This is a genomic window from Polaromonas sp. P1_H6, assembly GCF_056405195.1.
Genome location: NZ_JBFUCN010000004.1, coordinates 165,206 through 221,709, shown reverse-complemented (window position 1 = coordinate 221,709; position 56,504 = coordinate 165,206). Strand labels below are relative to the sequence as shown.

Sequence of the window (56,504 nt, the reverse complement as noted above, 5' to 3'; positions counted from 1 at the left end):
TGTTGGTGGAGCCAACACCGGCCGCGGAGGTCACGCCGCCGAGGAAGCCGTTGCCGCCTGGTGCGACCTGGCCCTGGCCCTTGTTGTTGAAGTGGGTCAGCACGGCGTTCAGGTTGGTGCGCTTGGACAGCGCGTAGGTGTAGGTGAAACCGTAGGAGTCGGTATCGGCGTTCACCGTGCGCTTGTCATCCAGGCGGTTGAAGGCCACGACCCAGGTGTGTGGGCCGGTGGTGAGGCGGTAGCCGATGTGCATCAACCTGGCGTCTTGCCTGAAGGCGGCGTTGTAGGCATTCTGGAACGCCGTACCGACCACCGCGCTGCCGGTGGAGGCGGTGACAGAAGCGCCAATCGTGGAGATGCCGGTCGGATTGTCGTCCTTGATGGTGGCGTACTGGCCGTACAGGGTGCCGGGGCCGATGTCGACGGTGGCGCCGATCAGGTCGTTGGTCAGGGATTTCTGGCCCAGCTCATTGTTCTTGCCGTTGTGGCCATAGCCCACCGAGAAACCGTTGCCCTTGTAGGTGACCATGCCACCCCAGAACCGGCCTGCGGAGTTGCTGCCCGCGACTTCACCGGCGCCGTACATCAGCAATGCGGTGACGCCGCTGGTCTGGATCGCGTACTGCAGCGTGTTGCTCAGGCGGATGTCGAATGCGGCGGGCAGGCTGGCGACCTGGCCGGCGGCCAGGCTGGACTGGGTCTGCGAAGCGTCAAACTGCGCGGCCACCAGGTAGCCCGGCGTGTATTGGCGGCCGGCCGTGAAGGCGCCGAAGGGGGTCACCAGGCCGACGTAAGCCTGGCGGTCAAACAGGTTGCCGGCCAGGTTCACGCCGAATGCGCCGGTAGCGAGCGTGGTGTTCACGCCGGCGATCAGTGCGTCGCGGGTTGCGACGGGAAGGGGGAGGCCCGCCACGCCCGCAGCCACCGAGGTGGCGACGCGGTCAGGCATCTGGGTGCCGGAGTTCGGGCGGTTGGTCACGGAGCCGGTGTCCAGCTCCAGGCGGTTTTCGAGGGTGAAGATGGCCTTGTAGCCGCCGCCGATGTCTTCCGTGCCGCGAAGGCCGAAACGCGAGCCTTCCATGATGCCGCTGGCAATCGTGCTCACGGAGCCCTGGCGCAGGCCGCTCACGTGGTTGAAGCCTGCATCAAGAATGCCGTAGACGGTCACGGTGCTTTGCGCCATGGCGGCCGAGGTGGACAAAAGTCCCATGATCGCAGTTGCAACGAGGGTCAGTTTTTTCATGGAGTCTCCAGGAGTTGTAATTAAAAAAGCGCTGAATGGCGGGAAATTTTGACGCCCGTCCTTACCCTGGCAGGCCGTCTTTGTGAAGGAAAGATTAATGGCGATGCCGTGAGCCGTAAAGAGTGTCACTACGGGGGGTATCACTTTCGCGACAGGGGAAAACCCGAGGTTTTTGCCGCCAGGGCAAAGCCCGGAAAAAAGCCGTGCAAGCTTCTCATTTCTTGCCGCTTCCCTCTGGGGATGGGGGTGCTGCGGCGTGCCGGGAACTGGTTTGGCGGATGCGCGAACGCGGCTTAGGGCTTGGTCTCTATTTTGGCCATGCCGTGGTGCGTGAGCCACATCCCTGTGGACTCACCTGGGCGGTTTCAGCGCGGACCGCCCGCCGCGCCGCCGCTGAATTGGCACATTGGGCACCAAAAAACGCTGTCGCCAGCCGATTGGCGCACTTTCACCAAAACGATGCGCTCATGAAAAAAAGCGCCATTTTGGTGTGTTCACGCCGCATCGAAGGGCATGTCCGGCCCACTGGTATGGGGCTGGTACGGCATGACACCTAGCAGTGTGGTCAGGGGCCAACAATCGGGCGTGAATTTTGCTAATGGAGCGATAAGGGCTTTGTGTGATGTGTGACAGATCGATTAAATCGGCCTGGGGTCGATCAGAAAAGCCCTTTGAATGTTTGCGTTTTTTGTGTTCCCACCTTTTTGGAGATTTCTAATGATGAAGAAAAGCCTAGTTGCCCTGGCAGTGCTGGCCGTTTCCGGCGTGGCCTCCGCGCAGTCCACCGTGACCATCTACGGCCTCGTGGACGCTTGGGTCGGTACCGTCAAGGACAACAACCTCAGCCGCACCGGCGTGAACGTCCCCCACCCTTTCTCCGGCAGCGGCGGCGGTCTGCAGACCAGCCGTTTCGGCCTGAAGGGCTCTGAAGACCTCGGTGGCGGTATGAAAGCCAACTTCCTGCTGGAAGCCGGCTTTGACCCCAGCACCGGCGCCGCCAACAACTACACCAACCCTTACACCAACGCGGTCTCCACCGCGGTCTTCGGCCGCCAGTCCTGGATGGGCGTTTCCGGCGGCTTCGGTGAATTGAAGCTCGGCAAGATGTGGACCCCGTACGACATGGTCAAGGGCTCCGGCGCTGCTGGCTTTGACTCGCTGCTGTTCGCGCCTTCCACCAGCGTGTGGGCCAGCAACAGCTACCAGGACCGTCCCGGCAACTCGATCTACTACGAGACCCCCAACTTCGGCGGCTTCTCCGCTGCCGGTATGTACAGCTTCGGTGAAAACAAGACCGCCGCTGTCAGCGCCGGCAAGATCGCCAGCATGAACGTTGCCTACGCGAACGGCCCCATCGGCGCTTCGCTGGCTTACCAGACCGAAAAAGCCACCGGCAACGCCACGGCCATCAAGTACACGCAGTTGAACGGCTCCTATGACTTCGGCGTGGTCAAGCTGCTGGGCGCCTACGGTAACGTGAAGAACGGCACCACCCCGATCACCGGCGTGGCAGCGGACAAGACCAAGGAATACCAGATCGGCCTGGACTTCCCTGTCAGCAGCGCCCTGACGCTGTCCGGCGGTTATGCCCGCTCCAAGAGCACGCTGCTGGGCGGCGTTCCCGACCTGAAGCGCACAGGCTACGGTTTTGCTGCCCTGTACGCGCTGTCCAAGCGTTCGAACCTGTACGCTGGCATCCAGACCGGCAAGGAAACCGGCGGCGCGACCGAGCGCAAGACCAGCACCTACGGCGCTGGCATTCGCCACACGTTCTGATCAGTTTGACCTGACTTGAACCCCGCCTCGTGCGGGTTTCCTGGAAAGCCGCTTCGCTGAAGCGGCTTTTTTCATTAAACGGCCGGCATCAGAGCGAAAGCAGGATTTTTGGCAAGAGGAAATCCCCGGTTCTTGCGGGCGTTGTTTCTTTCCCACTTTCTGCCATCCATTTGTGGCTTGAGCGCAACGGGTTGTTGGTTTTTTTGGGCATTCCTTTGCGAATTGAAGCCCAGTCTGGTGCAATAGAGCCAACTTCCCGAAAGGGGGTTGGCCCGGGTCTCTGGTGGAGCCACGAGGACGCAAGTCCGCAAATGGTCCCCGTGCCGGAGCCCTATGTTTAACCTTGGAGAAACTCTCAATGAAAAAGACCCTTATCGCTTTGGCCGCACTCGGCGCTATGGCTGGTGCAGCACAAGCTCAGTCGACCGTGACCATCTACGGTCTGCTCGACGCCAACGTCGGCAGCTACAAGACCAACCAGGTCAGCGGCGCTGCCATCACCGGCATCAGCCAGGCCAAGATTGACTCCGGCGGCCTGAACGGTTCGCGTTGGGGCATTCGCTTCAGCGAAGACATCGGCGGCGGCACGGCTGTCATCGGTAACCTCGAAAGCGGCGTCAACCTCGACGCAGGTTCTTCCGGCCAAGGCGGCCTGCTGTTCGGCCGTCGCGCCAACGTGGGTATCTCCAGCGGCTTCGGTACCGTGACCATCGGTCGCAACTCCAGCTCCTACGACGACGTGTCTGCTGACCACGCCATGATGGGCGCTACGCTGTTCGATCCTTCGAACACCAACAACGGCTTCAGCACCGCTCAAGCTGGCGCCATCGGCACCCTGGCTGGCAATGCTGTCCTGCTGAACCACAACGGCAACGGCTCCGGCGCCCACGTGACCTGGGTTGGTTTCAACACCCGCTTCAACAACAGCGTCAAGTACGTTTCCCCTAACTTCGGCGGCTTCACCGGTTCGTTCATGTACGCCTTCGGCGAAGACAAGACCTCCGCTGTCAGCGCAAGCAACACCGTGTCTGCCAACCTGAAGTACGCAAACGGCCCTCTGGTTGTGTCCGGCGGCTACCAGTCTGAAGGTGCTGCCCGCACCGCAACGACCAAGCCAGCTCTGACCAACACGCTGCTGAACGTTTCTTATGACTTCGGCGTCGCCAAAGTCGGCTTCGGCGCCAACCGCGCCAAGTTCAAGGACGTCATCACTACGTTCAGCTCGACCGGTGTTGCAGTTGCTGCTCACGAACTGGGCGCACAAAAAGAGTACAGCCTGAGCGTTGCAGTGCCTCTGGGCGCAACGACCCTGAGCGCTGGTTATGCTCGCTCCAAGGGTGACGATCTGGGTTCCAGCACTGGCTGGGGCGTCCAGGCTCTGTACTCTTTGAGCAAGCGCACCACCCTGTACACGGGTGCCGTCAGCACGAAGAACTACTCTGGCGTGGCTGCGAACACCATGGTGATCGCTCCTACCAGCAGCATCACCCGTACCACGACGATCGCAGCTGGCATTCGCCACACGTTCTAATTTGAAGCTGGCTTAACGCCAGTTTCTTATGAAGATCAAAAAGCCGCCCCGGGGAAACCCGAGGCGGCTTTTTTTATGGTTGAAATGACTGCAGTGCAAATTTTCGGATTTTTTGAAACCTTTTCTGCCCCGGCCGCGTTGAGCTATCTAGCCTCATCACCTGTTTTCCTATGACCCTGTTGTCTCATTGTTTTTTCTCGCGTACGTTCCGTGCGATGACGGTTGTCGCTTGCGTGACCCTGCTGGTGGCCTGTGCGGGAGTAGGAACTTCCGGGCCGGCAAGCAGCCAGGATGTGAACTGGGCCTCGGCGTCGCCCGCAAGTTCAAACTCAAATTCCTCTTCGATCCCGGATACCGTCAAATGGCAACACTGCGCATTTCCGGGGAAAAAGTCCACGCACTATCGCGCGGTGCGGCTGGATGGGCGTGAAGCCGTTTTCAGCGAATCCGACAGCGCCGCCAGCATGCTGCGGCAACAGTTGCGGGTCGAGCCTTCAGACCTGGGCAAACTGGGTTTCTCCTGGAAGGTGCCCATGATGATCGCCGGCGCCGATATGACGCAGCGCGACAGTGACGATTCCCCGGTGCGCGTGTTGCTCGCCTTCGAAGGCGACCGTTCGAAGTTCTCCGCCAAAAACGCCATGCTGTCGGAACTGGCATTGGCCCTGACGGGTGAGCCCTTGCCCTACGCGACCCTCATGTATGTGTGGGGCACGCACAGCGCGCCGGAAAGCGTGGTGATCAACCCCCGCACCGACCGCATCCGCAAGCTGGTGCTTGAGTCCGGGCCGGCGCGGCTTGGCCGCTGGCTCGACTACGAGCGCGACATCCGCGCCGACTATGAAAAAGCCTTCGGTGAAGCGCCGGGCGCGCTGGTCGGTATTGCCATCATGACGGACAGCGACAACACGCGGCAAAAAACCAAGGCATGGTATGGCCCGGTCAGCCTGGTGAACAAGCCTTTGAAAGTCACGGCCGTTCCCGCTGTGACCGCCGCATCGGCCCGGCTTTTACAAAGCCCTGTGTTTGCACCGCCATCCCATCAAGATTAGTATTTCCAACAGCTGAACTCGGAATCTCACTGACATGCGTGCTCCGGCCACCCTTCCAAATATTCCAGGTGCCTCATCCCTCCAGTCCGCCGCAGCGGCGGATATCGCCGACAGCGCGGATCGCCCGCCCCAGCTGCGTGCCAGCGGCAGGGCCTTCGCGCAAATCGTGCAGTACCACCCCGAACTCACCGCTTTCCGCCGCGACCTGCATGCCCACCCCGAACTCGGCTTCGAAGAGGTCTACACTTCCAGCCGTGTGGTGCATGCGCTCAAGCTGTGCGGCGTCGACGAGGTGCATACAGGCGTCGGCAAGACCGGTGTTGTCGCCGTCATCAAGGGCCAGCAAACCGCCAGGTCCGGCGGGTCTGGCGCAAGGCCCATGGTGGGCCTGCGCGCCGACATGGATGCGTTGCCCATGACCGAGCACAACGAGTTCGGCTGGAAGTCTTCCAAAGTCGGGTTGATGCATGGCTGCGGCCATGACGGCCACACCACCATGCTGGTGGGCGCCGCCCGTTATCTCGCCGAAACGCGTAACTTCGCCGGCGATGCGGTACTGGTGTTCCAGCCCGCGGAGGAGGGGCGCGGCGGGGCCGACGCCATGATCAAGGACGGCCTGTTCGAGCGCTTTCCCGTGCAAGCGATTTACGCCATGCACAACTGGCCCGCGATGCAGCCCGGCACCATCGGCATCAACCCCGGCCCCATGATGGCCGCGGCCGACCGCATCACCATCGAGGTCACCGGCAAAGGCGGCCACGGCGCGCACGCTTACCTGACGGTGGATCCGGTGCTGGTGGCCGCTCACATCATTACCGCGGTGCAAAGCATCGTGTCGCGCAACGTCAAGGCCATGGACAACGCGGTGATCAGCATTTGCGCCGTCCGGGCGGGCGACCTGGGCGCGATGAGCGTGGTGCCCGAGACCGCCATGCTGGTGGGCACCGTGCGCACGTTCAAGCCCGAAGTGCAGGATCTGGTCGAGCGCCGCCTCAAGGAATTGTGCGCGGCCGTGGCCCAGGGCTTCGGCGCCACGGCCACCGTGAAATACGAACGCATCTACCCGGCCACCATCAATTCGCCCGCCGAGTACGCACTGGCCACCGCCGTGGCGGACCAGCTCGTGGGTGCGGAAAACGTGGTGAGCAACCTCGAACCCAGCATGGGCTCGGAAGATTTTTCCTTCATGCTGCGCGTCAAGCCGGGCGCCTACCTGCGCCTGGGCCAGGGCGAGCAGCTGCCCGACGGCAAAGGCGGCACCACCGGCGGCATCGGCAGCCGCTTTCTGCACAACAGCTGCTATGACTTCAACGACAGCGTGCTGCCGCTGGGCTCGGCGCTGTTCGCCGGCATCGTGGAGCGTTCGCTGCCCCTCGCCTGATACCGCGGCGCTACGCTTCAAGCGTAGCGCTTGTTGCGCAGGTTGTTCTTCATTTCCTTGAGCAGCGGCTGCAGCTTGCTGCCGATGCGCAGCGCCACGCAGGTCGCCAGGATGTCGATGATCATCAGGTGCATCAGGCGCGACACCATAGGGCTGTAGCGGTCGTAACCCTCGGGGTGGTCGGCCGTCAGGTGGATGTTGCCGGCTGCGGCCAGCGGCGAACCGGTGACGGTGATGACGATGGTGGTCGCGCCGTTCTTGCGCGCGATGTCGCAGGCGTCCATCAGGTCGCGCGTGCGGCCCGAATTCGAAATCACCACCACGCAGTCGCCCGGGCCCAGCAGCGAGGCGCTCATGACCTGCATGTGGCCGTCGCTGTAAGCGATGCTGGTGATTCCCAGGCGGAAGAATTTGTGCTGCGCGTCCTGCGCCACGATGCCCGAATTGCCAACACCGAAAAACTCGATGCGCCTGCCGCTGTTGTAGGTCGCCAGCAACGCGTCGGCGGCCCTTTCCACCGCCACCGAACTCGCATCGTTGCGGTACTTCAAAAACGCCGCCACGGTGTTGTCTATCACCTTGACCATCACGTCGCCGGTCTTGTCGTCGGCATCCACGCTGCGGTGGATGAAGGGTACGCCCTCACTGACGCTGCCCGCCAGCTTGAGCTTGAAGTCCGACAGGCCGTCATAGCCCATGCTGCGGCAAAAACGCACCACGGTGGGCTTGCTCACATGGGATCGGCTGGCAAGCTCGGTGATGGGCAAATTGGCAAAGGCCCGCGGGTCGGCCAACACGAGGCGGCCGACGCGTTGCTCGGCGGGAGCAAGAGAGGAGAGGGATGCCTTGATTCTGTCGAGCACGCTCAGCACTCCTCCGACCAACAATAGCCGTCTCTGGCAATCATCGCGCTCGAGGCACTCGGCCCCCAGCTGCCGGCGGCATAAGGCCGCGGCGCGCCGGAATCATTGCTCCAGCTGTCCAGGATGGGCTCGACCCAGCGCCAGGCTTCTTCCTGTTCGTCGCTGCGCACAAAGAGGTTGAGCCGCCCGTCGATCACGTCCAGCAGCAGCCGCTCGTAGGCACCCACACGTTCGGAGCCGAAGCGCTTGTCGAAGTCCAGGTCAAGCTGCACCGGGGCCAGCGAGGGTGTGCCGCGCGCGTGGCTGTTGCCGGAGCGCTGGTCGGCGCCTTGCGCCAGCAAATGCAGCTCCAGGCCGTCCTTGGGCTGCAGGTTGATCACCAGCCGGTTGGCCACGTTGGAGCCGGCCGTGGATGTCTTGAAAATCGCGTGCGGCGCAGGCCGGAAGTTGACCTCGATGTGCGCGTCGCGGCCGGCCAGGCGCTTGCCGGTGCGTATATAGAAGGGCACACCGGCCCAGCGCCAGTTGGCGATCTCGGTGCGCAGCGCGACAAAGGTTTCGGTCCGGCTGTCGGGCGGCACGCCTTTTTCGTCGCGATAGCCGGGCACCGGTTCGCCGTCGATGTTGCCGGCCGCGTACTGGCCGCGCACCACGTGCTGGCGCAGTGTTTCAGGCGTCCAGGCCTTGAGCGAGCGCAGCACCTTGAGCTTTTCGTCGCGGATGGCGTCGGCATGCGAGTTGATGGGCGGCTCCATGCCGATGGCGCATAGCAGTTGCAGCGCGTGGTTCTGCACCATGTCGCGTAGCGCGCCCGTGCTGTCGTAGAAGGCGCCGCGTTTTTCCACGCCCAGGTCCTCGGCGATGGTGATCTGGATGTTGGCGATAGTCTCGCGGCGCCACAGCGGCTCGAACAGCGAATTGCCGAAGCGCAGCGCGAACAGGTTCTGCACCGAAGGCTTGCCCAGGTAGTGGTCGATGCGAAAGATCTGCTGCTCACTCAGCACGCTGCGCACGGTCTTGTTGATGGCGCGGTTGGAAGCCAGGTCGTGGCCCAGCGGTTTTTCCAGCACCACGCGCGTTTGCGGGCCGTTGAGGCCGGCGGCGGCGATCTGCTCACACACCGTGGTGAACAGGCTGGGTGCCGTCGCCACATACATCACCACCACGTCGGCGGGCCGCTGCTGCAGTTTTGCGGCCAGCGCGGCGTAGTCTGCCGGGTTGGACAGGTCCATGCGCAGGTAGCCCAGCATTGCCGCGAAGCGAGAGAACTCCTCTTCGCTCGGGCGTTTGGCCAGCTCGACGTTGTCAAACCGGGATTTGATCAAGGCGCGGTACTGGTCGTCGGACAGGTCGTCACGCGCCACACCCACGATGCGCCCGCCCGCCGGCAGCGAGCCGTGGCGAAAGGCCTGGAACAAGGCCGGCATGATTTTGCGCCACACCAGGTCGCCGGTGCCGCCGAAAAGGATGAGGTCAAAGCTCATGGTAAAAAAGTGTCTTGGTAATTAAGTTTCACATTCTATGGGCATAATGGTAACTCGACCTTGAACCCCGTGCGATGCCTGCACCCAGGTGTCCAGCGGTGTTTCATCCGGACCACGCCCGCCTTTTGCCAGCACCCAGCCATGACCCAACTCGACGCCCTCAAACAGTTCACCACAGTGGTTGCCGACACCGGTGATTTCAAGCAACTGGGGCAGTTCAAGCCGCAGGACGCCACCACCAATCCTTCGCTGATCCTCAAGGCGGTGCAAAAGGCCGACTACCAGCCTTTGCTCAAGGACACCGTCGCCCGCTTCAAGGGCCGCGCGCTCGACGAAATCATGGACCGCCTGCTGGTGCGCTTCGGCTGTGAAATCCTCTCCATCATCCCGGGCCGCGTCTCGACCGAAGTCGACGCCCGCCTGAGCTTTGACGCCAACGCCACTTATACGCGCGGCGAGCGCATCGTCGAGCTTTACCAGGCCGAAGGCATCCACATCGACCGCGTGCTGATCAAGGTCGCCGCCACCTGGGAAGGCATACAGGCGGCGGAGAAGCTGGAGCAGCGCGGCATCCACACCAACCTCACCTTGCTGTTTTCCTTCGCCCAAGCGGTGGCCTGCGGCCAGGCCAAGGTGCAGCTGATCTCGCCTTTCGTCGGCCGCATCTACGACTGGTACAAAAAATCCGCCGGCGCATCGTGGGACGAAGCCGCGATGGCCGGTGCTAACGACCCCGGCGTGAAGTCGGTGCGTGAGATCTACAACCACTACAAACATTTCGGCATCGCCACCGAGGTGATGGGCGCGAGCTTTCGCAACGTGGGCCAGATCACCGCGCTGGCCGGCTGCGACCTGCTGACCATCAGCCCCGAGCTGCTGGCCCAGCTGGCAGCCTCCGATGCGCCACTGTCGCGCGCCTTGGACGCCAAGGCGGCCGCCGCGCTGGACCTGCCCGCTGTCAACTACGACGAAGCCGGTTTCCGCTATGCGCTCAACGAAGACGCCATGGCCACCGAAAAACTGGCCGAGGGCATACGCGCGTTCGCGGCCGACGCCGTGAAGCTCGAACAGCTGATGCTGGCGGCCTGAGCCATGGCCGTGCAGCCCCGCCCCCGCTGTGACCGCACGCCGGCCTGGGCCGCGCTGCAGGACTGCTTTGACACCCGCGGAAAATCCTTTGACCTGCGCCAGGCCTTCACGGCCGACCCCGGCCGCTTCGGGCACTTCAGCCAGGAGGCGCCGCACCTCTTCGCCGACCTCTCCAAAAACCTGATCGACGCCACCAGCGAGTCCCTGCTGCTGGAGCTGGCCGCGCAATGCCGGCTTGAGCAGCACCGCGACGCCATGTTTGCCGGCGAGCTGATCAACGGCACCGAGCAGCGCGCCGTGATGCATTTTTTGTTGAGGAGCCCGGCCGCCGGCGGCATGAGCGGCGACCTCGCGCGCGTGCATGAAACCCTGGACGCCATGCTGGCCTACGCGGAGCAGTTGCGCGCCGACACCGACATCACCGACATCGTCAACATCGGCATCGGCGGCTCAGACCTCGGGCCGCAGATGGCGGTACTGGCGCTGGCTGAATTCGCCATACCCGGCAAGCGTTTTCACTTTGTCTCCAACGTCGACGGCGGCGAGCTGGCCGGCGTGCTGCGGGGGCTCAAGCCCGAAAGCACGCTGTTCCTGGTCGCGTCCAAGACCTTCACCACCACCGAGACCATGACCAACGCGCATTCGGCGCGGCGCTGGTTCGAAGCCCAAGGCGGCACGGACGTCGGCCGGCATTTCGCGGCGCTCACGACCAATGTCGCCGCGGCGAACGCCTTCGGCATCAAGACGACTTTCGGCTTCTGGGACTGGGTGGGCGGGCGATATTCGCTCTGGTCGGCCATAGGCCTGCCGATTGCCATCGCCATAGGCGCGGCCGGCTTTCGTGAGCTGCTGGCCGGCGCACATGCCATGGACGAGCATTTCCGCACGGCCCCGCTGGCGCGCAACCTGCCGGTGCGCCTGGGTTTGCTTGATGTCTGGTATCGCAATTTTTACGGCTTCAGCAGCCGCAGCATCGCGCCTTACAGCAGCGCCCTGCGGCGCCTGCCGGCCTATTTGCAGCAGCTTGAAATGGAAAGCAACGGCAAACGCGTCGATGCCGAGGGCCAGGCCCTGCCTTTCGCCACCTCGCCCGTGCTATGGGGTGAGCCCGGCACCAACGGCCAGCACGCCTATTTCCAGATGCTGCACCAGGGCAGTTCGGTGGTGCCGGTGGAATTTGTCGCCGTCAAGCAAGCCGGCCACAGCCTGCCGGGCCACCATGACACCTTGCTGGCCAATGTGCTGGCGCAGGCTCAGGCGCTGATGCAAGGCAAGGAAGATGGAGGAGGCCACAAACATTTCCCCGGCAACCGGCCCAGCACCTTTTTGCTGCTGGAGCGGCTCACGCCCGCCAGCCTGGGTGCGCTGGTGGCGCTGCAGGAACACCGCGTGTTCGCCAGCGGCGCGATCTGGGGCATCAACAGCTTTGACCAGTGGGGGGTCGAGCTTGGCAAGGTGCTCGCCAAGGACATAGAGCCGCGGTTGCGCAGCGGGGATGTGTCCGGCCTGGACGGCTCGACGGCCGGCCTGCTGCGCAAAATCGCCGGCTGATTTGCACAAAACTGTGCGTTTTTCCATTGCGGGGCCGCGTGCTTCCGTGGTCAACTTGCCGCTTCGCCGATTTTTTCGATGACCCGCACCATGGCTTTACCCGTTCCGCCTTCCCGCGTTTTCCCTCATTTTTCGATCATCGCCACAGCGCTGCTCGCCGTGGCCCTCGTCACCGGCTGCGCAATCCGCGCGCCGGTCGATGCAGACGCCGACATCGACGAACCGGCCAGCCAGGGCGGCACCGTGGGCCTGGCCGAAGGCGTGACCGGCACGGCCTGGGCCGAGATGTCGGCGCCGCCCAAAGCTGGGGAACTCAAGCCTGACGACCTCAAGTGGGAAATATTCCGCGTGCCCGGCAAGCAGCCGGCCAGCTACAGCTATGTGCGCCATGAAGGCCGCGACGCGGTGCTCGCGAAGGCCGAGGCGTCCGGCAGCATCCTGCGCCATCGCTATCGCATCGAACCGGACCAGCTCGGCCTCGTGCGCTTCTCCTGGAACGTGCCGAACGCCGGCGCGGGCGCCAACCTCACCTTGCCGCAACTTGACGACGTACCGGTGCGGGTGGTGCTGGCGTTCGAAGGCGACCGTTCGCGGCTGTCGATGAAAAACTCCCTGCTGTCGGAGCTGAGCCGCCTGCTGACCGGTGAAGAGATGCCGTTCGCGACACTGGTGTATTCGTGGTCGCGGGTCAACCAGCCCGGCGAGGTCGTCGTCAACGAGCGCACCGACCGCATCCGCAAAATCGTCGTCGACTCAGGCGACCACGGCTACAACGAATGGCGCAGCTACGAGCGCGACATCCGCGCCGACTACCGCAAGGCTTTTGGCGAAGACCCGGGCGCCTTGCTGAGTTTTGCGGTCTTCACCGAAGGTGAAAAGAATGAGGGCCAGCTGCAGGCCTTCTACGGGCCGCTCAAGCTGGTGCCGGCTTCGGCCGTCGCGCGCAAGTAGCGCCGCGCCCGGTCGGCGCGCCTGTGCCCGCCTGATGTCTTTGGCCATTTGTGCGGATAGCCCAGGTTGACTTGACGGCCTGAACCGGCAGGGCCATATCACGCCCGCCTTGACAATTTGTTGCATCTACTGATGCGGCTTTTAGGGAAATTCCCACTCCTTTAATGCAACAAAGTATCAAGGTCCTTTGATCTGGTATCAAACCCGCCAGGAGGTTTCCCCAGAATGCAGTGAGCGGCAAAGCTGCCGTTTCGAACGACATAACGAAGGAGACATCTCATGAAGGGTTTTATCCAGGCAGGCCTGGCGCTTGCACTCTCGGGCGCCGGCATGGCCCATGCCGTGACCGAACTCGTGGTGGCGACGGTGAACAACGGCCACATGATCGAAATGCAGAAGCTCACGCCGGTTTTTGAAAAGGCCCATCCCGACATCAAGCTCAAATGGGTCACGCTCGAAGAGGGCACGCTGCGCCAGCGCGTCACCACCGACATTGCCACCAAGGGCGGGCAGTTCGACGTGATGACCATCGGCCTGTACGAGGCGCCGATCTGGTCGAAGAAGGGCTGGTTGCAGCCCATTGCCACCGATGCCGCTTATGACGTCGACGACCTGCTGCCCGCCATCCGTGCCGGGCTGTCGCATGAAGGCAAACTTTATGCCGCGCCGTTCTACGGTGAGAGCTCGATGCTGATGTACCGCAAGGACCTCGCCGACAAGGCCGGCTTCAAGATGCCTGATCAGCCTACCTGGGCACAGGTGAAGGAACTGGCCGGCAAGATCCACGACCCGAAAGCCGGTGTGTACGGCATGTGCCTGCGCGGCAAGCCGGGCTGGGGCGACAACATGGCCTTCCTGACCACGCTGGTCAACACCAACGGCGGCCAGTGGTTCGACATGCAGTGGAAGCCGCAGATCGACACCAAACCCTGGAAGGACGCGATCAGCTTCTACGTGGACCTGATGAAAGCCTACGGCCCGCCCGGCGCCTCGGCCAACAGCTTCAACGAAAACCTCGCGCTCTTCAATGAAGGCAAGTGCGGCATGTGGGTGGACGCCACCATCGCCGCCTCGTTCATCAGCGATCCGAAGCAGTCGAAGGTGGCCGACAAGGTAGCCTTTGCGCAGGCGCCTGTTGCCGTCACGCCCAAGGGCGCCAACTGGCTGTGGACCTGGAACCTGGCCATCCCGGCCAGCTCGACCAAGGGCGCGGCCGCCCAGACCTTCGTGAAATGGGCCACTTCCAGGGAATACATCAACCTGGTCGCCAAGGAACACGGCTGGGGCGCGGTGCCCACCGGCACGCGCAAGTCGACTTACGCAAACCCCGAGTTCCAGAAGGTCGCAAAGTTCGCCGCGGCCGAGAAAAAAGCCATCGACAGCGCCAACCTCAGCGACAGCACGCTACCCAAGTCGCCGTACGTCGGGGTGCAGTACGCGGCCATTCCCGAGTTCCAGGCCATCGGCGTGGCGGTGGGCCAGCAGATGAGCGCTGCCCTGTCGGGCAAGGTCACGGTGGACCAGGCCCTGAAGACATCGCAGACGGCCGCCGAGCGCGAGATGAAAAAAGCCGGGTATTACAAGTAATCGCAAGTAATCCCCCAGGCTGCCCACACTTCGCCCCGGGATTCACCACATGAACCGCCTCCTGCCTCGCGCACTCATGGCACCCGCAGTGCTCACGCTCTTCCTCTGGATGATCGTGCCGCTCGTGATGACCCTGTATTTCTCGTTCGTGAGCTACAACCTCATGCAACCCGGCGACCATCCGTTCGCGGGCATCGAGAACTTCCAGTACTTCATCACCGATCCGGACTTCTGGCCCGCGACCTGGAACACGCTGATGCTGATCGGCAGTGTGATTGTCATCACGGTGGTGTTCGGCGTGCTGCTCGCCTTGCTGGTGAACGAGCCATTTCCGGGGCGGGGCGTCGTGCGGGTGCTGCTTATTTCACCGTTCTTCGTCATGCCCGCGGTGAACGCGCTGCTGTGGAAGCACATGATGATGAATCCGATCTACGGCGTGCTGGCCGACCTGTGGCGCTTTTTCGGCGCGCAGCCGGTCGACTGGCTCACCGATGTGCCGCTGTTGTCGGTGATCATCATGGTGGCCTGGCAGTGGCTGCCTTTCGCCTGCCTGATCTTCATTACCTCGCTGCAGTCGCTGGACCGCGAGCAGATGGAGGCGGCGCGCATGGACGGCGCGAGTTCGTTTCAGCGTTTCTTTTATCTCATCATTCCGCATCTCGGCCGGCCGATGGCGGTGGTGATCATGATCGAGATGATCTTTCTGCTCAGCGTGTTCGCCGAAATCGCCATCACCACCAATGGCGGCCCGGGCAATGAAAGCACCAACCTCACCTACATGATCTTCAAGCAGTCGCTGATGAATTTTGACGTGGGCGTGGCATCGGCGGGTGCGTTGTTCGCGGTGGTGGTGGCCAACATCGTGGCAGTGTTCCTCATTCGCATCGTCGGCAAGAACCTCGACTAGACATGATGCATACCCTTACACAGCGGAGCAGCTGAACCATGCAACCAGGCGACTTTCTTGCGCAACTGCTTCGCACCGTGGGCGCGTGGGCCGCGGCGCTGCTGCTGTTCTTTCCGCTCGGCTGGCTGTTTCTCACGGCCTTCAAGACCGAACTCCAGGCGATTCACGTGCCGCCGCTGTTTATTTTTGAACCCACGCTCGACAACTTCAGTGAAGTGCAGCGCCGCAGCGACTACCTGCTCTATGCGCGCAACTCGCTCATCACCAGCCTGGGTTCGACCCTCATCGGGCTGTTGATCGCGGCGCCCGCGGCGTACTCAATGGCCTTCTTCCGTACGAAGAGGACGCGCGACATCCTGATGTGGATGCTTTCCACCAAGATGATGCCGGCGGTGGGCGCGCTGGTGCCGATCTATGTTCTCGCGCAGACCGCGGGCCTGCTGGATTCGCTCACCGCGCTGACCATTGTGTTCACGCTGTCGAACCTGCCGATCATGGTGTGGATGCTTTACAGCGCTTACAAGGACATTCCGAACGAAATCCTGGAAGCCGCGCGCATGGACGGCGCGAGCCTCTGGACAGAGTTCCGCCATGTCGTGCTGCCGCTGTCGGTGGGCGGCCTGGCTTCGACCGGCCTGCTGTGCCTGGTGCTGAGCTGGAACGAGGCCTTCTGGGCCCTCAACCTCAGTTCGGCCAAGGCCGGAACGCTGGCGACCTTGATCGCCTCGTATTCCAGTCCCGAAGGCCTGTTCTGGGCCAAACTCTCGGCCGCCTCGCTCATGGCGATCGCGCCCATCGTCGTGTTCGGCTGGTTCAGCCAGAAGCAGCTGGTGCAAGGCCTGACATTCGGCGCGGTGAAATGAAAGGAGTTGACTGATGGCTTATCTGGAACTCAAGAGCATCGAGAAAAGTTTCGGGGAGGCCCGGATCATTCGCGGTATCGATCTTGAAATCAACAAGGGCGAGTTCATCGTCTTCGTCGGGCCTTCGGGTTGCGGAAAGTCGACGTTGCTGCGCCTCATCGCGGGGCTGGAGCCCATCACCAAAGGCAACTTGCTGCTGGACGGCAGGGACATCACAGGGGTGCCTTCGGGCAAGCGCGACCTGGCGATGGTGTTCCAGAGCTACGCGCTCTACCCGCACATGAGCGTGTACGACAACATGTCCTTTGCGCTCAAGCTTGCGGGGGTGTCGAAAAGCGAGATCCAGGCCAAGGTCGAGCACGCGGCGAAAACGCTCAACCTTACCCAGTACCTCGGCCGCACACCGAAAGAACTGTCGGGCGGGCAGCGGCAACGCGTGGCGATTGGCCGCGCCATTGTGCGCGCGCCCAAGGTATTCCTGTTCGACGAGCCCTTGTCCAACCTGGATGCCGCGCTGCGCGGCAATACCCGCGTCGAAATCCACAAGCTCCACCGTGCGCTCGGCGCGACGACCATCTACGTCACGCATGACCAGGTCGAGGCCATGACGCTGGCCGACCGCGTGGTGGTGCTCAGGGACGGGCTGATCGAGCAGGTAGGTACGCCGCTCGAACTCTACGACCACCCGGCGAACCGGTTTGTCGCGCAGTTCATCGGCATGCCGTCGATGAACATGGTGGCGGCGGGCGCTATTCCGAGCTTCTCGGCGGCCACCGGCGGGCGCCTGCCGGGCGACGGTTTCCTGGGCGTACGGCCGGAAGGGCTGCGTGTGCATCCAAAGCAGGCCGCTGCTTCAGGGGTGCCGGGCCGCGTGGAGTTGATCGAGGCACTCGGCGCCGACACCTTGATTCACGTCGATGTGGGCGGCGTGCCGCTGATAGCGCGCCAGAACGAACGCACACCGCTGCATGCGGGTGACGACGTGGCGGTCGAACTCGACCCTTCGGTGCTTCACCTGTTCAACAGTGAAGGCCGTGCGGTGCCGGCCTGATTCCTTCCTTCTTCCCTTCCTCCCTCTTCTTTCGGGCATTCCCTTGATTCTCGCAACAGCGCCTCTTGCGCAAACTCCACCGGCTCTTTCGGAATTCACGGTGCTTCACCTTGGATTGGGTTCGTTTCATCGGGCCCACCAGGCCGCCTATCTTCAGCGGCTGATCGATGCGGGCGACACCCGTTGGTCAATAGTGGGCGCCAACATCCGGCCCGATATGGCCGAGGTGGTCGCGGCCCTGCAGGCACAGGGCGGGCGCTACACGCTGGAAACCGTATCGCCGGCCGGCGAGTACCGCTACGAACAGATCGAAGCCATCCGCGAAGTGCTTCCCTGGGAACACTCGCTGGCCGCGGTGATCTTGCGCGGTGCGGCGCCGTCCACGCGCATCGTTTCATTCACTGTGACCGAAGCAGGTTATTACCTCGACACCCATGGCAAGCTGGACCTGTCTTTCAGCGATCTCGCAGCGGACCTTGAACGCGCACGCCGCGGCGAGGCCGCGGAAGAGGGGGGCGAGGGCGTGACCATCTACGGCGCCGTCTGCGCGATCCTGCGCGCGCGCAAGGCAAGGCAGGCCGGCCCGGTAACCCTGCTCAACTGCGACAACCTGCGCCATAACGGCGAGCGCTTCCGTGACGGGCTGCGCGAGTTCATCGAACTTGCGGGCGATAGCGACCTGCTCTCGTGGGTCGGCGCCAACACCCTTTGCCCGAACGCCATGGTCGACCGCATCACGCCGCGCCCGCCGCCTGAGCTGCGCGCTCGCGTGAAGGCCGCCACGGGACGCGACGATGCGGCGGCGGTGACGGGCGAGAGCTTCATCCAGTGGGTGATCGAAGACCGGTTCGCGGCCGGGCGCCCCGACTGGGGCCGTGTGGGCGTTGAGCTGGTCGAATCGGTGCAACCCTATGAAGAGGCCAAGATCCGCATCCTCAATGCCACGCACAGCTGCATTGCCTGGGCCGGCACGCTGCTGGGGCTGGAGTTCATTCATGAAGGCACGCAGCATGCGGCGATCCGGAAAATGGCCTGGGACTACGTGACCGACGACGTGATCCCCTGCCTGAGTTCGCCTGAAGTCCCGGGCCCGATCGACCTTGCGGCCTACCGGGACGTGGTCATCGACCGCTTCGGCAACCCTTCGATCCGCGACACCAACCAGCGCGTGGCGGCCGATGGATTTTCGAAGATCCCGGGCTTCATCGCACCCACGGTGCGCGAGCGGCTTGCCATGGGGAAGCCGGTCGACAGCGTCGCGATGCTGCCTGCGCTGTTTCTCGCCTTCCTGCAGCGCTGGCATCGCGGGGAACTGCCTTATGCCTACCAGGACCAGGGCATGGACGAGGCCGTGGCGCACGCGATCTGCGGCGCTGCCGATCCGGTACTCGCGCTGTGCTCGGACGCGGCGCTGTGGGGGGCCGCCGCGGGTGATGCACGGCTCATCGAGGCCGTGCGTAGCGCGAGCGGGCGCGTGGAAAATTTTGTCAATTCGGGAGCCGCGAGATGAGCGAACGCTTGAAAAACCGCCACGTGCTGTTGACCGGCGCCGGTGGCGGCATAGGCCTGGCGGTCGCCGAGGCCTGCGTTGCCGAAGGTGCGCGTTGCAGCGTGGTCGACCGTGCGGTAACGGCGCCCGAGGCGGTGGGCGCGCTACAGCAGCGTCATCCCGGCCGGCTGGCCTACATCGCTGCGGATGTCACGGACGCCCAGGCGATTGCGCGCCTGCTCGCGGAGGCACGGGCCGCTTTGGGTCCCATCCATACGCTTTTCAACAACGCGGCCGTGTTCGACCTCGCGCCCCTGCTCGACAGCGACGAGGATTCTTTCGACAGGCTGTTTGCCGTCAACGTGAAAGGCATGTTCTTTGTCATGCAGGCCGTGCTTCGCCACATGGTCGAAGCCGGCGCGCAGGGTGCGTCGGTCATCAACATGGCCTCACAAGCCGGCCGGCGCGGCGAAGCGCTGGTGTCGCACTATTGCGCGACCAAGGCCGCGGTCATCAGCTACACCCAGAGCGCCGCACTGGCCATGGCGCCCCATGGCATTCGCGTCAACGGCATTGCCCCCGGTGTGGTCGACACGCCGATGTGGGACCATGTCGACAGCCTGTTTGCCAGGGCGGAAGGCCTGCCGCCGGGAGAAAAGAAGCGGCGCGTGGGCCTCGAAGTTCCGCTTGGCCGCATGGGTGTTCCGGCCGACATCGCGGGCGCGGCGGTATTCCTTGCCAGCGATGAGGCACGCTACATCACGGCGCAGACCCTGAATGTCGATGGTGGTAACGTCATGAGCTGATTTTCCCGGGCTTGAACGCGATGAATGACGACTTCCATCTGTATCTCGACAGCGCCGACCTGGCCGAACTGCAGGCCTGCCTCCCGCACCCGGTGGTCCACGGCGTGACAACCAATCCCACACTGCTGCGGCGTGCGGGCATAGGCCGTTCGGCCGTGCCCGGCTTGCTGGCGCGTTGCATCGACCTGGGCGCGCGGCAGGTGCAGGCGCAGGTGTATTCGAGCGAGGTCGACGGCATGCTCGAAGACGCGCAAGAATTGCTGTCGCACTTCGACCGGGGCCAATTGGTCGTGAAGATTCCCGCCACCCGCCAGGGCCTTGATGCCGGCGCGCGGCTTATCGCGCAAGGTGTTCCTGTCACGTGGACGGCTGTCTATGCGCCCGAGCAGGCGCACTTTGCCGCACAGCTGGGCGCGGCGTATGCGGCACCCTACCTGGGACGGCTCGAGGACGCCGGTGCCGGCGGCTTGGCGCTGATCGCGCAGATGCAGGCGTTGGTGGCGCGGCGGGCTTCGTCCGGCACCCGCCTGCTGGTGGCGAGCGTCCGCTCCCGCGAGGCCTACCTTTCCTTGCTGGGGCTGGGTGTGGGGGCCATCACGATTCCGCCGCGCCTCTTCGCGGAATTGCTCGATCATCCCGCCACGCTGGCTGCCGAGCGCGGATTCCTGGCCGACGCCGGCGCCTTGCCTTGACCGAGAATCCACCATGCGCATTGCAATCACGGGCGAGGCCCTTATCGATTTCACCGCCGGCGAGGCCGGCACGCTGGCCTTCCTGGGCCATGAGGGCGGCTCGCCGCTCAACACGGCCGTCGCCTGTGCCCGCCTCGGGCAGCCCACCGGTTTCCTCACGCAGCTGTCGACCGACCTGTTCGGCGAACGATTGATGGGGTTTCTCGAACGCAACGGTGTGGACACCCGCTTCATCCTGCGCAGCCATGCGCCGTCAACCCTGGCCTTCGTCGAGCGCACACCGCAGACCAACCGCTATGCCTTCTATACGCGCGGCAGCGCCGACGCGACCTGGGCGCCTGAGCCGCTGCCGCAGTTGCCGGCCGACTGCCGCTTTCTCCACTTCGGTTCGATCGCACTCCTGCAGGAGCCTGCCGCCACGCGCATCACCGATCTGATGGCCGCCAACGCCGGGCGCCGTGTGATCGTGTTGGATCCCAACGTGCGGCCCAGCCTGATTCCCGACATGGTGGCCTACCGTGCGCGTGCCATGGGCTGGTTTGCGATGGCCGACCTGGTCAAGCTCAGCGACGAAGATGCCGAACTGCTGGCGCCCGGCAGGGCTGCCGACGCACTGGCGGCGGATTGCCTGCAAGCTGGCGCGCGCGCGGTGATCGTCACGCGCGGCGCCGGCGGCGCCACGCTCTGGCGCACCGGGCACGAAGCGCTTGCCGTGGCGGCGCCGAGCGTCAAGGTGATCGACACCATAGGCGCGGGCGACACCTTTACGGCCGGGCTCTCGGTTTCGCTGCTTGCGCATGGCGTCGAACACCCGGCCCAGCTCGGTGAGCTGGGCGACGGTGCATGGCGCGAAGTGATGCGCTTCGCCGCCATGGCGGCCGCACTGAACTGCACCCGCGAAGGCGCCGATCCACCCACGCTGGAAGCCGTTCGCGCCGCGCTCCCGCGGGAGGACAATGAGGCCCTTGCTCCCCGGTCCTGATACAGGCTGCCATGACCACGTCCACATCCAGACGCGCTATACCCCGCCAGCGCCAACCCGAGCTGGAGCGCGACATCGCGCGCTCTCCCTTGCTGGGCTACGAGGCCCCTGAAACCGGCCTGGTGCGCTGCCTTGCACACGGCTTTCCGAGCCCGCTGGTGCGCTGGCATTTTCATGAAGAGTATGAACTGCACCTGATCACCGAGACCTCGGGCAAGGCCTTTGTCGGCGACTGGATAGGGCCGTTCCAGCCCGGCCATCTGGTGCTGTGCGGCCCGCGGCTGCCGCACAACTGGATTTCGCTCGACGTGCCCGAAGGCGGTGCCGCGGGACGCGACCGGGTAATCCAGTTCCACCACGAACCCATCGAACGCGCGGCGGCCGGGATTCCCGAGCTGCGCGAGGTGATGCAATTGCTCGAACGGGCGCGCCACGGCATCGAATTTTTTGGCCTGTCGCAACAGGCGCAAATGCACTGGGACAACATCAAGGCCGCGCGCGGGGTGCGCCGCCTCGGCCGATTCTTTGAGTTCATGGCCGACCTGGCGCAATGGACGGACTACCGGCTGCTGTCGAGCGTACAGATGCAAGGGGCGCAGGGCGCCGATGGCGATGCGCAGGTCGACCAGATCAACGGCATCGTCAACCGCATGACCGCCAACCTGGCGGAGCCGATCTCGATGTCGGCCGTGGCGGCCGAACTCGGCATGAGTGAAAGCCGTTTCAGCCGCTTCTTCCAGCGTTCCACCGGCAACAGCTTTACCGACTTCGTCAACCGCGTGCGCATCAACAGCGCCTGCCACATGCTGATGCAGACCGACCACAAGGTCACCGACATCTGTTACCAGGTCGGGTTCAACAATGTGGCGAACTTCAACCGGCGTTTCCTGGAGATCAAGGGCATGACGCCCACCGAGTTCAGGCGCCAGGCCGATGGCCGATTCGGCCGGCCAGCCTGATTTTCCCGGTTATCCCCGCTTCTCCGGCAGGCGTGGAATCAAAACTGGTAGCCCAGCTGCACCGTGAAGCAGTTGGGGTCCAGCCTCACGTCAATCGTCTGGCCGGTGCTCAGCGTACCGCGCGTCTTGAGCAGGGTCTTGGTGTAGCTGCCTTCCACAAACCATTTCTCGGTGAGCTTGTAGACCCCCCCTATCTGAAAGGATGGGGCCAGCTTGGATTTGAAGGACACCCCGGTGGGCGGGCCGCCGGGGTTGGTCAGCGCGGTCAGCAGGGCGCTGCCTTTTTCCTTGTAAAACCGCACGTAGGACAGGCCGGCGCCCAGGTAGGGCCGGAAGCTGGCGTTGGCCTCGAAGAAGCGGTACTGGCCTATCAACGTGATCGGCAAGGCCTTGGTTTCTGCCACCTTGCCGAAACCCGCGAGCACGCCGTCGCCGGTGACGTCATGCCGGAATCCCAGGCCCAGCGGCAGGTGCAGGTTCAGGTGGTCGGTGATCATGTAATTCACCGCGCCTGTCAGCCGGGTGTCGTTGCTGACGCCGACGCGCACATTCGGTATGTTGCCCGTGAGGCTGTCGCTGTCCACCGAAGGTTTGATGCGCGTGACGCCGGCCGAGAGGGACCAGGTGCCGGCCTGCTGCGCGAAAACGGGGAGGGCGAAGGCAGCAGCCATGAGGGCCGCGGCAATCAGGTGGGGTCTGGAAAGAGTCATGGGCTGGTGACCGTTGTGGCGTTTTGGAGGGTTCATCCAGTGGATCGATGCGTCTCATGGTAGCGGCAAGCGCCGGTAAGCGCTGCCTTCCGCGTGGTTTTAAGGGGCGTGGGTGAAGCGCAGACGCAACGCCCTGGCCAATTGAAAACGTTCTTCGTACAAGGTTTGTACGGATGCGGACAAAGCGGCTTGCGCGCCCCAAAATCGGCCGCTGCCCCGGTCCCGGCCGGCCGCGGTAGCCCTGCGGGACGGGCCGCATTATCATGCGGCAGGGAATTCACCCTGTTTACACCTTGTGAGGAGGATCACTGTCATGAATTTCGGCCAAGCCATCTCCACCTGTTTTTCCAAATACGTCACTTTTACCGGCCGGGCATCGCGGCCGGAGTTCTGGTGGTTCTTCCTGTTCCAGATCATCGTCCTGATCGTCACCGGCATGATCAGCAACATCCTGTACGGCATCGCCGCGCTGGCGATGCTGTTGCCGGCAATCGCGGTGGGCGTGCGGCGCCTGCATGACATCGGCAAGACCGGCTGGCTGATGCTGATCGGCCTGATCCCGCTGGTCAACCTGCTGCTGCTGTACTGGTGCGTGCAGCCCTCGGAAGGCCCCAACCAGTATGACGAAGGCGCCGCACCCGCGGCACCCGCCGAGCAATAAAAAAAGGGCCGCGAAAGCGGCCCTTTTTGATGGAGCGAGAAGCTCAGGCAGGCATTACATGCCCATGTCGCCCATGCCGCCCATACCACCCATGCCGCCTGGCATGCCGCCGCCGGCGCCGGACTCTTCCTTCGGAGCCTCGGCAATCATGGCTTCGGTCGTCAGCATCAGGGATGCGACGGAGGCTGCGTTCTGCAGTGCGGTGCGGGTGACCTTCGTGGGATCCAGGATACCCATTTCGATCATGTCGCCGTAGGTGTCGTTGGCGGCGTTGAAACCGTAGTTGCCCTTGCCGGCCAGCACGGCGTTCACGACCACAGAGGCTTCGCCGCCTGCGTTGTAAACGATTTCGCGCAGGGGGGCTTCGATGGCGCGCAGCACCAGCTTGATACCGGCGTCCTGGTCAGGATTGTCGCCGGCGATCTTGCCTGCAGCCTGCTTGGCGCGCAGCAGCGCCACGCCGCCGCCGGCCACGATGCCTTCTTCCACGGCAGCGCGGGTAGCGTGCAGTGCGTCTTCAACGCGGGCCTTCTTTTCCTTCATTTCGACTTCGGTGGCAGCGCCGACCTTGATCACGGCAACACCGCCGGCCAGCTTGGCCACGCGCTCTTGCAGTTTTTCACGGTCGTAGTCGCTGGTCGCTTCTTCGATCTGGACACGGACTTGCTTGACGCGTGCTTCGATGTCGGCAGCGGCGCCGGAACCGTCGATGATGATGGTGTTTTCTTTGCCCACTTCGATGCGCTTGGCCTGGCCGAGGTCTGCCAGCGTCACTTTTTCGAGCGACATGCCGACTTCTTCAGCGATGACCTTGCCGCCGGTCAGGCAGGCGATGTCTTCCAGCATGGCTTTGCGGCGGTCGCCGAAGCCGGGGGCCTTCACAGCCACAACCTTCAGGATGCCGCGCAGGGTGTTCACCACCAAAGTTGCCAGGGCTTCGCCTTCGACTTCTTCGGCAATGATCAGCAGCGGACGGCCGGCCTTGGCGACTTGTTCCAGGGTAGGCAGCAGGTCACGGATGTTGCTGATCTTCTTGTCGTAGAGCAGAACAAAGGGGTTGTCCAGCAGTGCGGACTGCTTTTCAGGGTTGTTGATGAAGTAAGGGGAGAGGTAGCCGCGGTCGAACTGCATGCCTTCGACGACGTCGAGTTCGTTTTGCAGGGACTTGCCGTCTTCGACGGTGATCACGCCTTCTTTACCAACCTTGTCCATCGCGTCGGCAATGATCTTGCCGATGGATTCGTCGGAGTTGGCCGAGATCGAGCCGACCTGGGCGATTTCTTTCGACGTGGTGGTGGGCTTGGAAGCCTTCTTGAGCTCTTCGGTCAGGGCCAGCACGGCCTTGTCGATACCGCGCTTCAGGTCCATCGGGTTCATGCCGGCGGCAACGTACTTCATGCCTTCGCGGACGATGGCTTGTGCCAGAACGGTGGCGGTGGTGGTGCCGTCGCCGGCGTTGTCGGAGGTCTTGGAAGCGACTTCCTTGACCATCTGCGCGCCCATGTTCTGCAGCTTGTCCTTCAGTTCGATTTCCTTGGCGACGGACACACCGTCCTTGGTCACCGTGGGGGCGCCGAACGAGCGCTCCAGAACCACGTTACGGCCTTTGGGGCCCAGGGTTACCTTGACGGCGTTGGCCAGGATGTTCACACCCTCGACCATGCGTGCGCGGGCTTCGCCGCCGAAAATGACGTCTTTTGCTGCCATGATTAATTCTCCAGATTCAGTTAATTAAGGATTTGGGGTGGGTGAGAAATTACTTCTCGACCACTGCAAACAAATCTTCTTCTTTCATGACGAGCAGTTCGTCGCCGTCGACCTTGACGGTCTGGCCGCTGTATTTGCCGAACAGCACGCGGTCGCCGACTTTCACGCCCACGGGGCTCAGTTCGCCCTTGTCGTTTTTCTTGCCTGGGCCAACGGCCAGCACTTCGCCTTGATCAGGCTTTTCAGCGGCGCTGTCAGGAATGACGATGCCGGAAGCGGTTTTGGTTTCGTTTTCCACGCGTTTGACGATCACGCGGTCGTGCAAAGGACGAAGTTTCATGAGAGCTCCTTGTTTGAGAACACTGGTTTTGGGAATCAAAAAGCACCCGGCTGGAAGTGGGTGCTTGTTAACTTTGGTGGGATTGATCGGGCTTTGTTAGCACTCAATACCATCGAGTGCTAATCATAGGGGCAATTGGGGTCCATTTCAAGGCAAGGGCCGGAAAACCTGCTTTTTGGGGTGGCGGCGGGTGTTGCGGAGCGCCGTTGGGCCAGATTCCGTCAAAACCGGCCCGTTTGGCGACCGCGGTCACACGGCACTGCGCGCCTTGCTGGGCGCGTGGCCGATGACGCGCTTGAACGCCCGGCTGAAGGAGGCCTCGGAGTCGTAACCCAGCCGGTCGGCGGCCGTGGTGACACGCATTCCGTCCTGCGCGATCCAGTTGCGGGCCTGGAACATGCGGATGCGGGCCACGTACCGGGCAGGGCTCTCGCCCACCGACTCCTTGAAAGCCTGGGCAAAACGTGACCGCGATGCGCCCATGATGTTCGCCAGTTCCGGCACGCTCCAATCCTGCTCCGGCGTCGCATGGATGGCGGCCAGCACCTTGCCCACGCCGGGCGAGCGCAGCGCCGCGATCCAGCCAGTCGAGTTGCTGCAGGCGCATTCGACCCAGGCGCGGATGATGGTCGCGGCGAGCACATCGGCCATGCGGGCCAGGATGCCGCAGGCACCCATGCGGTTGAGCGAGGCTTCTCGCTCCATCGCCTCGAGCAGCATGGGCACGCCCGGGTCGCGCTGCGCCAGGTCGCCGGCGCGGATCACCCCCGGCATCATGGCCAGCAAGGGGTGCTGGGAGTCGAGGTTGAACTTCATGGTGCCGCAGAACATGACATGGGACGGTGCTTGCGCCGCGGGCGCTCCGTCCCGCAACAGATAGATATCGTCCGCGACCCGCTCACGATCGAAGGTCGCGAGGGCCACCGGCGGAACCTCGGGTGAACTGGCCAAGGTGTGGGCCGTGCCGCGCGGCAGCAGCACCGCGTCACCGGCCTTCAGTTCCATCCACCCGGACGGCTCTGTGTATAGCCAGCAATCTCCGCTGCCGACGAAATGAAAACGCGCGGTGGCTTGCGCTCCAAAGGAAATCGCCCACGGCGCGTGCATCAGGCAGCGGCCGTACTCGACACCATCCAGGCGCAGGCCCAGCAGGACCTGGGTGAGGGGATCGGGCCCCGCGGCGGGCGGGCCTGCGCCTTCATGAGGGGGCTGAACGACGGGCGTGAAAGTTCTGGAGGAATCGTCAAGCATTTCGGCTCTTTCGCCATGGAAATGTGTCGATGCTAGGCCTAAGCTGGTCACCCTGTCCTCAACAAGGCTTCATATCTCATGCCATCCAATTCCTCTTCTGCCTGCCTGGATCCGCTGGCTGCCGGCGCAGGCCCTGCCAACAATTCATCCGGCGAGGCCGCCGCTCTCTGGCCGGCGGTCGCCTCACTTTCCCTCGGCGGGGGGGGGGGGGGGCCCCCGCGCCGACCATCCCGCTGTTGACGGCGCACTTCGACCGCAAGCGGGTGCTGCTGACGCTCACTGCCCTTCTGCTGGTGTCCAACCTGCTGGCGGCGACGGCCGGCTCGCTCGCGGTGCTGCTGTTCGCGCGCGTGGTGCTCGGCATCGCGCTCGGCGGGTTCTGGTCGATGGCGGCGGCGCTGGCCATGCGCCTGGTGCCGGAGCGGCTTTTCCCGCGCGCCATGTCGCTGGTGTTGACTGGTGTCTCCATTGCCACCGTCTGCGCGGCGCCGGTCGGCGCCTGGATGGGCAGTTTGTGGGGATGGCGCAGCGCTTTTGTCGCGGCAGGCGTCGTCGGCGTGCTGGCTTTCCTTGTGCAGCTGGCCGCGTTGCCGGCGCTGCCGCCACGCGACAAGGCCAGTTTGAAGGGCCTGCGCGACCTGCTTACGCGGGGGCCGGTGCGCATTGCGCTGCTGGCGGTGCTGCTGGTGATATCCGGCCACTTCGCGGGCTTCACCTACATCCGGCCCGTGCTGGAAGACGTGACGAAGTTGTCGGTGGCGGCGATTTCCGCCGTGCTGCTGGGCTACGGCATCGGCGGCTTCTTCGGCAACTTTGCGGGGGGCTGGCTGGCGGGGCGCAGCGAACGCTACGCGATCGTCGCCGGCAGCGGGTTGATAGCCCTGCTGGCGGCTGCGCTGCTCATCGGCGGCAGCTCTACCGTGGTCACCGCCGTGGCCGTGGCGCTGTGGGGCTTCGCGTTCGGCGCATTCCCGGTCGGCTTCCAGACCTGGATCGTGCGTGCCGCACCCGACCAGGCGGAGGCCGCCGGCGGCCTGCTGGTGGCGGCCTTCCAGATCGCCATTGCCACGGGCGCCATCGCAGGCGGCCTCATCGTTGACCGGACAGGCGCGCTGGGAGCCCCCGCATTCGCCATGGTGGCGGTGGTGCTGGGCGGCCTGCTGGCATGGCGACGCGGCCCCGGATCCGGCCGCGGCTGAATCACGGAGGCGAACGTGACCCAGCCAAAACCAGATTCCGGCACCAATCGGCGCATCACATTGGCGGCGCACCCGCGCGGCCTGCCTGTTGCGTCCGACTTCCATCTCGTGACTGAGCCAGTGCCGCGCCCGGGCGAAGGCCAGGTGCTGTTGCGAACACAGTTCCTTTCGCTGGACCCGTACATGCGCAACCTGATGGACAGCATCGGGCCCGGATACGCGCCTCCCGTTCCGCTTGGCGGCACCATGCCGGGCGGCACCGTCAGCCGCGTCGTGGCGTCCAGGCATCCCCAGTACCGCGCGGGGGATCTCGTGCTCGCCAACGCCGGCTGGCAGGACTATTCCGTCAGCGATGGGGGCGACCTGCAGGCGATCGGTGAGATGGCCCGTCCCTCCCTGGCGCTGGGCGCACTCGGAATGCCGGGCTTCACGGCCCATGTCGGCCTGCTCGACATCGGCCAGCCCAGGGCCGGCGAAACCGTGGTTGTCGCGGCGGCCACCGGCGCGGTGGGCGCCATGGTCGGCCAGATCGCGAAACTCAAGGGCGCTCGCGTCGTCGGCATCGCCGGCGGTGACGACAAGTGCCGGCAGGCCGTCGACGACCTGGGCTTTGATGCCTGCGTCGACAGGCACGGGTCCTTATTTGCGGGACAGCTTGCCGCCGCATGCCCGGCGGGCATTGACGTGTATTTTGAGAACGTCGGCGGTGAGGTGTTGTCGGCAGTCCTTCCCCTGCTCAATATCGGCGCACGCATGCCGGTGTGCGGCTTTGTCGCGCATTACAACGACTCGGCCAGCTCACCCGGCGCCAACCAGCTGCCGCAGTTCCTGGCCGCCATCCTGCAGAAGCGGGTGCGGGTGCAGGGCTTCATCATCCTTGACCACTATGGCGCACGCTTTGACGTGTTCCGCCGCGAAATGGGCGAATGGGTTGGCAGTGGACAGGTCAAGGCGGTGGAGCATGTTGTCGATGGCCTGCTGGAAGCGCCTGCTGCCCTGTCGGACCTGCTGCAGGGCCGGCACTCAGGCAAGGTCGTTGTGCGCCTGGAGGCCTAGCTGCGGAGGCGGCGGATTGCGTTGGAAATGTGCGCCGCGAAAACGAGGGGCTGGTGCCAGCCGAATCGAGCTTGTCCTACACGGAATTCCTCTCCCGCTGACGACTTGTTACCCCCGCCGCCCCCTAAAGTCGAAATTCATCCACTCCGGGCCCAATGGGCAGCAAGATGTTTCTAGACAGTTTTCCACGCGAAGAAGCACAGGACAGCCGCGGCTTGCGTCCGGCGCGCGAAGCGGCGGCCGAACCGGCGGCCGAACCGGCCAAGTCCCGCCATCCTTGGCCTTTTCCGGTGTCCGGCAAGCAGGTCGGCGTGCCTGCGGCGCCGGCGCGACCGCAAGCCGGTGCGTCAGGATCCATCCCGGCCGGCAGCAGTTTTGTCACCTGATGGATTCCATGGAATTCGCCACTTCTGTGTCCGGGAGAGGGAAATGAGCAGCAGATCCAGTCCGGAGCCGGGGAACCGGCGGACCGGCGGTACAAAGACCCCTGCGGGCCCGCCCCGCAAGAAGGCTTCGGATGAATTCGGCAAGGAGGGCACCAACAAAACCCTTCCCCAGCCCAAGGCCGATGGCGAACCGTCCGAAGAACTGGGCAACACCCCGCATATCGGGAAGACGCCTTACACGCGCGGCTGAATTTGTTCAGCGGTGGCCGGCCTCACCCCTGGTGCGCCGCCTTGCGCAGCACCGTCAGGGGCAGCGTGGCCGCGATGGTCGTGCCCTGGGTGGCGTTGATGTCAAGGCGCCCGCCCGAGGCTTCCACCCGGTGGCGCATGCCCTGCAGGCCATGGCTTGAGGCCTGGACGGCCAGCGGGTCGAAACCCCGGCCGTCATCGTGGACCGTCACCACGATGTAGTCCTTGTAGCTCAGCAGGTTGATGTCCACGTTCTGCGCCTGCGCATAGCGGGCGATATTGGTCAGCGCTTCCTGCACCAGCCGGTAAACCGTCAGCTGGATGGTTTCGTCCAGGGCCGCGGGCTCAAGGTTGGTGGCGATGCTCAGGCCCGAACGCTGGGCGAATTCGCGCGTCAGGATTTCCAGGGCCGGCACCAGCCCGAGATTGGACAGTGAGGAAGGCCGAAGGTCTTCAATGATGCGCCGCTTCAGGGTGATGCCGCTGTTGAGCGTTTCGATCAGGTGCTCGATGCGGGCGGGCAGGTCGCCGTTGTCGCCGGAAAGCTTGGCCTTGATGCGCGCGACGTCGAGCTTGGCCGCCGTGAGCAGGGCGCCGAGTTCGTCGTGCAGTTCGCGCGCCAGGTGGCCTTTTTCTTCTTCCCGGATCTGCTGCAGGTGGGTGGCCAGTTCGGCCAGGCGGCTGGTGCGTTCCCTGATCTGGACGCCCAGCAGGTCGCGCTCGGCCTGCAAGGCCAGCTGCTGGCGCTGCCCGGCCTGCTCCAATGCGGCCGTCTGGCGCAGATACAGCCAGAAGGCGATAAAAGCGACGCTTGCCACCAGGGTGATGCCTATACGCGTCAGCAGCAGGGAGTGCCGGACTTCCGTGTAGCCGTTGGTGGTCTCCTGGTTGGTCTCGGTGACCAGCCGGGCGGCGCCGTTGCGGATGATGTCCATTTGCTCCTTGCCCACCTCCGTGGTCAGGACAAAGCGCCAGGCATCGTCCTTGCCCTCGTTCTTCATGCGGATGGACAGGTCCATTTCGGCCAGCTTGCGCTGCACCGTCCGCCCCAGCGTCGACAGCGTGTCGACCTGGTCCTTGCGCATGGCGAGCAACTCGCGCAGCTGATCCTGCGTCTGGCTGATGTCCGCGATGGCGGCCTTGTAGGGCTCCAGGTACATGGTGTCGCCGGTCAACAGGTAGCCGCGCTGCCCGGTTTCCGCGTCGAGCACATCGCGCAGCAGCCGCTGCACATGGCTGCGCGCGACGTGGGCCTTGGCCACTTCGTCCATCGCCTCCATGGATCGGAGGTACGACAGCTCGCTGATGCCGATCAGCGTGAGCACGGCGACCAGGGCACAGGCGATGTTGACGGCCATTTTGTGGGGAGTGCTTCGCATGGGAGCTTTCGTGGAAGTTCTCGAATGGTGCCGCCGGCCGGCGCACGCTGCCCAAAATTGTGGAGGCCGGCCCTCTCGGCAAGGCATGAAAAAGCCACCCGGAGGTGGCTCTATGGTGCCGGTATTCGGCAAGGTGCGGCGTAGGACGCCGCGCCTTGCCGCCGGTCTTGTTGTGTGGGGCTTACAGGCCCGCCGCCGCACGCAACGCAGCTGCCTTGTGGTGACCGCATCACATTGCTGCGCAATACGAGCGGTCCCCAAAGCTCAAGAGGAGCTTCGCTCCGCGGTCCTTACAGGCCCGCCGCTGCACGCAGCGCTTGAGCTTTATCAGTTCTTTAGCTTCGGCGCGGGCCTTCGGCCCTTAACTTCGCGATGCGAAGTTAGCCTGCGCTGAAAGCCGGACAAACTCGCTTCGCTCGGGGCCTTACAGGCCCGCAGCCGCGCGAAGCGCGGCCGCCTTGTCCGTCTTTTCCCACGTGAATTCCGGTTCGTCGCGGCCGAAGTGGCCATAGGCTGCGGTCTTTTCGTAAATGGGACGCAGCAGGTCCAGCATCTGGATGATGCCCTTGGGGCGCAGGTCGAAGTGCTCGTTGACCAGGGCCGAAAGCTTTTCGTCGGAGATCACGCCGGTACCTTCGGTGTAGACCGTGACGTTCATGGGCTTGGCCACGCCGATGGCGTAAGCCACCTGGATCTGGCACTGGCGGGCCAGGCCGGCCGCCACGATGTTCTTGGCGACGTAGCGGGCGGCGTAAGCGGCCGAACGGTCCACCTTGCTGGGATCCTTGCCGCTGAAGGCGCCGCCGCCGTGCGGGCAGGCGCCGCCGTAGGTGTCGACGATGATCTTGCGGCCGGTCAGGCCGCAGTCGCCCTGCGGGCCGCCGATGACGAAGCGGCCGGTCGGGTTGATCAGGTACTTGGTGTCCTTGGTCAGCATGCCCTTGGGCAGCACCGGCTTGATGATTTCCTCAATGATGGCTTCATTGAAAGAAGCCTTCATCTTGTGCGCGGTTTCGCTCTGGTCGGGGCTGTGCTGGGTGGACAGCACCACGGTGTCTATGCTGTGCGGCTTGCCGTCCACGTAGCGCATGGTGACCTGGCTTTTCGCGTCGGGGCGCAGGAAAGGCAGGCGGCCGTCCTTGCGCAGCTGGGCCTGGCGCTCGACGAGGCGGTGCGCATAATAAATCGGCGCGGGCATCAACTCGGGCGTTTCGTCGCAGGCGTAGCCGAACATCAGGCCCTGGTCGCCGGCGCCGGTGTTCAGGTGGTCGTCGCTGGCGTGGTCCACGCCCTGGGCGATGTCATTGGACTGCTTGTCGTAGCAGACCATGACGGCGCAGCCCTTGTAGTCGATGCCGTATTCGGTGTTGTCGTAGCCGATGCGCTTGATGGTGTCGCGCGCGACCTGGATGTAGTCGACGTGCGCGTTGGTGGTGATCTCGCCGGCCAGCACGACCAGGCCAGTGTTGGTCAGGGTCTCGGCAGCCACGCGCGAGAGCGGGTCCTGTTTAAAAATCGCGTCGAGAATCGCGTCGGAAATCTGGTCGGCAACCTTGTCGGGATGGCCTTCGGAGACGGATTCGGAAGTAAAGAGAAAATCGTTCGCCATTGCGTACACTCCATGAAGTTTGTCGGCGCGTTGCCGGCTGGGGTGCTTCGGCGAACGCTTTAGCAGTTTGGTTTAATGTCGCCCTGCAAGTTGTTCAGTAACTCAGCGACAGCCTTCATTATAAGACAGCCTGTTTTGGGCTGGATTGGCCCTTCAATACCCCTTTTGCCCGCTTAATGTCCTGGTTATTCCGTTTTTTCGCCCTCTGGCCGCTGGCCGCCCTGCATGCGCTTGGCGCTGCGCTGGGCTGGCTGGTCTGGGCCGCGAGCCCGCGCTACCGCGCGCAGTTCCGGGCCCATGTGGCGCAGGCCGGCCTGCCGTTTGAGCTGGCCCGACCGGCGATTGCGGAAGCCGGGCGTTTTATCGCCGAACTGCCCAAGCTGTGGATGCGGCCGGCCTCGGAGTCCTGCCTGGGCAATGTGCGGGTGGAAGGCCAGGCCCACGCGGAGCAGGCATTCGCTCAAGGCCGCGGGGTGATTTTTTTCGGTCCTCACTGCGGCAGTTTCGAGCTGGGCCCGCAGGCCCTGGCCGAACTCTACGGACCCATCACCGCCATCTACCGGCCGGCGCGCAAGGCCTGGCTGGCGCGGCTGGAGCGGCTGGCGCGCGACCGTGCCAACCTCACCGTCGTGCCGGCCTCGCTGAGCGGAATCCGCCTGATGCATAAAACCCTCAAGGCCAACCAGGCCGTGGCGCTGCTGACCGACCAGGTGCCGCCGGAGGGGCTGGGCGTCTGGGCGCCGTTTTTCGGCAAGCCGGCCTACACCATGACCCTGGCGGCGCGGCTGGCGCTGCAAAGCGGGGCGGTGCTGCTGCCGGTGAGCTGCGAGCGCCTGCCGCACGGCCGGGGCTATTTCCTCAAGATATGGCCGGCGGTCGAAGGCGTTCAGCCGGTCGATTCCGGCAAGCCCCGCGCCGAGCTGCTGCAGGCCGTGACGCAGATCAACCGCGCCATTGAAGCCATCGTGCTGAGCCAGCCCGGCCAGTACCTGTGGGGTTATGCGCGCTACAAGACACCCCGCAAGGAAGCACCGCTTTGAAGACTGCCCGACAGATGGCCGGCCGGCTGGTAACCCGCGGCGGCATCCTCTTTATGCAGCTGCTGGCCCTGGTGCCGCTTTCGTGGACACGCGGCCTGGGCACGCTGCTCGGCTGGGTGCTGTACGCCGTGGTGGGCGCGCGCCGGCGTGTGGTGGACAGCAACCTGGCCCTGTGCTTCCCGGCGCTTTCCGCGGACGAGCGGCGCCGGCTGAACGTGCAGACCTTTGTGTACTTCGCGCAGGCCTGGCTGGACCGTGCGTGGCTGTGGCATGCGCCCAAAACCTGGGTGCAGCGGCGCGTGAACCTGACGGGCGCGCTGGAAGAACTCGCGGGCAACGCGCCGACTGTGATTTTCCTGCCGCATTTTGTGGGGCTTGACGCTGCGTGGACCGCCGTGGCGCTGCAAATGCCCCGGCCCTCCACGACGATCTACACCGACCAGTCCAACAAGCTGGTGGATCGCTGGATACTGCGCGGGCGCCGGCGCTTCGGCAATTTACGCCTGTTCGGCCGCGCGGCCGGCGTCAAGCCCATCGTGGCGGCGCTGCGCGAAGGCCAGCCGCTGTATTTGCTGCCCGACATGGATTTCGGTCCCGACGATTCGGTGTTCGTGCCTTTTTTCGGCGTGCCCACCGCCACCGTGCCCTCGCTGTCGCGCTTCGCCAAACTGGGCCGTGCCAAGGTGTTGCCGCTGCTGCCGCGCATTACCCCTACCGGCTACGAGGTGCAGGTGTTGCCGGCCTGGACGGACTTCCCCTCCGACGATCCGGTGGCCGACACCGCGCTCATGAACGAGCGGCTGCGCGACTACATCGAGGCCATGCCGGCGCAGTACTACTGGGTGCACAAGCGTTTCAAGACCCGGCCTGAAGGCGATCCCTCGCTGTATTGAGTTGGCGCGGCCTCGTGGCCGTCAGCGCAAAAAATCCCCCAGATACGCCGCCACCAGCGCCGGCTGCTCATGGACGATCCAGTGGGTCGCGCCCTCGATGCGCTTCAGGTCCATGCGCGGCACATAGTCCTGCAAGCCGTCCAGCAAGACCGCCGGCAGGGCGATGTCGTCCATGGCCCAGAGCACCAGCGTGGGCAAGTGGATCTCCAGCATCTGGCGCGGAATCGTCACGGCCGCCGCGGCCGGGTCGTTGTGCGGCGGGCCGGGCCGGGGCGGGCGCAGCGGCGAGGCACGGTAGTAATTGCAGGGCCCGGTCAGGCCCTGGCGCCAGATGGCGCGGTACTGGTCCCGCAGTGCATCGGTGAGCCAGGCGTGCGGGCCGTCGGCCGCGCCCATGTGCGTGAAAAATTCCCAGAGGCGGCGAAAGTCGTCCTCGGCCAGCAACGCCTCGGCGTCGGGGCGGATCAGGAAGTTCATATAAGCGCTGGCGGCCTGCTGCACCGGCGACTGCTGCAGTTCGCGCAAAAAAGTGCCGGGGTGGGGCGAATTGATGATGGCCAGTTTTTTCATCAAGGCCGGTTGGCCGGCCGCGAGATTCCAGGCCACGGCGCCGCCCCAGTCATGCGCAACCAGGCATTCAAGCTGCCCGCCTTCCAGGGCTATCAGCGCGGCGATGTCCTGCACCAGGTGTTTGGGCCGATAGGCGGAGGCGTCAGTTGGCGCGCTGGACTGCTCGAAGCCGCGCAGGTTGGGCGCGATGCAGCGGAAGCCGCCGTTTTCGGGCAGGGCGAAGTGTTCGAGCAGGCCGTCCCAGACAAAGGCGGCTTCAGGGAAACCGTGCAGAAACATCAGCACGGGCCGGTCTCTGGCGCCGCTGGCGCGGCAGGACAGGGTGATGCCGTGCGGCAGGGCCTGCAAACTGGGTTCAATCATGGCGTTGCGCTCTGCTTTCTATTGAAGGCTGAAAGCGCCGCCCGGCCTTAATCGTTGATTTCAGGCACGTCTTCAGGCGCGGCCCTGGCGGCCTTGGCCGGCTTTTCAGGCGGATGGGCCCAGTCCCACAAATGCTGGGCGACCTCCTCGACGCCGCGGCGCTTCAGCGAAGAAAAGAGTTTGACGTCTCCGCCGCCGGCCTGCAGTCGCACAATGGACAGCGCCTTGGCCGCCTCGGTCTTGTTGAGCTTGTCGGATTTGGTCAACAGCACCAGGAACTTCAGGCCGTCTTCGACGCGCGGCCGGATCACGTCGAGCAGGATTTCGTCGAGTTCGGTCAGGCCCAGGCGCGGGTCGCATAGCAGCACCACGGCCTTGAGGTTGTCGCGCGTCTGCAAATAGTTGCCCATCACCTGCTGCCAGCGGTATTTGGCTTCCTTGGGCACGGCCGCATAGCCGTAGCCCGGCAGGTCGGCCAGCACCGCGTCGGTCACGCCCTGCTTGCCCAGGCTGAAAAGGTTGATGCTTTGCGTGCGGCCCGGTGTCTTGGAGGCAAACGCCAGCCTGTGCTGCTGCGTCAGGGTGTTGATGCAGGTGGATTTGCCGGCGTTGGAACGGCCCACGAAGGCGATTTCAGGCACGTCGACGCGCGGCAGGTGCTTGAGTTCGGGCGCGGTGGTCAGGAACTTGGCCGTGTGCAGCCAGCCCATGGCGATCTTGGGATCGGGGGTGCCGGGTGCGATTGGGGGCGTTTTGGACGGGGAAGCGGAAGTCATGGTCGGGCGGTCCCTGAAGGTCGGTTGCATGCCGGCGGCATGCGTTGAAAGGGGTCAGCGCCCCTGTGGGCGGGGCTTGGGAGGCCGTGAACCGGCAGGGAGCCCCTGGCGGATTGCCGCGGCAAGACCCGAATAATCGGGGGTGCCCTGAAGCCATTGTAAAATCAGAAAGTTATAAGTTTTGTGCGCCAACCAATTAAAACCCCCGATATGAAGCTGTTCGTTACTTCCCTCCTGGCCGCTTTGCTGGCCGTGCCCGCCGTGTCGTCGTTTGCCGCCGGCGAAGCCGCCCCCGCGCACGACGCCGCCCCGGCTGCCGCAGCGGCCCCGGCCAAGGTTGCCAAGCCTGACCTGGTCAAGGGCGGGGCCAGCTTTGCTGCCGTGTGCGCCAGCTGCCACGGCGACGACGGCAATTCGGGCACGCCCGCCAACCCCAAGCTGGCGCAGCAACACCCCGAATACCTGGTCAAGCAGCTGCAGGAGTTCAAATCCGGCAAGCGCAAAAACCCCATCATGCAGGGCTTCGCCTCGGCGCTGTCCGACGACGACATGAAAAACATCGCGTACTGGGCCACCTCGAAAAAAGCCAAGACCGGCTTTGCCAAGGACAAGGAACTGGTCGCCCTCGGTGAGCGCATCTACCGCGGCGGCGTGCAGGATCGCCAGATCGCCGCTTGCGCGGGCTGCCACAGCCCGACCGGCGCCGGCATTCCCTCCCAATACCCGCGCCTGGGCGGCCAGCATGCCGACTACACCGTGACGCAGCTGACCGCTTTCCGCGACGGCGGCCGCAAGAACAGCGCTCCCATGACCCAGGTGGCCGCCAAGCTGAACGACCGCGAAATCCGCGCGCTGGCCGACTACATCGCCGGCCTGCGCTGAGGCGAGGCCTGCCGCAAGGCGGGCTTTTTTGCCGAAAAAATACACGCAGTTCGACTGCCGTATTGAACCCAAGCCGCTAAAACCAATCACACCAAAGGCGGGTCTTTCTGATGAAAGCCCGCCTTTTTTCTTTTTTCTCTTTTGCCGGCTGCCGCCAGCCCGATCCGGTTCCATTTAAAGCATGACAGTTTCCACCGAGGGTATGAAGGTCAATTGGGGCTCCCGCAGCTTGCGGGCGTCGGTGGAACTGCTGTCGTCCATGCGGTTTTCCATTTCGCTGCTGACGGTGATCTGCATCGCGTCCATCATCGGCACGGTGCTCAAGCAGGCGGAGCCTCTGGGCAACTACGTAAACCAGTTCGGCCCGTTCTGGGCCCAGGCCTTCAGCCTGCTGAGCCTCAACACCGTCTACAGCGCCTGGTGGTTTCTGCTGATCCTGGCCTTCCTGGTCATTTCCACCTCGCTGTGCATCGCGCGCAACGCGCCCAAAATCCTGGTGGACCTGAACCAGCTCAAGGAAAACGTCCGGGAGCAAAGCCTCAAGGCCTTCGGCCACCGCGCCGAAGCCGCGCTGGCCGAAGCGCCCGAAGCCGCCGCGCGCCGCATCGGCCAGACGCTGGTGCAAAGCGGCTGGAAGGTCAAGCTGCAGCAGCGCCGCACGCCCGAAGGCGACGGCTGGATGGTGGCCGCCAAGAAGGGCGCGGCCAACAAGCTGGGCTATATCGCGGCGCACAGCGCCATCGTGCTGGTGTGCGTGGGCGGCCTGCTGGACGGCGACATGATCGTGCGCGGCCAGATGTGGCTCAACGGCAAATCCATTTACACCGGCGGCGGCTTGATCGCCGACGTGCCGGCGCAGTACCGCCTGAGCGACCGCAACCCGACCTTCCGCGCCAACCTGCTGGTGGCCGAAGGCACGCAGTCCAGCACCGCCATCCTGAACCAGCCCGGCGGTGTGCTGCTGCAGGAGCTGCCGTTTTCCATCGAACTGAAAAAATTCATCGTCGAGTACTACTCGACCGGCATGCCCAAGCTGTTCGCCAGCGACATCATCATCCACGACAAGGAAACCGGCGAAAAAATCCCGGCGCGCGTGGAGGTCAACCACCCGGCCCGCCACAAGGGCGTCGAGATCTACCAGTCCAGCTTCGACGACGGCGGCTCCAGCGTCACGCTCAAGGCTATTCCCATGGCGGCGGCCACCAAGCCCTTTGAAATCCAGGGCACCATAGGCGGCACCAGCAGCCTGAGCAACGGGCAGGGCGACAGCGCCGAAAAGCTGACGCTCGAATACACCGCGCTGCGCGTCATCAACGTGGAAAACTTCGCCTCGGGCGGCAGCATGGGCGGCTCGGGCGCCGACGTGCGCAAGGTCGACCTGCACCAGGCCATCGATTCGCGACTGGGCGCGGCCAACAAGACGGTCACGCAAAAAGAGCTGCGCAACGTCGGGCCCAGCGTGAGCTACAAGCTGCGCGATTCCGCCGGCCAGGCTCGCGAGTTCCACAACTACATGCTGCCGGTCAAGACCGACCCCGGCGAAAACAGCCCGGCGGTCTACCTGATGGGTGTGCGTGAGACCCCCTCGGCCCCTTTCCAGTACCTGCGCATCCCGGTCGATGCCGAAGGCGGCATGGAAACCTTTTTGCGGCTGCGCGCCGCGCTGGCCAACCCGGCCCAGCGCGAGCTGGCCGTCAAGCGCTATGCCAGCCAGGCCATAGGCCGTGAACGGCCCGAACTGGCGCAGCAGCTCGCAGCTTCGGCTTCGCGCGCGCTGGCGCTGTTTGCCGGCGGCGGCCCGGCTGCGGCTGGGGGCAAGACCGCCGGCCTGCAGGCGATTTCCGACTTCATGGAAGCCAATGTGCCCGAAGCCGAGCGCAACCGCGCCGGCGAGGTGCTGGTCCGCATCCTCAACGGCGCGCTGTTCGAACTGGCCCAGATGACACGCGAGCAGGCCGGGCTCAAGCCCATGGCGCAGGACGAAAAAACCCTGGCCTTCATGTCGCAGATGGTGCTGAGCCTGTCGGACGCCCATTTCTATCCGGCGCCCATGGCTTTTGAGCTCAAGGATTTCACGCAGGTCCAGGCCAGCGTGTTCCAGGTGGCGCGCGCGCCGGGCAAAACCATCGTGTACCTGGGCTGCGCCTTCCTGATCCTGGGCGTGTTCGCCATGCTGTATGTGCGTGAGCGCCGCGTCTGGGTCTGGCTGGCGCCGCGCGGCGCGGGTAGCGGCCAGGCAAAGGATCACAATGTTGTGGATTCAGTGCCGGAATCAGCCGCTGGCTGCAGCCAGGCCACCATGGCCTTGTCCACCAATCGCAAGACCCTGGATGGCGACAAGGAGTTCGAGATGTTGAAAACGAAACTGTTGCAGGCGCCTTTATGACTACCTCCACCATTAACACCACGGCGGTGAACACCACCACGCTGAAGGCCGGCGGCGGCGACAGCACGCTGAGCCTCAACGAAGGCTATTTCGCCCGGCGCAATGTGCTGGACTGGGTATTCGCCGCGCTGGTCGCCGGCGGCTTTCTCTATGCCTTCGTGCGCTACGGCGCTTTCATGGACGTCTATGAAAAAGGCATCCTTCTGGCGGCTATTCCCGCGGCCATCGCCATGGGCTGGTTCTGGCGGCCGCTGCGCGTGCTGATGGTGGTGGTGAGCGTCTTTGCGCTGCTTGGCATCGCCTCCTACCAGGGCGACCTGGCGCGGGCCGAGCAGGTGTTCTGGCTCAAGTATTTCCTGTCCAGCCAGTCGGCCATTTTGTGGATGAGCGTGCTGTTTTTCATGAGCACGATTTTTTACTGGCTGGGCATGTTCGCCAAAGGCCAGAGCGGCACGCTGGAGTCGCTGGGCTCCAAAATCGCCTGGGTCGCCGTCGGCATGGCCTTGATCGGCACGCTGGTGCGCTGGTACGAGAGCTACCTGATCGGCGCCGACGTCGGCCATATTCCCGTGAGCAACCTGTACGAAGTGTTTGTGCTGTTCTGCTGGATGACGGCGGCCTTCTACCTCTACTTTGAATCGCAGTACAACACCCGCGCGCTGGGCGCTTTTGTGATGCTGGTGGTCAGCGCCGCGGTCGGCTTTTTGCTCTGGTACACCGTGGTGCGTGAAGCCCATGAAATCCAGCCGCTGGTGCCCGCCCTCAAAAGCTGGTGGATGAAGCTGCACGTGCCGGCCAACTTTATCGGCTACGGCATGTTCTCGCTGGCCGCCATGGTGTCGCTGTCTTACCTGATCAAGCAGCAGGCCGATGAAAAGCAGTGGCACCGGCTCACGCCACTGTGGCTGCTGGGTGTCGTGCTGTGCTTCGTGCCCATCGTGTTTCGCAGCAAGTCGCCGGCCGAAGTGGGCGGCAGCTATTACTGGGTCGGTTACCTGGCGGTGTCGGGGCTGATCGCCGCCGGCATCCTGCTGGGCCGTAAACGCATTGCCGCGCGCTTGCCCAGCTTCGAGGTGCTGGATGACGTGATGTACAAGGCGATTGCCGTCGGTTTCGCTTTCTTCACCATTGCCACCGTGCTGGGCGCCCTGTGGGCGGCCGAGGCCTGGGGCGGCTATTGGAGCTGGGACCCCAAGGAAACCTGGGCGCTGATCGTCTGGCTCAATTACGCCGCCTGGCTGCATATGCGCCTCATGAAAGGCCTGCGCGGAACGGTCGCCGCCTGGTGGGCCCTGGTGGGGCTGGCGGTCACTTCGTTTGCCTTCCTGGGCGTCAATATGTTCCTTTCGGGCTTGCACAGCTACGGAACCTTGTAGCCGGCGGGGAGTCTTTGTAAAAGCCCCTGGCTGAATCCGTGTAAGAAACTGCCGCGTATTCAGACTAAGCCATAACGGATTTTTTCAAGGACGCTCTCATGCTCATCAAGACCCACGCCAGCGGTTTCGACCATATTGTTCCCAGCGAGATCACGCCGCAGGGCATTTACCAGGGCCGGCGCGACCTGATCAAGCTGATGGCCACGGGCGCAGCGGGTACGGCCATGGCGAGCTGGGCGGGGCGCGAGGCCATGGCGCAGACGGTGCAAAAACCCGGCAAGCTGGCGGCCCTGGCCGGCGGAAAATCGGCGGTAGCCGGCGCCACGACCATGGAAAAGGTCACCGACTACAAAGACGCCTCCACTTACAACAACTACTACGAGTTCGGCACCGACAAGGCCGACCCCGCCAGGAATGCCCACACCCTGGTGACCAAACCCTGGTCGGTGGCCGTTGAGGGCCTGGTCAAGCAGCCCAAAACCTTCACGCTGGAAGACCTGATCAAGCTTGCGCCGCAGGAAGAGCGCATTTACCGCCTGCGTTGCGTTGAAGGCTGGTCCATGGTGATTCCCTGGGTCGGTTATTCGCTGTCCGAACTGATAAAAAAGGTCGAGCCGCTGGGCAACGCCAAGTATGTCGAGTTCATCACCCTGGCCGATCCCAAGACCATGCCTTTTGTCGGCTCGCGCGTGCTGGACTGGCCTTATGTGGAAGCCCTGCGCATGGACGAAGCCATGCATCCGCTGGCGCTGCTGGCCTTCGGCATGTACGGCGAAGTGCTGCCCAACCAGAACGGTGCGCCGGTGCGCATGGTGCTGCCCTGGAAGTACGGTTTCAAGAGCGGCAAGAGCATCGTCAAGATCCGCTTCACCGACAAGGAACCGCGCACGGCCTGGAACAAGGCCGCGGCGCAGGAGTACGGGTTTTATTCGAATGTGAACCCGAACGTGGACCACCCGCGCTGGAGCCAGGCCACCGAGCGCCGCATCGGCGAAGACGGCCTGTTCGCCAAAAAGCGCAAGACCTTGATGTTCAACGGCTACGAAGCCCAGGTGGGCCAGCTCTACGCCGGCATGGACCTCAAGAAGAATTTCTGATGGCCACGCTCAAGGCGGCAACGCAGAAGTGGCTGCTGCACCCAGCGGCCAAGCCGGTGCTGTTCATCGCTTGCCTGCTGCCCTTCGCCTGGCTGTTCTACGGCGCTTTCACCAACCAGCTCGGGGCCAATCCCGCTGAAGCGCTGATACGCGCCACCGGTGACTGGACGCTGCGCTTTATCTGCATCGTGCTGACGGTCACGCCGCTGCGTGTCATCAGCGGCACGCCGGCACTGGCGCGTTTTCGGCGCATGCTGGGGCTCTTCGCGTATTTTTATGTCGTGGTGCACCTGCTGAGCTACAGCTGGTTCGACATGGGCTTTGACTTTGCCGACATCGCCAGGGACATCGCCAAGCGGCCATTCATCCTGGTGGGGTTTTCAGCCTTTGTGCTGTTGACGCCGCTGGCGGCCACGTCTTTCAACGCCGCGATCAAGGCCATGGGTGCCAAACGCTGGCAGTGGCTGCACAAGCTGGTCTACCTGATCGCCGGCCTGGGCTTGCTGCATTTTTTCTGGATGCGTGCCGGCAAGAACAACTTTGCCGAGGTGTTTGTCTACGCCACGATCATCGCGGTGCTGCTGGGCTGGCGCGTGCAGCAGTACCTCAAGAAAAAGAAGCCGCAGCCCGCCTACGGCGTTCGCGGAAAACTGTCCTAGCGGTCAGCCGACCAGTTGCTCTTGCCGCATCTGGTCTTCCGCGGTTTCGCGGCGGCGTATCAGGTGCACCTGGTCGCCGTCGACCAGCAGTTCGGCCGCGCGGCCGCGGGTGTTGTAGTTGCTGGCCATGCTCATGCAATAGGCGCCGGCCGACATCACGGCCAGCTGGTCGCCCGCCACCACGCTGAGCGCGCGGTCGCGGCCTATCCAGTCGCCGCTTTCGCAGACCGGCCCGACCACGTCGTAAGTCATTTCCACCGCACCCTTTGTGGCGGTAGCCGTCACCGGCGCGATGGCGTGGAAAGCCTGGTACATCGCCGGGCGCGGCAGGTCGTTCATGGCCGCGTCGATGATGCAGAAGTTCTTGTGCTCGCCGGGTTTGACGTAGAGCACCTCGGTCAGGCAGACGCCGGCATTGCCGACCAGGGAGCGGCCGGGCTCGATCATGAGCTTTTTGCCGCCATAGCCGCGTGCATCCAGCCGGGCCAGCAATTGCTGCCACAGCGCATCGGCTTCGGGGGGCGTGTCGTTGTTGTAATTGATGCCCAGGCCGCCGCCGAAATCGATGTGCTCCAGCGGGATGCCGGCGCCTTCAATGGCCGCCACCAGGTCCAGCACCCGGTCCATGGCGTCGAGGTAGGGCGTGGCGTCGGTAATCTGCGATCCGATGTGGCAGTCGATGCCGACGACGCGCAAGCCCTTGAGCGAAGCCGCATGCTGGTAGATGCGCAGCGCGTCTTCGTGCGCGACGCCGAACTTGTTGTCCTTGAGGCCGGTGGAGATATAGGGGTGCGTCTTGGGATCCACGTTCGGGTTGACGCGGATGCTAACGGGTGCTCGCAGGCCCTGGGCCAGCGCCACCCCGGACAGCACGTCGAGCTCAGCCTCGCTTTCGACGTTGAAGCAGCCTATGCCGGCGGCCAGTGCCTTGCGCATTTCGGCGCGGGTTTTGCCCACGCCCGAGAAAATGATTTTTCCGGGCTCGCCGCCCGCCGCCAGCACGCGGTCGAGCTCGCCGCCCGAGACGATGTCAAAACCACACCCGGCGCGGGCAAACACCTGCAGCACGCCCAGCGAGGAATTGGCCTTCATGGCGTAGCAGATCTGCGCATGGCGGCCGGCAAAGCCGCGCTGGTAGGCGGCCAGCGCCGACAGCATGGCGGCCTTGGAATACACGAAGAGCGGCGTGCCATGCGCGGCGGCGAGATCCCGCAGGCGCAGGTTTTCAACAAAGAGCTCGCCCTCGCGGTAGGCGAAATGCGGATGGCCGGGAAGGGATGGGCGGGTCATGGGTGGTGCTGGCTGTGGAAGGAAAGGTTCGAGGTATCTTAAGGAGAGCGCGGCGTGCGCGCCATGACCGATTCAAGGTGTCTTTGCGTCGACGCCTTGGATTTCAAGGTTCAGGCCGCGCACGGCCTGGAGCCTTGCAGGGCCGGCCGTCAAATGCTTAGCGGGCGGCCGAGGCCGGCACAACCGGTGCGGTCACGGCGGCGGGAGGCGCCTCAGGAAGGGTGGTTGATGGCGCGGGCGAGGTGGGCAGGGCCGCGGCCGGGACCTTGGGCGGCACGGGAAGGTAAAGCGCGCCTTTTTGGCCGCAACCGGCCAGCAGGGCGGCTGCGGCCACAATCGCGGCAAGGCCATGCCGGAAGCCGGGATTGCGGGCGCGGCCTAAAATTTGAACTGAAGAAACCATGACGGGATTGTAATGACGGACCTTGAATACCAGGATCTGGCCGAGCGCGCGCTCCAGGCAGTGGAAGCGGCCTGCGACCGGATCAACGATGAGACCGATGCGGACATCGACAACCAGCGGACCGGCGGCATGGTCACGCTGACCTTTGCCAACCGCAGCCAGATCGTCATCAACCTGCAGAAACCGCTGCAGGAAATCTGGATGGCGGCCAGGGCCGGCGGGTTTCACTATAAATACAGTGCGGGGCGCTGGGCTGACACCAAGGATTCCAGCGAATTTTTCGCCCAGCTCTCACGCTACGCCGGCGAGCAAGCCGGCCAGCCGCTGGTGTTCAAGGCGCCGGACTGATTGCTCCGGCCGCGCTGGAAGTAAAAACGGCCCGTGAGGGCCGTTTTTCATGCACGGTGCGCGACCGTCAGTTCTTGAACAGGTCCAGGATGCGCTTTTTCTCGTCCGAAGGCGGTAGCACCTGGATCGCGCCGCCCGGTCCGGCGGGACTGGCCGGCTGGCCCGCATTGGCGGCGGCGGCCGGGTCTTGCTGGATGCCCACGGTGCTGACACCCGAGCCCCGGGCGTACTCGCTGTAGTACCACTCGCCCCCCACGTTGACCACGCCTTCGGGCGCCGGGTATTCGGCGACCGGCACGCCCTTGAGGGCGTATTCCATGTAATTGATCCAGATCGGCAGGCTCAGGCCACCGCCGGTTTCCCGGTCGCCGAGCTTTTTGGGCGTGTCGTAGCCCATCCAGACCGCCGCCGCCAGCGTGGGCTGGAAACCCACGAACCAGGTGTCGATGGAATCATTGGTCGTGCCGGTTTTGCCGTAGAGGTCGGGCCGCTTGAGCGTGGCCTGCGCCTTGGCCGCCGTGCCCGAGCGCGCGACTTCCTGCAGCAGGCTGTCCATGATGAAAGCGTTGCGCGCCTCGATGCCCCGGGCCGACTCGTCCAGCGCGGGCGGCTTGGTGTCCAGCAGGACTTTGCCGCGCTGGTCGGTGATTTTGGTGACCAGGTAGGGATTGACGCGGTAGCCACCGTTGGCGAACACGGAGTAGGCGGTCACCATCTGCATGGGCGTGACCGAGCCGGCGCCCAGCGCCATGGTCAGGTAGGCGGGGTGCTTTTCGGCTTCAAAACCGAAGCGGGTGATCCAGTCCTGGGCGTAGGGCGCGCCAATAGCCTGCAGGATCCGGATGGAAATCATGTTCTTGGATTTCTTCAATCCGGTGCGCAGGCTCATGGGGCCTTCGAAATTGCCGTCGTAGTTTTTCGGCTCCCAGGGCTGGCCGCCGGTGACGCCCGCGTCGAAGAACAGCGGGGCGTCATTGACCACGGTGGCGGGGGTGAAGCCTTTTTCCAGTGCGGCGGAGTAGATAAAGGGCTTGAAGCTGGAACCGGGCTGGCGCCAGGCCTGGGTCACGTGGTTGAACTTGTTTTTCTCAAAATCGAAGCCGCCCACCAGCGCGCGTATGGAGCCGTCGCGCGGGTCCAGCGCCACAAAAGCGCCTTCAACCTCGGGTAGCTGGGTGATTTCCCAGGTGTTTTTCGGCGTTTTCGCCACGCGGATCAGGGCGCCGCGGCGGATCTTGATATTGGGGCCGGCCTTGTCGGCCAGGCCGGACTGCGCGGGTTTCAGGCCGTCGCCGGTGATTTCAACGGTTTCGCTGTTCTGGCGCATGGCCAGGATGCGCTTGGGATTGGCCTCGAGCACCACGGCCGACATGACGTCGCCGTTGTCGGGGTTGTCGGTCAGCGCGTCGTCGATGGCGTCTTCGGTTTCCTGGGGATTGGCGGGCAGGTCTATGAATTTCTCGGGGCCGCGGTAGATCTGGCGGCGTTCGTAATCCATGATGCCCTTGCGCAGGGCCTTGTAGGCCACGGTCTGGTCGGTGGCGCGCAGGGTCGTGTAGACGTTCAACCCGCGGGTATAGGTTTCGTCGCCGTACTGGTTGTAGACCAGCTGGCGCACCGTTTCGGCCACGTACTCGGCATGCACCCGGCCGGCGTCGGGCCCGGTCCTGACCTTCAGAGGCTCTTCCTTGGCGGCCTTGGCCTGCTCGGCCGTGATGAAGCCGTTTTCCTCCATGCGCTCGATGATGTAGAGCTGGCGCGCCCGGGCGCGTTTGGGGTTGGCGATGGGGTTGTAGGCCGACGGCGCCTTGGGCAGGCCGGCCAGCATGGCCGCCTCGGAGATCGTGATGTTCTTGAGCGGTTTGCCGAAATAAGCCTCGGAAGCCGCGGCAAAGCCGTAAGCCCGGTTGCCCAGGAAGATCTGGTTCATATAGATCTCAAGGATCTGGTCCTTGGTCAGCATGTGCTCCAGCTTGAAGGTCAGCAGGATTTCGTAGATCTTGCGGGTGTAGCTTTTCTCCGCCGAGAGATAGACATTGCGTGCCACCTGCATGGTGATGGTCGAGGCGCCTTGGCTCTTGGCCCGGCCCACGTTGGCGAAGCCGGCGCGGATCACGCCCAGGTAGTCCACCCCGCCATGGGAGAAAAAGCGCGCGTCCTCAATGGCCAGCACGGCATCTTTCATGACCTGTGGGATGTCCTTGATGGGGGTCAGGCTGCGCCGCTCCTCGCCGAATTCGCCGATCACCACCCCGTCGGCGGAATAAACGCGCAGCGGCAGTTTCGGCCGGTAGTCCACCAGGTCCGAGATGTCGGGAAGGTTGGGGTAGGCAACCGACAGGGCCACGGCGGCAAACAGCAGGACGCTGACGACGCCTGCGAGCAACAGGCCGGTGCTCCACAGCATCAGTTTGACCAGCCAGCGCGGCAGCCAGGACTTGGCTGGCCTTGACGACTTGGCCGGGCCGGGATTTGAATCAGGAGAGGTGGGCGTTGAGGGCATGTAGGCAATCGTAAAGTCGCGTCACTATTATAAAAATCCTGGAAACCGGGGCGTACCGGGCTGGCGCCGCCGCATCACTCTTTTACGTTTGCAGACATCGTCTTACCCCCGCCAGCTCGCTTGCACTCAGTTACAAGCGTCGGCTTTTGACAACGTTCTGGATGTGCGGAACAGGAAAAATCCTTACTGCACAAAGAGCTTACTGCTACTATTCAAGTGATTTCTTAAGTATGCAAGGCTACATATTAGCCGTCATTTGGGGACTGCCTTGATCTCTCTGGGGTCGTTATTCAACCGCCAACAACCCGCTTTGCTGGGTTTGGATATCAGTTCGTCCAGCGTCAAGCTGGTGGAGTTGAGCCGTGACAAGGCCGGTAACCTGGTGCTGGATCGCTGTGCGATCGAGCCCCTGGAGCGCGGCTGGATCACCGACGGCAACGTCGAAAAATTCGACGAAGTCGCCGACGCCGTGCGCCGCCTGGTCAAAAAGAGCGGAACCCGCACCAAAAACGTCGCCATGGCGCTGCCCGCTTCCGCGGTCATCACCAAAAAAATCATCCTGCCCGGGGGCATGACGGATGCCGAACTCGAAACCCAGGTCGAGTCGGAAGCCAACCAATATATTCCCTTCTCCCTGGATGAAGTCAGCCTTGACTTCTGTGTGGTGGGCCCCAGCGCCACCTCCAGCGGCGATGTTGAGGTGCTGATTGCCGCCTCGCGCAAGGAGAAGGTACAGGATCGGGAAGGCCTGGCTGAAGCCGCGGGGCTCAAGCCCATCGTGGTCGATGTGGAGTCTTACGCTTCGCGCCTGGCAACCGCCCGCCTGATCGAAAACCTGCCCAACAAGGGGGTGGACACCATGGTCGCCCTGTTCGAGGTCGGCGCCTTGACCACCAGCATGCAGGTCATCAAGAACGACGAAGTGTTGTATGAGCGCGACCAGGCCTTCGGCGGCGCGCAACTGACGCAGCTGATCGTCCGCCAGTACGGCTTTTCGCCGGAAGAGGCCGAGAGCAAGAAGCGCAGCGGCGACCTGCCGGAAGACTACGGCTCCGGCGTCCTGAAGCCCTTTGTGGAAAGCATGGCCCAGGAAATCGGCCGCGCCCTGCAGTTCTTCTTTACCAGCACCCCGCACAACAAGGTGGACTACGTCATGCTGGCCGGCGGTTCTTCCGCCCTGCCGGGGCTGACCGATTCCGTCACGCAGCAGACCTCGTTCGCCTGCCTCCTGGCCAACCCTTTTGAGGGCATGGAACTGGGCGACAGCGTGCGGGAAAAGAAAATGCGCCGTGAGGCATCGTCTTACCTGACCTCCTGCGGTCTGGCTTTGCGGAGGTTCCTGCAGTGATTCTGGTCAATCTGCTCCCGCACCGCGAAGCTGCGCGCAAGCGCAGGCGCGAAACGTTTTTCGCCACGCTTGGCATGGCCGCCCTGATCGGCGGCTTGATCTGCGGCGCCGTGTACTCCTGGTACCTCGCACAGATCGAAGCCCAGCGCAGCAAGAACAATTTCCTGAAAGTCGAGATCACGCGCCTGGAAGCGCAGATCAAGGACATCGCCACGCTGCAGGCGGAAATCGCCGCATTGAGGGCACGCCAGAACGCGGTGGAAGACCTGCAAGGCAACCGCAATCTGCCGGTCTACCTGCTCAGTGAACTGGTCAAGCAGTTGCCTGACGGCGTGTACATCAACAGCATGAGGCAGGACAACCAGACGGTGTTCATCACCGGCGTGGCCCAGTCCAACGAGCGGGTTTCCGAACTTCTGCGCAACCTGGCCAACAACAGCCCCTGGCTGACCCGGCCGGAACTGGTTGAAATCACGGCCAGCGTGGTGTCGCTGACGCCGCGCGACCAGCGGCGCGTGTCCAATTTCTCCATGCGTGTCGGGCTCAAGCGCCCCGCCGCGCCCAAGGCGCCCGGTTCCGCACCGGCCGGCTCGACGCCTGGTGCCGCGCCGGCGGCTGCGGCGATCCCGGCCAAAGCCTGAAGCAGGTTGAACGATCATGGCAAAAACTCCCAAAATCTCCGTCGATTTCTCGGCGATCCAAAACAGCCTGAAGGCCCAGTTCTCCGGGCTTGACGCCAATGACCCGCCTTCATGGCCGGCGTTGCCGCGCTATCTTCTCTGCGTCGCCGTCACGGTTCTCGTGGTGGTCGCGCTGTGGTTTGTCTGGCTCAGTTCCTCGGACGAAGAACTGACGGCCGAGCAGGCCAAGGAAGTCCAGTTGCGGGAAGACTACAAGAAGAAACTGGTGCAGGCGGTGAACCTTGATGCCCTGAAAAAGCAGCGCGAGCAGGTTCAGCAATATGTGACCCAGCTGGAGAAGCAGCTTCCGAGCAAGGCTGAAATGGATGCCCTGCTTTCGGACATCAACCAGGCCGGCCTGGGCCGCAGCCTGCAGTTCGAGCTGTTCCGGCCGGGGCAGGTCAGCGTTAAAGAGTACTACGCCGAACTGCCCATCGCGGTGCGCGTCACGGGCCGGTATCACGACATCGGCGCTTTTGCCGCGGACATCGCCAATCTCTCCCGCATCGTGACCTTGAACAATTTGAACCTGGTGCCGACCAAAGACGGAAATCTCGTCATGGACACCACGGCCAAGACATTCCGCTACCTCGATCCCGAGGAAGTGGCCCTGCAGCGCAAGAGCGCCCCGGGAGCCAAAAAATGAGGCTTAACAACTATGTGCTGACCAGCGGTCTGGTATTGGCGCTGCTGACGTTGGCGGGTTGCGGTTCGTCCGAGCAGGAAGAACTCCAGCAATGGATGACGGAGCAGCGCAATGCAACCCGGCCCAAGGTCGACCCCCTGCCCGAGCCCACCAAATTCTCGCCGCAGGCCTATAACCAGGAAGGCGCCATTGAGCCCTTCAGCAACCAGAAATTGACGCAGGCGCTCAAGCGTGACTCCAACCAGGCGACGGCCAATGCGGGCCTGATCGCGCCGGAACTGAGCCGGCGCAAGGAACCCCTGGAAGCCTACCCCCTGGACGCGACCTTCATGGTCGGAAGCCTGATCAAGGTGGGCCAGCCGGTGGCGCTGGTCAAGGTCGACAACCTGATTTACCAGGTCCGGGTCGGCAACTACCTTGGGCAGAATTACGGCCGGATCACGCAGGTGGGTGAAACAAGCCTTTCCCTGCGTGAGATCGTGCAGGATGCTGCGGGCGAATGGATTGAGCGGACGGCGACTTTACAGCTATTAGAGGGATCAAAATGAACAAGCAAACATGGGCATTGGCGGCAGAGGGTACAGGAGGCGGCCTGAAGCGTTTGCTTGAACGTGTGTTGCGCGGCGCTTCGTTCAGCATGGCTTTGTCGTTGCTGGCGGCAACGCTGCCGGCGGCCGCACAGGCGCAAAATTCCATTCAATCGGTGACCGGTTCTGTCCAGGGCGGCTCAGAGATCATCCGCATCGACCTGGCCGAGCCTTTGACCGCCATCCCCAACGGATTCACCATCCAGTCGCCGGCGCGTATCGCCCTGGATTTCCCCGGTGTCAGCAATGCCATGGGGCGGACCGCGGTGGACATGAACGTCGGTAACCTGCGCTCGGCGAACGTGGTGCAGGCCGGCGACCGGACCCGCGTGGTGCTCAATCTCAAGGCGCCATCGACTTACAAGGCCGACATACAGGGCAAATCACTGGTGATCACACTGGATCCGTCCTCTTCGGCAAGTGCTTCGCCAGCGGCGCCGGCGCAGGTTTTCGCGGAAAGCCGCAATCGCGACGTGTTGCCGCTCAAGGATGTCGACTTCCGCCGTGGAACCGACAGCGCAGGGCGCATCGTCGTGGGTCTGTCCAATAACGAAGTGGGCGTTGACATACGCCAGCAGGGCCAGACCCTGGTAGTTGAATTCCTGAAGACGGCCTTGCCTGAAGGCCTGCGCCGCCGCCTCGACGTGGCCGACTTCGGCACGCCGGTGCAAACCGTCACAACTTTCCAGACCGGCGACAAGGTCCGCATGGTGGTGGAGCCCAAGGGCGCCTGGGAGCACAGCGCCTACCAGAGCGACAACCAGTTTGTGCTGGAGGTCCGCCCCCTGAAGGTCGACCCGACCAAACTGACCCAGGGACCCGGCTACACCGGCGAGAAACTCTCGCTGAACTTCCAGAACATTGAAATCCGCTCCCTGTTGCAGGTGATCGCCGACTTCACGAACTTCAACATTGTCACTTCAGATTCCGTGACGGGCAGCGTCACGCTGAGGCTGAAGGATGTGCCCTGGGACCAGGCACTGGACATCATTCTCCAGTCCAAGGGCCTGGGCATGCGCAAAAACGGCAACGTACTGGTCATCGCGCCCAAGGACGAATTGGCTGCCAAGGACAAGCTGGACCTGGAATCGCGCAATGCCATCCAGAGTCTCGAGCCTGTTCGCACCCAGTCTTTCCAGATCAATTACGCCAAGGCTGCGGACATCGCGACACAGATCAGCGCCGGCGGAAGCGGGCCGGCGAGCGCCCGTATCCTGTCCCAGCGCGGCAGCGTCATTTCCGAAGCCCGGACCAACCAGTTGTTTGTGACCGACATTCCCTCGAGGCTGGAGGCGGTTCAAAGCCTGATCACCAAACTCGACGTGGCGGTTCGCCAGGTGCTGATCGAGGCGCGCATCGTCGAGGCTTCGGACACCTTCGGAAAATCGCTGGGCGTACGTCTCGGCGGCCAGCCCTTCAACCAGAACACCAACTCGGCGTTCGGCGGCACCTACAGCGCGGCGACGGCGGGCACCAATGCCGGCGAATTTGTGAGCCTGCCGGGCGTGGGCCAGAACGGCTTCTCGGCAGCGACGTTTGCCGTCTCCCTGTTCAACGCGGCCAAGACGCGATTCCTCAACCTCGAAATTTCCGCGTCCGAAGCCGACGGCAAGACCAAGATCGTCTCCAGCCCCCGCGTTGTCACGGCGGACCAGGTGAAGGCGCTGATCGAGCAGGGTACGGAACTGCCGTACCAGCAGGCGACCTCCAGCGGCGCCACGTCCATCAGCTTCCGCAAGGCCAACCTGAAGCTCGAGGTCACGCCGCAGATCACGCCTGAAGGCAACATCATCCTGAACGTCGACGTCAACAAGGACAGCGTGGGCCGCGAAACGGCCAACGGCTTCGCGATCGACACCAAGCACATCCAGACGCAGGTTCTGGTGGAAAACGGCGGGACCGTGGTGATTGGCGGTATTTTTGAGCAGAACGACCGCGACAACGAAACCAAGGTTCCGTTCCTGGGCGACCTGCCGGGCGTCGGCAACCTCTTCAAGCAGCGGACCCGCTCCGCCACGAAATCCGAGCTGCTGGTGTTCATCACGCCCAAGATGCTGACCAACGGATCGGCACTGCGCTGAACCCGGGGGCCGGCTGTGCCGCGAGGCGGGGCCGGTCTGGTGGGAAAATGCAGGTAACGGCGGGCCCTTTGGGGCCTGTCGCGTTTGTGAAGCCGGCCCATTTCCTTTCCCTCCTCCAATCACGCATCCCGGGGCGAATGCCCCCAGACTCCATTGAATGCAAACCCGTTGAGAATCGCCTGCGTGGGCCTGCCGGGTTCGGGGAAGTCCACCGTCGGCCGGCATCTGGCCCGCAAAATAGGGCTGCGCTTCATCGATTCGGACCAGGTCATCGAGCAGCGCATCGCCTGCTCCATCCGCGAGTTTTTCGAGCGCGAGGGTGAGAACGCCTTCCGCGATATCGAGCAGCAGGTGATCGACGAGCTGACGCAGGGCCAGTCCTGCGTGCTGTCCAGCGGCGGCGGGACGGTGCTGCGCCCCGCCAATCGCCAGCACCTTCGCGAGCGCGCGCAGGTGGTCTACCTGCATTCCATTCCCGAAGAAGTATTTCGCCGCCTGCGGCACGACCAGAACCGGCCCCTGCTCCAGGTGGCCGACCCGCTGGCCAGGCTCAGGGACCTTTATGCCGCGCGCGACCCGCTGTACCGGGAGACCGCCCACTTCGTCATCGAGACCGGGCGCCCTTCGGTGTCCACCCTGGTCAACATGATCCTCATGCAGCTGGAGCTGGCCGGGTTGCTGGCTCCGCCCTGACCGCCCCTTTGGCTGCAAGCGGGTAGCCGCGGCGCAGCGAGTCCCTCTACACTCCCACCTATGCACGCAAATTCCTCTTCAGCGGCGGCGCGGGTCCAGATCGACCTTGGCGAGCGCAGCTATCCGATCGCCATCGGCAACGGGCTTCTCGGCAATGCGCTGACTTACCAGGATCTCCCGAAAGCCGCCACCGCGCTGGTGGTGTCGAATACGACGGTGGCCCCTTTGTATGCGGCGCAACTGAGCCAGGCGCTGCGCCGGCGCTATGGCAAGGTGCTGCTGGTCAGCCTGCCCGACGGCGAAGTCCACAAGGACTGGATCACGCTGCAGCTGATTTTTGACGCCTTGCTCGAGAACGGCTGCGACCGCAAGACGGTGATGTTCGCGCTGGGCGGCGGCGTGGTGGGCGACATGACCGGTTTCGCCGCCGCCAGCTATATGCGCGGCGTGCCCTTTGTGCAGGTGCCCACGACCCTGCTGGCGCAGGTGGATTCCTCGGTGGGCGGCAAGACGGCCATCAACCACCCGCTCGGCAAGAACATGATTGGCGCGTTCTACCAGCCGCTGCTGGTGGTCTGCGACCTCGATGCCCTGGCGACGCTGCCGCCGCGCGAACTGAGCGCGGGCCTGGCCGAGATCATCAAATACGGACCGATCGCCGATATGGACTTCCTGGCGTGGATAGAGGCCAACCTCGACGCCCTGATGGTCAAGGAACCCGCGGCCATGGCCCACGCGATCAAGCGCAGCTGTGAAATCAAGGCTTGGGTGGTGGGCCAGGACGAGCGTGAAACGGGCCTGCGGGCCATCCTGAATTTCGGCCACACCTTTGGCCATGCGATTGAATCCGGCCTGGGCTACGGCGAATGGCTGCACGGCGAGGGCGTGGGCTGCGGCATGGTGATGGCCGCCCACCTGTCCGAGCGGCTGGGCCTGGTCGACATGGCTTTTGTGGAGCGGCTGACCCGGCTGGTGCGGCGCGCCGGTCTGCCGGTCAAGGCACCGGTGCTGTCGGCCACCGACAATGCCGGGCGCTACCTGGAGCTGATGCGCATCGACAAAAAATCCGAAGCCGGCGAGATACGTTTTATCGTGATCGACGGCCCGGGCAAAGCGGCGCTTCGCAGCGCGCCCGACGCGCTGGTGCGCGGCGTGATCGATTTGTGTTGCGCATAGTGCGCGTAACCGCCTGGAGAGCGTGAACCATGACCCTCGCGCCTTATGCCTGTGACCCCGCGCTGTCGCGCGGGCGCCGCTACACCGAACCGGTCGCGCCCACGCGCTCCGACTTCCAGCGCGACCGCGACCGCATCGTGCACTCCACGGCCTTCCGGCGCCTGGTCTACAAGACCCAGGTGTTCCTCAACCACGAGGGCGACCTGTTCCGCACCCGACTGACCCATTCGCTTGAGGTCGCGCAACTGGGGCGTTCCATCGCCCGCACCTTGCAGCTCAATGAGGACCTGGTGGAGGCCATCGCGCTGGCGCACGACCTGGGCCACACGCCCTTCGGCCACGCCGGCCAGGATGCCCTGAACGCCTGCCTCAAAGCCGGCCATCCCGAGAGCGCCGGCTTCGAGCACAACCTGCAAAGCCTGCGCGTCGTGGATGCGCTGGAAGAGCGCTACCCGGCCTACAACGGCCTGAACCTCAGCTTCGAGACGCGCGAGGGCATCCTCAAACATTGCTCCAGGCGCAATGCGCTGCGCATCGAGGCGCGAGAGCCGGGCGGCGTGGCCCGCCGATTTGTGGAGCAGCCCGCCGAAGGCCCGCACTGGCAGCAGCCCAGCCTGGAAGCGCAGCTCGCCAACCTGGCCGACGAAATCGCCTACAACGCGCACGACATCGACGACGGCGTGCGCTCCGGCCTGCTGACGCTGGAGCAATTCGAAGATGTGGAACTCTTCAGCCAATATTGCCGCGAGACGCGGCTGGCTCATCCCGGCCTGCAGGGCCGCCGCTTGCTGTTTGAAACCATACGCCGCATGCTGAGCGCGCAGGTCTACAACGTGATGGACGCGACCTGGGCGGCGATTCACAAGGCGGCGCCCGCGAGCGCTGACGAGGTGCGCCAGCACCCCGCGTTGGTCTGCTTCACGCCGGAGATGGCGCGGCAGTCGGCCTTGCTCAAGCGCTTCCTGCTGCAAAACCTTTATCGCCACCCCAAGGTGGTGGAGACCACACAGGCCGCCAAGCAGGTGGTGCGCGACCTGTTCGAGGCCTACATGGCCGACCCCGCGCAGATGCCGCAGGCCCACATCGACCGCTTTGACGGCATCGACGTCCCGCACGCCGCGGGCGCCAAGCCCGAGCGGGTGGTGGCCGACTACATCGCCGGCATGACGGACCGCTTTGCCGCCAAAGAACATGAACGCCTCAAGGGGCGGGCCGCTTTCGCGGCCTGAACCTTCCCTTCACGCCTTGCCCCCGCGTGACTGAAACCAAGCCGGATACCGTCGCCAGCACGCGAGCCGCCTGGTGCGTGATCGCGGCCGGCGTGGTGGCCGCGCTGCATGTCGGCAAACTGCCGCCCGCTTTGCCCGTGCTGGGCCAGGTGTTGGGCGTCTCGCTGCTGCAGGCCGGTTTTTTGTTGTCGCTGGTGCAACTGGCCGGTATGGCACTTGGGCTGGTGACGGGGCTGGCCGTGCAGCGCGCGGGGCTCAAGCGCAGCATGGTGGCGGGCCTCTGGGTGCTGGCCTCGGCCAGCGCCCTGGGGGCCATGGTGCCTGGTGTTGATAGCCTGCTGGCGACACGCGTCCTGGAAGGCCTGGGATTTTTGTGGGTGGTGCTGCCGGCGCCGGCCCTGGTGCGCCGGCTGGTACCAAAGGAAAAACTGAACGGCATGCTCGGCATGTGGGGCGCTTACATGCCGTTGGGCGCTTCGCTGGCCTTGCTGGGCGGGCCCCACCTTATCGCTTTGGGCAACCCGCAATGGGGCTGGCGCATCCTGTGGTGGCTGCTGGCCGCACTGGCTGCGGTGCTGGCCCTGGTGCTCGCATGGCGGGTGCCGGTGGAGCCGCCCGAGGCGGTCCCGGCGGCCGGCCGGCCCCACGGCGGCCAACTCATCGCGGCAACCCTG

General features: G+C 64.0%; 51 protein-coding genes and 1 pseudogene (2 of these 52 running past the window's edge). 38 read left to right on the top strand and 14 right to left on the bottom strand.

All coding sequences use genetic code 11. The features are described 5' to 3' along the window. A protein-coding gene (locus tag AC1D1F_RS05875; RefSeq protein WP_477697016.1) for a porin crosses the window boundary here: on the bottom strand, positions 1 to 1,243 show its 5' portion. The gene continues 29 nt to the left of window position 1, outside the view; 1,243 of the gene's 1,272 nt are visible here — the first part of the coding sequence; its start codon is at positions 1,241 to 1,243; its stop codon lies off the left edge, out of view. A gap of 717 nt (positions 1,244 to 1,960) precedes the next feature. On the opposite strand from AC1D1F_RS05875, the gene AC1D1F_RS05870 reads away from it, so the two are divergent. The 4 genes from AC1D1F_RS05870 to AC1D1F_RS05855 all read left to right on the top strand — a co-directional run bounded on the left by AC1D1F_RS05870 (position 1,961) and on the right by AC1D1F_RS05855 (position 6,983). Beyond that, positions 1,961 to 3,019, top strand: a complete 1,059-nt coding sequence (locus tag AC1D1F_RS05870; protein ID WP_477677141.1) for a porin — start codon at positions 1,961 to 1,963, stop codon at positions 3,017 to 3,019. Between the two features lie 358 nt (positions 3,020 to 3,377). Then, positions 3,378 to 4,550, top strand: coding sequence for a porin (locus AC1D1F_RS05865; RefSeq protein ID WP_477697017.1), 1,173 nt, complete (start codon positions 3,378 to 3,380; stop codon positions 4,548 to 4,550). Positions 4,551 to 4,783: 233 nt separating this feature from the next. Then, the gene (locus AC1D1F_RS05860) at positions 4,784 to 5,602 is read left to right on the top strand and encodes a DUF3047 domain-containing protein (protein WP_477700670.1); all 819 of its coding nucleotides are present in this window, start codon (positions 4,784 to 4,786) and stop codon (positions 5,600 to 5,602) included. 34 nt (positions 5,603 to 5,636) lie between these two features. Next, a complete protein-coding gene (locus tag AC1D1F_RS05855; RefSeq protein ID WP_477677145.1) occupies positions 5,637 to 6,983 on the top strand; it encodes a M20 aminoacylase family protein in 1,347 nt (448 codons plus the stop codon). Between the two features lie 17 nt (positions 6,984 to 7,000). Here AC1D1F_RS05855 and AC1D1F_RS05850 read toward each other — a convergent pair whose 3' ends face one another. Together AC1D1F_RS05850 and zwf are read right to left on the bottom strand one after the other, a co-directional pair. Continuing rightward, positions 7,001 to 7,846 carry a MurR/RpiR family transcriptional regulator gene (locus AC1D1F_RS05850; RefSeq protein ID WP_477677146.1) on the bottom strand — a complete coding sequence of 282 codons (846 nt, stop codon included), beginning with the start codon at positions 7,844 to 7,846 and terminating at the stop codon, positions 7,001 to 7,003. A 2-nt stretch (positions 7,847 to 7,848) separates the two neighbouring features. Next, positions 7,849 to 9,330 carry a glucose-6-phosphate dehydrogenase gene (gene zwf / locus AC1D1F_RS05845; protein ID WP_477697169.1) on the bottom strand — a complete coding sequence of 494 codons (1,482 nt, stop codon included), beginning with the start codon at positions 9,328 to 9,330 and terminating at the stop codon, positions 7,849 to 7,851. Positions 9,331 to 9,471: 141 nt separating this feature from the next. Between zwf and tal the strand changes: the two genes are divergently transcribed. The 12 genes from tal (at position 9,472) to AC1D1F_RS05785 (ending at position 22,257) form a co-directional block, all read left to right on the top strand. Beyond that, positions 9,472 to 10,419 carry a transaldolase gene (gene tal, locus AC1D1F_RS05840; RefSeq protein ID WP_477677147.1) on the top strand — a complete coding sequence of 316 codons (948 nt, stop codon included), beginning with the start codon at positions 9,472 to 9,474 and terminating at the stop codon, positions 10,417 to 10,419. A 3-nt stretch (positions 10,420 to 10,422) separates the two neighbouring features. Continuing rightward, positions 10,423 to 11,970: a glucose-6-phosphate isomerase gene (gene pgi / locus AC1D1F_RS05835; RefSeq protein ID WP_477677148.1), complete on the top strand. Its 1,548-nt coding sequence runs from the start codon at positions 10,423 to 10,425 to the stop codon at positions 11,968 to 11,970. Between the two features lie 90 nt (positions 11,971 to 12,060). Beyond that, positions 12,061 to 12,921, top strand: coding sequence for a DUF3047 domain-containing protein (locus AC1D1F_RS05830; RefSeq protein WP_477677149.1), 861 nt, complete (start codon positions 12,061 to 12,063; stop codon positions 12,919 to 12,921). Between the two features lie 279 nt (positions 12,922 to 13,200). Then, entirely contained in the window at positions 13,201 to 14,508 is a 1,308-nt protein-coding gene (locus tag AC1D1F_RS05825) for an ABC transporter substrate-binding protein (protein WP_477697168.1), read from the top strand. A gap of 49 nt (positions 14,509 to 14,557) precedes the next feature. After that, positions 14,558 to 15,415, top strand: coding sequence for a carbohydrate ABC transporter permease (locus AC1D1F_RS05820; RefSeq protein WP_477697167.1), 858 nt, complete (start codon positions 14,558 to 14,560; stop codon positions 15,413 to 15,415). Positions 15,416 to 15,453: 38 nt separating this feature from the next. Next, complete coding sequence (locus AC1D1F_RS05815) at positions 15,454 to 16,278, top strand: carbohydrate ABC transporter permease (protein WP_477652393.1); 825 nt, start codon at positions 15,454 to 15,456, stop codon at positions 16,276 to 16,278. A gap of 13 nt (positions 16,279 to 16,291) precedes the next feature. Then, positions 16,292 to 17,329, top strand: coding sequence for an ABC transporter ATP-binding protein (locus tag AC1D1F_RS05810; RefSeq protein WP_477697166.1), 1,038 nt, complete (start codon positions 16,292 to 16,294; stop codon positions 17,327 to 17,329). Positions 17,330 to 17,429: 100 nt separating this feature from the next. Then, positions 17,430 to 18,839 carry a D-arabinitol 4-dehydrogenase gene (dalD, locus tag AC1D1F_RS05805; protein WP_477697165.1) on the top strand — a complete coding sequence of 470 codons (1,410 nt, stop codon included), beginning with the start codon at positions 17,430 to 17,432 and terminating at the stop codon, positions 18,837 to 18,839. Continuing rightward, entirely contained in the window at positions 18,836 to 19,624 is a 789-nt protein-coding gene (locus tag AC1D1F_RS05800) for an L-iditol 2-dehydrogenase (protein ID WP_477677729.1), read from the top strand. The genes dalD and AC1D1F_RS05800 overlap by 4 nt, the downstream gene beginning before the upstream one ends. A gap of 20 nt (positions 19,625 to 19,644) precedes the next feature. Next, entirely contained in the window at positions 19,645 to 20,316 is a 672-nt protein-coding gene (locus AC1D1F_RS05795) for a transaldolase family protein (RefSeq protein WP_477697172.1), read from the top strand. 13 nt (positions 20,317 to 20,329) lie between these two features. Continuing rightward, positions 20,330 to 21,298 (top strand): carbohydrate kinase family protein, encoded by a 969-nt coding sequence (locus tag AC1D1F_RS05790; protein ID WP_477700669.1) that lies wholly within the window; start codon positions 20,330 to 20,332, stop codon positions 21,296 to 21,298. An 11-nt stretch (positions 21,299 to 21,309) separates the two neighbouring features. After that, positions 21,310 to 22,257, top strand: a complete 948-nt coding sequence (locus tag AC1D1F_RS05785; protein ID WP_477677726.1) for an AraC family transcriptional regulator — start codon at positions 21,310 to 21,312, stop codon at positions 22,255 to 22,257. A gap of 38 nt (positions 22,258 to 22,295) precedes the next feature. Here the strand turns inward: AC1D1F_RS05785 and AC1D1F_RS05780 are convergent, their stop codons facing one another. Continuing rightward, entirely contained in the window at positions 22,296 to 22,967 is a 672-nt protein-coding gene (locus AC1D1F_RS05780) for an OmpW/AlkL family protein (RefSeq protein ID WP_477697104.1), read from the bottom strand. Between the two features lie 313 nt (positions 22,968 to 23,280). Between AC1D1F_RS05780 and AC1D1F_RS05775 the strand changes: the two genes are divergently transcribed. Next, entirely contained in the window at positions 23,281 to 23,628 is a 348-nt protein-coding gene (locus AC1D1F_RS05775; RefSeq protein ID WP_477652401.1) for a DUF805 domain-containing protein, read from the top strand. A gap of 54 nt (positions 23,629 to 23,682) precedes the next feature. Here the strand turns inward: AC1D1F_RS05775 and groL are convergent, their stop codons facing one another. The 3 genes from groL to AC1D1F_RS05760 form a co-directional block, all read right to left on the bottom strand. Beyond that, on the bottom strand, positions 23,683 to 25,335 hold the full coding sequence (groL, locus tag AC1D1F_RS05770) for a chaperonin GroEL (protein WP_411877453.1): 1,653 nt from the start codon (positions 25,333 to 25,335) through the stop codon (positions 23,683 to 23,685). A 49-nt stretch (positions 25,336 to 25,384) separates the two neighbouring features. Beyond that, complete coding sequence (locus tag AC1D1F_RS05765; RefSeq protein WP_007872916.1) at positions 25,385 to 25,675, bottom strand: co-chaperone GroES; 291 nt, start codon at positions 25,673 to 25,675, stop codon at positions 25,385 to 25,387. A gap of 249 nt (positions 25,676 to 25,924) precedes the next feature. After that, positions 25,925 to 26,926 carry an AraC family transcriptional regulator gene (locus AC1D1F_RS05760; protein WP_477677723.1) on the bottom strand — a complete coding sequence of 334 codons (1,002 nt, stop codon included), beginning with the start codon at positions 26,924 to 26,926 and terminating at the stop codon, positions 25,925 to 25,927. Positions 26,927 to 27,004: 78 nt separating this feature from the next. Between AC1D1F_RS05760 and AC1D1F_RS05755 the strand changes: the two are divergent. From AC1D1F_RS05755 to AC1D1F_RS05740, 4 genes and pseudogenes are all read left to right on the top strand, one after another. Beyond that, positions 27,005 to 28,125: pseudogene (locus tag AC1D1F_RS05755) on the top strand (MFS transporter). A gap of 15 nt (positions 28,126 to 28,140) precedes the next feature. Then, positions 28,141 to 29,181: an NADP-dependent oxidoreductase gene (locus AC1D1F_RS05750; protein ID WP_477679168.1), complete on the top strand. Its 1,041-nt coding sequence runs from the start codon at positions 28,141 to 28,143 to the stop codon at positions 29,179 to 29,181. Positions 29,182 to 29,348: 167 nt separating this feature from the next. Continuing rightward, a complete protein-coding gene (locus AC1D1F_RS05745; RefSeq protein WP_477700668.1) occupies positions 29,349 to 29,567 on the top strand; it encodes a hypothetical protein in 219 nt (72 codons plus the stop codon). Between the two features lie 43 nt (positions 29,568 to 29,610). After that, positions 29,611 to 29,817, top strand: a complete 207-nt coding sequence (locus AC1D1F_RS05740; RefSeq protein ID WP_477697102.1) for a hypothetical protein — start codon at positions 29,611 to 29,613, stop codon at positions 29,815 to 29,817. 22 nt (positions 29,818 to 29,839) lie between these two features. On the opposite strand, the gene AC1D1F_RS05735 is transcribed toward AC1D1F_RS05740, so the two are convergent. Both AC1D1F_RS05735 and metK read right to left on the bottom strand, forming a co-directional pair. Then, a complete protein-coding gene (locus tag AC1D1F_RS05735; RefSeq protein ID WP_477677057.1) occupies positions 29,840 to 31,195 on the bottom strand; it encodes a sensor histidine kinase in 1,356 nt (451 codons plus the stop codon). 424 nt (positions 31,196 to 31,619) lie between these two features. After that, the gene (gene metK / locus AC1D1F_RS05730; protein ID WP_477697101.1) at positions 31,620 to 32,804 is read right to left on the bottom strand and encodes a methionine adenosyltransferase; all 1,185 of its coding nucleotides are present in this window, start codon (positions 32,802 to 32,804) and stop codon (positions 31,620 to 31,622) included. Between the two features lie 176 nt (positions 32,805 to 32,980). Here metK and AC1D1F_RS05725 point away from each other — a divergent pair, with 176 nt between their 5' ends. Together AC1D1F_RS05725 and AC1D1F_RS05720 are read left to right on the top strand one after the other, a co-directional pair. Then, entirely contained in the window at positions 32,981 to 33,844 is an 864-nt protein-coding gene (locus tag AC1D1F_RS05725) for a lysophospholipid acyltransferase family protein (protein ID WP_477697100.1), read from the top strand. 14 nt (positions 33,845 to 33,858) lie between these two features. Further along, entirely contained in the window at positions 33,859 to 34,737 is an 879-nt protein-coding gene (locus AC1D1F_RS05720; RefSeq protein WP_477677067.1) for a lysophospholipid acyltransferase family protein, read from the top strand. Positions 34,738 to 34,758: 21 nt separating this feature from the next. On the opposite strand, the gene AC1D1F_RS05715 is transcribed toward AC1D1F_RS05720, so the two are convergent. Together AC1D1F_RS05715 and yihA are read right to left on the bottom strand one after the other, a co-directional pair. Further along, positions 34,759 to 35,670, bottom strand: a complete 912-nt coding sequence (locus tag AC1D1F_RS05715) for an alpha/beta fold hydrolase (protein WP_477677060.1) — start codon at positions 35,668 to 35,670, stop codon at positions 34,759 to 34,761. 47 nt (positions 35,671 to 35,717) lie between these two features. Continuing rightward, complete coding sequence (gene yihA / locus AC1D1F_RS05710) at positions 35,718 to 36,446, bottom strand: ribosome biogenesis GTP-binding protein YihA/YsxC (RefSeq protein ID WP_477677061.1); 729 nt, start codon at positions 36,444 to 36,446, stop codon at positions 35,718 to 35,720. A 210-nt stretch (positions 36,447 to 36,656) separates the two neighbouring features. Here yihA and AC1D1F_RS05705 point away from each other — a divergent pair, with 210 nt between their 5' ends. From AC1D1F_RS05705 to AC1D1F_RS05685, 5 genes are all read left to right on the top strand, one after another. After that, on the top strand, positions 36,657 to 37,328 hold the full coding sequence (locus tag AC1D1F_RS05705; RefSeq protein ID WP_477677062.1) for a c-type cytochrome: 672 nt from the start codon (positions 36,657 to 36,659) through the stop codon (positions 37,326 to 37,328). Between the two features lie 181 nt (positions 37,329 to 37,509). After that, entirely contained in the window at positions 37,510 to 39,714 is a 2,205-nt protein-coding gene (locus AC1D1F_RS05700; RefSeq protein ID WP_477697099.1) for a cytochrome c biogenesis protein ResB, read from the top strand. Next, a complete protein-coding gene (ccsB, locus tag AC1D1F_RS05695) occupies positions 39,711 to 41,090 on the top strand; it encodes a c-type cytochrome biogenesis protein CcsB (RefSeq protein ID WP_477677064.1) in 1,380 nt (459 codons plus the stop codon). Before AC1D1F_RS05700 ends, ccsB begins: the two co-directional genes overlap by 4 nt. Before the next feature lie 98 nt (positions 41,091 to 41,188). Further along, on the top strand, positions 41,189 to 42,187 hold the full coding sequence (gene msrP, locus AC1D1F_RS05690; RefSeq protein ID WP_477697254.1) for a protein-methionine-sulfoxide reductase catalytic subunit MsrP: 999 nt from the start codon (positions 41,189 to 41,191) through the stop codon (positions 42,185 to 42,187). Beyond that, a complete protein-coding gene (locus AC1D1F_RS05685; RefSeq protein ID WP_477697255.1) occupies positions 42,187 to 42,846 on the top strand; it encodes a protein-methionine-sulfoxide reductase heme-binding subunit MsrQ in 660 nt (219 codons plus the stop codon). The genes msrP and AC1D1F_RS05685 overlap by 1 nt, the downstream gene beginning before the upstream one ends. A 3-nt stretch (positions 42,847 to 42,849) precedes the next feature. On the opposite strand, the gene lysA is transcribed toward AC1D1F_RS05685, so the two are convergent. Then, the gene (gene lysA, locus AC1D1F_RS05680) at positions 42,850 to 44,136 is read right to left on the bottom strand and encodes a diaminopimelate decarboxylase (protein ID WP_477678941.1); all 1,287 of its coding nucleotides are present in this window, start codon (positions 44,134 to 44,136) and stop codon (positions 42,850 to 42,852) included. Between the two features lie 157 nt (positions 44,137 to 44,293). After that, positions 44,294 to 44,539, bottom strand: coding sequence for an LPS translocon maturation chaperone LptM (gene lptM / locus AC1D1F_RS05675; RefSeq protein ID WP_477678940.1), 246 nt, complete (start codon positions 44,537 to 44,539; stop codon positions 44,294 to 44,296). A 12-nt stretch (positions 44,540 to 44,551) separates the two neighbouring features. On the opposite strand from lptM, the gene cyaY reads away from it, so the two are divergent. Further along, positions 44,552 to 44,887: an iron donor protein CyaY gene (gene cyaY, locus AC1D1F_RS05670; RefSeq protein ID WP_477681785.1), complete on the top strand. Its 336-nt coding sequence runs from the start codon at positions 44,552 to 44,554 to the stop codon at positions 44,885 to 44,887. 67 nt (positions 44,888 to 44,954) lie between these two features. Here the strand turns inward: cyaY and AC1D1F_RS05665 are convergent, their stop codons facing one another. Further along, positions 44,955 to 47,390 carry a penicillin-binding protein 1A gene (locus AC1D1F_RS05665; protein WP_477700667.1) on the bottom strand — a complete coding sequence of 812 codons (2,436 nt, stop codon included), beginning with the start codon at positions 47,388 to 47,390 and terminating at the stop codon, positions 44,955 to 44,957. Between the two features lie 268 nt (positions 47,391 to 47,658). On the opposite strand from AC1D1F_RS05665, the gene AC1D1F_RS05660 reads away from it, so the two are divergent. The 9 genes from AC1D1F_RS05660 to AC1D1F_RS05620 all read left to right on the top strand — a co-directional run. Continuing rightward, positions 47,659 to 48,738 carry a pilus assembly protein PilM gene (locus tag AC1D1F_RS05660; RefSeq protein WP_477681787.1) on the top strand — a complete coding sequence of 360 codons (1,080 nt, stop codon included), beginning with the start codon at positions 47,659 to 47,661 and terminating at the stop codon, positions 48,736 to 48,738. After that, positions 48,735 to 49,379, top strand: a complete 645-nt coding sequence (locus AC1D1F_RS05655; protein WP_477678137.1) for a PilN domain-containing protein — start codon at positions 48,735 to 48,737, stop codon at positions 49,377 to 49,379. Before AC1D1F_RS05660 ends, AC1D1F_RS05655 begins: the two co-directional genes overlap by 4 nt. Positions 49,380 to 49,395: 16 nt before the next feature. Continuing rightward, complete coding sequence (locus AC1D1F_RS05650) at positions 49,396 to 50,064, top strand: type IV pilus inner membrane component PilO (protein ID WP_477678136.1); 669 nt, start codon at positions 49,396 to 49,398, stop codon at positions 50,062 to 50,064. Then, positions 50,061 to 50,612 carry a pilus assembly protein PilP gene (locus AC1D1F_RS05645; RefSeq protein WP_477652424.1) on the top strand — a complete coding sequence of 184 codons (552 nt, stop codon included), beginning with the start codon at positions 50,061 to 50,063 and terminating at the stop codon, positions 50,610 to 50,612. The genes AC1D1F_RS05650 and AC1D1F_RS05645 overlap by 4 nt, the downstream gene beginning before the upstream one ends. Next, positions 50,609 to 52,732, top strand: coding sequence for a type IV pilus secretin PilQ (locus tag AC1D1F_RS05640; RefSeq protein ID WP_477697257.1), 2,124 nt, complete (start codon positions 50,609 to 50,611; stop codon positions 52,730 to 52,732). The genes AC1D1F_RS05645 and AC1D1F_RS05640 overlap by 4 nt, the downstream gene beginning before the upstream one ends. A gap of 168 nt (positions 52,733 to 52,900) precedes the next feature. Then, positions 52,901 to 53,425: a shikimate kinase gene (locus tag AC1D1F_RS05635; RefSeq protein ID WP_477652804.1), complete on the top strand. Its 525-nt coding sequence runs from the start codon at positions 52,901 to 52,903 to the stop codon at positions 53,423 to 53,425. Between the two features lie 60 nt (positions 53,426 to 53,485). Further along, positions 53,486 to 54,601: a 3-dehydroquinate synthase gene (aroB, locus tag AC1D1F_RS05630; protein ID WP_477676324.1), complete on the top strand. Its 1,116-nt coding sequence runs from the start codon at positions 53,486 to 53,488 to the stop codon at positions 54,599 to 54,601. A gap of 29 nt (positions 54,602 to 54,630) precedes the next feature. Continuing rightward, the gene (locus tag AC1D1F_RS05625; RefSeq protein WP_477697381.1) at positions 54,631 to 55,830 is read left to right on the top strand and encodes a deoxyguanosinetriphosphate triphosphohydrolase; all 1,200 of its coding nucleotides are present in this window, start codon (positions 54,631 to 54,633) and stop codon (positions 55,828 to 55,830) included. 26 nt (positions 55,831 to 55,856) lie between these two features. Continuing rightward, positions 55,857 to 56,504, top strand: partial view of an MFS transporter gene (locus tag AC1D1F_RS05620; RefSeq protein ID WP_477676326.1) — the 5' portion only. It continues 576 nt past the right edge of the window; only the first 648 of its 1,224 coding nucleotides appear in the window; its start codon is at positions 55,857 to 55,859; the stop codon falls past the right edge of the window.

Excerpts from the sequence above, each read along its gene's own strand:
- AC1D1F_RS05870 (WP_477677141.1), top strand. The coding sequence starts at position 1,961 with ATGATGAAGAAAAGCCTAGTTGCCCTGGCAGTGCTGGCCGTTTCCGGC.
- AC1D1F_RS05865 (WP_477697017.1), top strand. The coding sequence starts at position 3,378 with ATGAAAAAGACCCTTATCGCTTTGGCCGCACTCGGCGCTATGGCTGGT.
- AC1D1F_RS05855 (WP_477677145.1), top strand. The coding sequence starts at position 5,637 with ATGCGTGCTCCGGCCACCCTTCCAAATATTCCAGGTGCCTCATCCCTC.
- zwf (WP_477697169.1), bottom strand. The coding sequence starts at position 9,330 with ATGAGCTTTGACCTCATCCTTTTCGGCGGCACCGGCGACCTGGTGTGG.
- tal (WP_477677147.1), top strand. The coding sequence starts at position 9,472 with ATGACCCAACTCGACGCCCTCAAACAGTTCACCACAGTGGTTGCCGAC.
- pgi (WP_477677148.1), top strand. The coding sequence starts at position 10,423 with ATGGCCGTGCAGCCCCGCCCCCGCTGTGACCGCACGCCGGCCTGGGCC.
- AC1D1F_RS05830 (WP_477677149.1), top strand. The coding sequence starts at position 12,061 with ATGGCTTTACCCGTTCCGCCTTCCCGCGTTTTCCCTCATTTTTCGATC.
- AC1D1F_RS05825 (WP_477697168.1), top strand. The coding sequence starts at position 13,201 with ATGAAGGGTTTTATCCAGGCAGGCCTGGCGCTTGCACTCTCGGGCGCC.
- AC1D1F_RS05820 (WP_477697167.1), top strand. The coding sequence starts at position 14,558 with ATGAACCGCCTCCTGCCTCGCGCACTCATGGCACCCGCAGTGCTCACG.
- AC1D1F_RS05815 (WP_477652393.1), top strand. The coding sequence starts at position 15,454 with ATGCAACCAGGCGACTTTCTTGCGCAACTGCTTCGCACCGTGGGCGCG.
- AC1D1F_RS05810 (WP_477697166.1), top strand. The coding sequence starts at position 16,292 with ATGGCTTATCTGGAACTCAAGAGCATCGAGAAAAGTTTCGGGGAGGCC.
- AC1D1F_RS05800 (WP_477677729.1), top strand. The coding sequence starts at position 18,836 with ATGAGCGAACGCTTGAAAAACCGCCACGTGCTGTTGACCGGCGCCGGT.
- AC1D1F_RS05795 (WP_477697172.1), top strand. The coding sequence starts at position 19,645 with ATGAATGACGACTTCCATCTGTATCTCGACAGCGCCGACCTGGCCGAA.
- AC1D1F_RS05790 (WP_477700669.1), top strand. The coding sequence starts at position 20,330 with ATGCGCATTGCAATCACGGGCGAGGCCCTTATCGATTTCACCGCCGGC.
- AC1D1F_RS05785 (WP_477677726.1), top strand. The coding sequence starts at position 21,310 with ATGACCACGTCCACATCCAGACGCGCTATACCCCGCCAGCGCCAACCC.
- AC1D1F_RS05780 (WP_477697104.1), bottom strand. The coding sequence starts at position 22,967 with ATGACTCTTTCCAGACCCCACCTGATTGCCGCGGCCCTCATGGCTGCT.
- AC1D1F_RS05775 (WP_477652401.1), top strand. The coding sequence starts at position 23,281 with ATGAATTTCGGCCAAGCCATCTCCACCTGTTTTTCCAAATACGTCACT.
- groL (WP_411877453.1), bottom strand. The coding sequence starts at position 25,335 with ATGGCAGCAAAAGACGTCATTTTCGGCGGCGAAGCCCGCGCACGCATG.
- AC1D1F_RS05765 (WP_007872916.1), bottom strand. The coding sequence starts at position 25,675 with ATGAAACTTCGTCCTTTGCACGACCGCGTGATCGTCAAACGCGTGGAA.
- AC1D1F_RS05760 (WP_477677723.1), bottom strand. The coding sequence starts at position 26,926 with ATGCTTGACGATTCCTCCAGAACTTTCACGCCCGTCGTTCAGCCCCCT.
- AC1D1F_RS05745 (WP_477700668.1), top strand. The coding sequence starts at position 29,349 with ATGTTTCTAGACAGTTTTCCACGCGAAGAAGCACAGGACAGCCGCGGC.
- AC1D1F_RS05740 (WP_477697102.1), top strand. The coding sequence starts at position 29,611 with ATGAGCAGCAGATCCAGTCCGGAGCCGGGGAACCGGCGGACCGGCGGT.
- AC1D1F_RS05735 (WP_477677057.1), bottom strand. The coding sequence starts at position 31,195 with ATGCGAAGCACTCCCCACAAAATGGCCGTCAACATCGCCTGTGCCCTG.
- metK (WP_477697101.1), bottom strand. The coding sequence starts at position 32,804 with ATGGCGAACGATTTTCTCTTTACTTCCGAATCCGTCTCCGAAGGCCAT.
- AC1D1F_RS05725 (WP_477697100.1), top strand. The coding sequence starts at position 32,981 with ATGTCCTGGTTATTCCGTTTTTTCGCCCTCTGGCCGCTGGCCGCCCTG.
- AC1D1F_RS05720 (WP_477677067.1), top strand. The coding sequence starts at position 33,859 with ATGGCCGGCCGGCTGGTAACCCGCGGCGGCATCCTCTTTATGCAGCTG.
- AC1D1F_RS05715 (WP_477677060.1), bottom strand. The coding sequence starts at position 35,670 with ATGATTGAACCCAGTTTGCAGGCCCTGCCGCACGGCATCACCCTGTCC.
- yihA (WP_477677061.1), bottom strand. The coding sequence starts at position 36,446 with ATGACTTCCGCTTCCCCGTCCAAAACGCCCCCAATCGCACCCGGCACC.
- AC1D1F_RS05705 (WP_477677062.1), top strand. The coding sequence starts at position 36,657 with ATGAAGCTGTTCGTTACTTCCCTCCTGGCCGCTTTGCTGGCCGTGCCC.
- AC1D1F_RS05700 (WP_477697099.1), top strand. The coding sequence starts at position 37,510 with ATGACAGTTTCCACCGAGGGTATGAAGGTCAATTGGGGCTCCCGCAGC.
- ccsB (WP_477677064.1), top strand. The coding sequence starts at position 39,711 with ATGACTACCTCCACCATTAACACCACGGCGGTGAACACCACCACGCTG.
- msrP (WP_477697254.1), top strand. The coding sequence starts at position 41,189 with ATGCTCATCAAGACCCACGCCAGCGGTTTCGACCATATTGTTCCCAGC.
- AC1D1F_RS05685 (WP_477697255.1), top strand. The coding sequence starts at position 42,187 with ATGGCCACGCTCAAGGCGGCAACGCAGAAGTGGCTGCTGCACCCAGCG.
- lysA (WP_477678941.1), bottom strand. The coding sequence starts at position 44,136 with ATGACCCGCCCATCCCTTCCCGGCCATCCGCATTTCGCCTACCGCGAG.
- lptM (WP_477678940.1), bottom strand. The coding sequence starts at position 44,539 with ATGGTTTCTTCAGTTCAAATTTTAGGCCGCGCCCGCAATCCCGGCTTC.
- cyaY (WP_477681785.1), top strand. The coding sequence starts at position 44,552 with ATGACGGACCTTGAATACCAGGATCTGGCCGAGCGCGCGCTCCAGGCA.
- AC1D1F_RS05665 (WP_477700667.1), bottom strand. The coding sequence starts at position 47,390 with ATGCCCTCAACGCCCACCTCTCCTGATTCAAATCCCGGCCCGGCCAAG.
- AC1D1F_RS05650 (WP_477678136.1), top strand. The coding sequence starts at position 49,396 with ATGGCAAAAACTCCCAAAATCTCCGTCGATTTCTCGGCGATCCAAAAC.
- AC1D1F_RS05645 (WP_477652424.1), top strand. The coding sequence starts at position 50,061 with ATGAGGCTTAACAACTATGTGCTGACCAGCGGTCTGGTATTGGCGCTG.
- AC1D1F_RS05640 (WP_477697257.1), top strand. The coding sequence starts at position 50,609 with ATGAACAAGCAAACATGGGCATTGGCGGCAGAGGGTACAGGAGGCGGC.
- aroB (WP_477676324.1), top strand. The coding sequence starts at position 53,486 with ATGCACGCAAATTCCTCTTCAGCGGCGGCGCGGGTCCAGATCGACCTT.
- AC1D1F_RS05625 (WP_477697381.1), top strand. The coding sequence starts at position 54,631 with ATGACCCTCGCGCCTTATGCCTGTGACCCCGCGCTGTCGCGCGGGCGC.